At 63.8% G+C, this 57,671-nt stretch carries 44 protein-coding genes, 3 tRNA genes, 3 rRNA genes and 5 pseudogenes (1 of these 55 only partly in view); 27 read left to right on the top strand and 28 right to left on the bottom strand.

Annotated features, from left to right (window positions below; genetic code table 11):
* Window positions 1–66: 66 nt before the first annotated feature.
* Window positions 67–759 carry a class I SAM-dependent methyltransferase gene (locus HT578_RS13700; RefSeq protein WP_039389688.1) on the bottom strand — a complete coding sequence of 231 codons (693 nt, stop codon included), beginning with the start codon at window positions 757–759 and terminating at the stop codon, window positions 67–69.
* Between the two features lie 227 nt (window positions 760–986).
* Here HT578_RS13700 and HT578_RS13695 point away from each other — a divergent pair, with 227 nt between their 5' ends.
* Together HT578_RS13695 and HT578_RS13690 are read left to right on the top strand one after the other, a co-directional pair.
* Complete coding sequence (locus HT578_RS13695; RefSeq protein WP_213500073.1) at window positions 987–2,132, top strand: glycosyltransferase; 1,146 nt, start codon at window positions 987–989, stop codon at window positions 2,130–2,132.
* 19 nt (window positions 2,133–2,151) lie between these two features.
* A complete protein-coding gene (locus tag HT578_RS13690; protein ID WP_213500072.1) occupies window positions 2,152–3,615 on the top strand; it encodes a hypothetical protein in 1,464 nt (487 codons plus the stop codon).
* 37 nt (window positions 3,616–3,652) lie between these two features.
* Here the strand turns inward: HT578_RS13690 and HT578_RS13685 are convergent, their stop codons facing one another.
* Both HT578_RS13685 and HT578_RS13680 read right to left on the bottom strand, forming a co-directional pair.
* Window positions 3,653–4,807, bottom strand: a complete 1,155-nt coding sequence (locus HT578_RS13685; RefSeq protein ID WP_213500071.1) for a glycosyltransferase family 4 protein — start codon at window positions 4,805–4,807, stop codon at window positions 3,653–3,655.
* Window positions 4,807–5,700: a glycosyltransferase family 2 protein gene (locus tag HT578_RS13680; protein WP_213500070.1), complete on the bottom strand. Its 894-nt coding sequence runs from the start codon at window positions 5,698–5,700 to the stop codon at window positions 4,807–4,809. Before HT578_RS13680 ends, HT578_RS13685 begins: the two co-directional genes overlap by 1 nt.
* 180 nt (window positions 5,701–5,880) lie before the next feature.
* Here HT578_RS13680 and HT578_RS13675 point away from each other — a divergent pair, with 180 nt between their 5' ends.
* Window positions 5,881–6,882, top strand: coding sequence for a glycosyltransferase family 2 protein (locus HT578_RS13675; RefSeq protein ID WP_213500069.1), 1,002 nt, complete (start codon window positions 5,881–5,883; stop codon window positions 6,880–6,882).
* On the opposite strand, the gene HT578_RS13670 is transcribed toward HT578_RS13675, so the two are convergent.
* From HT578_RS13670 to HT578_RS13655, 4 genes are all read right to left on the bottom strand, one after another.
* Window positions 6,874–8,430: a lipopolysaccharide biosynthesis protein gene (locus tag HT578_RS13670; protein WP_213500067.1), complete on the bottom strand. Its 1,557-nt coding sequence runs from the start codon at window positions 8,428–8,430 to the stop codon at window positions 6,874–6,876. The genes HT578_RS13675 and HT578_RS13670 overlap by 9 nt on opposite strands.
* Window positions 8,423–9,529, bottom strand: a complete 1,107-nt coding sequence (locus tag HT578_RS13665) for a glycosyltransferase (protein ID WP_213500065.1) — start codon at window positions 9,527–9,529, stop codon at window positions 8,423–8,425. The genes HT578_RS13670 and HT578_RS13665 overlap by 8 nt, the downstream gene beginning before the upstream one ends.
* 100 nt (window positions 9,530–9,629) lie before the next feature.
* Window positions 9,630–11,855 (bottom strand): GumC family protein, encoded by a 2,226-nt coding sequence (locus HT578_RS13660; protein WP_213500063.1) that lies wholly within the window; start codon window positions 11,853–11,855, stop codon window positions 9,630–9,632.
* Between the two features lie 96 nt (window positions 11,856–11,951).
* Window positions 11,952–13,163 carry an outer membrane beta-barrel protein gene (locus HT578_RS13655; RefSeq protein WP_213500062.1) on the bottom strand — a complete coding sequence of 404 codons (1,212 nt, stop codon included), beginning with the start codon at window positions 13,161–13,163 and terminating at the stop codon, window positions 11,952–11,954.
* A 379-nt stretch (window positions 13,164–13,542) separates the two neighbouring features.
* Between HT578_RS13655 and HT578_RS13650 the strand changes: the two genes are divergently transcribed.
* The 3 genes from HT578_RS13650 to HT578_RS13640 all read left to right on the top strand — a co-directional run bounded on the left by HT578_RS13650 (window position 13,543) and on the right by HT578_RS13640 (window position 16,062).
* On the top strand, window positions 13,543–14,136 hold the full coding sequence (locus HT578_RS13650) for a polysaccharide biosynthesis/export family protein (RefSeq protein WP_039389699.1): 594 nt from the start codon (window positions 13,543–13,545) through the stop codon (window positions 14,134–14,136).
* 88 nt (window positions 14,137–14,224) lie between these two features.
* The gene (locus tag HT578_RS13645; RefSeq protein ID WP_213500061.1) at window positions 14,225–14,941 is read left to right on the top strand and encodes a hypothetical protein; all 717 of its coding nucleotides are present in this window, start codon (window positions 14,225–14,227) and stop codon (window positions 14,939–14,941) included.
* 170 nt (window positions 14,942–15,111) lie between these two features.
* Complete coding sequence (locus HT578_RS13640) at window positions 15,112–16,062, top strand: helix-turn-helix domain-containing protein (RefSeq protein ID WP_213500060.1); 951 nt, start codon at window positions 15,112–15,114, stop codon at window positions 16,060–16,062.
* 169 nt (window positions 16,063–16,231) lie between these two features.
* Here the strand turns inward: HT578_RS13640 and HT578_RS13635 are convergent, their stop codons facing one another.
* The 10 genes from HT578_RS13635 to HT578_RS13590 all read right to left on the bottom strand — a co-directional run bounded on the left by HT578_RS13635 (window position 16,232) and on the right by HT578_RS13590 (window position 24,854).
* Window positions 16,232–17,152 (bottom strand): alcohol dehydrogenase catalytic domain-containing protein, encoded by a 921-nt coding sequence (locus tag HT578_RS13635; RefSeq protein WP_239026290.1) that lies wholly within the window; start codon window positions 17,150–17,152, stop codon window positions 16,232–16,234.
* Window positions 17,153–17,279: 127 nt separating this feature from the next.
* Entirely contained in the window at window positions 17,280–18,134 is an 855-nt protein-coding gene (locus HT578_RS13630; RefSeq protein ID WP_213500059.1) for an SDR family NAD(P)-dependent oxidoreductase, read from the bottom strand.
* Complete coding sequence (locus HT578_RS13625) at window positions 18,131–18,664, bottom strand: 2,4'-dihydroxyacetophenone dioxygenase family protein (RefSeq protein WP_213500058.1); 534 nt, start codon at window positions 18,662–18,664, stop codon at window positions 18,131–18,133. Before HT578_RS13625 ends, HT578_RS13630 begins: the two co-directional genes overlap by 4 nt.
* Window positions 18,665–18,674: 10 nt before the next feature.
* Window positions 18,675–19,214, bottom strand: coding sequence for a 2,4'-dihydroxyacetophenone dioxygenase family protein (locus HT578_RS13620; protein ID WP_213500056.1), 540 nt, complete (start codon window positions 19,212–19,214; stop codon window positions 18,675–18,677).
* Between the two features lie 231 nt (window positions 19,215–19,445).
* A tRNA-Met gene (locus HT578_RS13615) sits at window positions 19,446–19,522 on the bottom strand.
* Between the two features lie 121 nt (window positions 19,523–19,643).
* A 5S ribosomal RNA gene (gene rrf, locus HT578_RS13610) occupies window positions 19,644–19,758 on the bottom strand.
* A gap of 120 nt (window positions 19,759–19,878) precedes the next feature.
* Window positions 19,879–22,668 (bottom strand): 23S ribosomal RNA (locus tag HT578_RS13605).
* Between the two features lie 251 nt (window positions 22,669–22,919).
* Window positions 22,920–22,995: transfer RNA gene (locus tag HT578_RS13600), tRNA-Ala, on the bottom strand.
* A gap of 121 nt (window positions 22,996–23,116) precedes the next feature.
* Window positions 23,117–23,193 (bottom strand) — tRNA-Ile (locus tag HT578_RS13595).
* Window positions 23,194–23,369: 176 nt separating this feature from the next.
* Window positions 23,370–24,854 (bottom strand): 16S ribosomal RNA (locus tag HT578_RS13590).
* Together the 16S, 23S and 5S rRNA genes with 3 tRNA genes alongside form the textbook arrangement of a ribosomal RNA operon.
* Window positions 24,855–25,574: 720 nt before the next feature.
* Between HT578_RS13590 and HT578_RS13585 the strand changes: the two genes are divergently transcribed.
* Genes HT578_RS13585 through HT578_RS13575 form a run of 3 tightly spaced genes read left to right on the top strand, consistent with a single transcriptional unit; the run spans window position 25,575 to window position 28,212 of the window.
* Entirely contained in the window at window positions 25,575–26,267 is a 693-nt protein-coding gene (locus HT578_RS13585) for a DUF969 domain-containing protein (RefSeq protein ID WP_213500053.1), read from the top strand.
* Window positions 26,264–27,217, top strand: a complete 954-nt coding sequence (locus tag HT578_RS13580; protein ID WP_039389708.1) for a DUF979 domain-containing protein — start codon at window positions 26,264–26,266, stop codon at window positions 27,215–27,217. The genes HT578_RS13585 and HT578_RS13580 overlap by 4 nt, the downstream gene beginning before the upstream one ends.
* The gene (locus HT578_RS13575) at window positions 27,214–28,212 is read left to right on the top strand and encodes a DUF2891 domain-containing protein (RefSeq protein ID WP_213500051.1); all 999 of its coding nucleotides are present in this window, start codon (window positions 27,214–27,216) and stop codon (window positions 28,210–28,212) included. Before HT578_RS13580 ends, HT578_RS13575 begins: the two co-directional genes overlap by 4 nt.
* Here HT578_RS13575 and HT578_RS13570 read toward each other — a convergent pair whose 3' ends face one another.
* The 3 genes from HT578_RS13570 to HT578_RS13560 are packed head-to-tail and all read right to left on the bottom strand — an operon-like array spanning window position 28,213 to window position 34,076.
* Window positions 28,213–29,685, bottom strand: coding sequence for an efflux transporter outer membrane subunit (locus HT578_RS13570; RefSeq protein ID WP_213500049.1), 1,473 nt, complete (start codon window positions 29,683–29,685; stop codon window positions 28,213–28,215).
* Complete coding sequence (locus HT578_RS13565) at window positions 29,678–32,902, bottom strand: multidrug efflux RND transporter permease subunit (protein WP_213500047.1); 3,225 nt, start codon at window positions 32,900–32,902, stop codon at window positions 29,678–29,680. Before HT578_RS13565 ends, HT578_RS13570 begins: the two co-directional genes overlap by 8 nt.
* Before the next feature lie 4 nt (window positions 32,903–32,906).
* Complete coding sequence (locus HT578_RS13560) at window positions 32,907–34,076, bottom strand: efflux RND transporter periplasmic adaptor subunit (protein WP_213500045.1); 1,170 nt, start codon at window positions 34,074–34,076, stop codon at window positions 32,907–32,909.
* A 135-nt stretch (window positions 34,077–34,211) separates the two neighbouring features.
* Between HT578_RS13560 and HT578_RS13555 the strand changes: the two genes are divergently transcribed.
* From HT578_RS13555 to HT578_RS13525, 7 genes are all read left to right on the top strand, one after another.
* Window positions 34,212–34,814, top strand: a complete 603-nt coding sequence (locus HT578_RS13555) for a TetR/AcrR family transcriptional regulator (protein WP_213500043.1) — start codon at window positions 34,212–34,214, stop codon at window positions 34,812–34,814.
* Window positions 34,815–34,910: 96 nt separating this feature from the next.
* The gene (locus HT578_RS13550) at window positions 34,911–37,787 is read left to right on the top strand and encodes a monovalent cation/H+ antiporter subunit A (protein ID WP_213500041.1); all 2,877 of its coding nucleotides are present in this window, start codon (window positions 34,911–34,913) and stop codon (window positions 37,785–37,787) included.
* A complete protein-coding gene (locus HT578_RS13545; protein ID WP_213500039.1) occupies window positions 37,784–38,206 on the top strand; it encodes a Na+/H+ antiporter subunit C in 423 nt (140 codons plus the stop codon). Before HT578_RS13550 ends, HT578_RS13545 begins: the two co-directional genes overlap by 4 nt.
* The gene (locus tag HT578_RS13540) at window positions 38,203–39,756 is read left to right on the top strand and encodes a monovalent cation/H+ antiporter subunit D (protein ID WP_239026289.1); all 1,554 of its coding nucleotides are present in this window, start codon (window positions 38,203–38,205) and stop codon (window positions 39,754–39,756) included. Before HT578_RS13545 ends, HT578_RS13540 begins: the two co-directional genes overlap by 4 nt.
* Window positions 39,753–40,244 carry a Na+/H+ antiporter subunit E gene (locus HT578_RS13535; RefSeq protein ID WP_239026288.1) on the top strand — a complete coding sequence of 164 codons (492 nt, stop codon included), beginning with the start codon at window positions 39,753–39,755 and terminating at the stop codon, window positions 40,242–40,244. The genes HT578_RS13540 and HT578_RS13535 overlap by 4 nt, the downstream gene beginning before the upstream one ends.
* Complete coding sequence (locus HT578_RS13530; RefSeq protein ID WP_213500037.1) at window positions 40,241–40,510, top strand: K+/H+ antiporter subunit F; 270 nt, start codon at window positions 40,241–40,243, stop codon at window positions 40,508–40,510. The genes HT578_RS13535 and HT578_RS13530 overlap by 4 nt, the downstream gene beginning before the upstream one ends.
* Before the next feature lie 14 nt (window positions 40,511–40,524).
* Window positions 40,525–40,935 (top strand): Na+/H+ antiporter subunit G, encoded by a 411-nt coding sequence (locus HT578_RS13525; protein WP_213500035.1) that lies wholly within the window; start codon window positions 40,525–40,527, stop codon window positions 40,933–40,935.
* Window positions 40,936–41,124: 189 nt separating this feature from the next.
* Here the strand turns inward: HT578_RS13525 and HT578_RS13520 are convergent, their stop codons facing one another.
* From HT578_RS13520 to HT578_RS13505, 4 genes and pseudogenes are all read right to left on the bottom strand, one after another.
* Window positions 41,125–41,709, bottom strand: a complete 585-nt coding sequence (locus tag HT578_RS13520; protein ID WP_213500032.1) for a hypothetical protein — start codon at window positions 41,707–41,709, stop codon at window positions 41,125–41,127.
* Between the two features lie 164 nt (window positions 41,710–41,873).
* Window positions 41,874–43,068, bottom strand: a pseudogene (locus HT578_RS13515) (IS256 family transposase).
* 79 nt (window positions 43,069–43,147) lie between these two features.
* Complete coding sequence (locus HT578_RS13510; RefSeq protein WP_213500029.1) at window positions 43,148–43,357, bottom strand: hypothetical protein; 210 nt, start codon at window positions 43,355–43,357, stop codon at window positions 43,148–43,150.
* A 482-nt stretch (window positions 43,358–43,839) separates the two neighbouring features.
* A complete protein-coding gene (locus HT578_RS13505) occupies window positions 43,840–44,880 on the bottom strand; it encodes a tyrosine-type recombinase/integrase (RefSeq protein ID WP_052322079.1) in 1,041 nt (346 codons plus the stop codon).
* A gap of 303 nt (window positions 44,881–45,183) precedes the next feature.
* On the opposite strand from HT578_RS13505, the gene HT578_RS13500 reads away from it, so the two are divergent.
* From HT578_RS13500 to HT578_RS13465, 8 genes and pseudogenes are all read left to right on the top strand, one after another.
* Window positions 45,184–45,606 (top strand): helix-turn-helix domain-containing protein, encoded by a 423-nt coding sequence (locus HT578_RS13500; RefSeq protein WP_159108028.1) that lies wholly within the window; start codon window positions 45,184–45,186, stop codon window positions 45,604–45,606.
* A gap of 12 nt (window positions 45,607–45,618) precedes the next feature.
* Complete coding sequence (locus HT578_RS13495) at window positions 45,619–45,777, top strand: hypothetical protein (RefSeq protein WP_213500028.1); 159 nt, start codon at window positions 45,619–45,621, stop codon at window positions 45,775–45,777.
* Window positions 45,778–45,894: 117 nt separating this feature from the next.
* Window positions 45,895–47,385, top strand: a pseudogene (istA, locus tag HT578_RS13490) (IS21 family transposase).
* Window positions 47,382–48,148 (top strand): annotated as a pseudogene (istB, locus tag HT578_RS13485) (IS21-like element ISSsp5 family helper ATPase IstB). Before istA ends, istB begins: the two co-directional pseudogenes overlap by 4 nt.
* A 136-nt stretch (window positions 48,149–48,284) precedes the next feature.
* Window positions 48,285–49,301: pseudogene (locus HT578_RS13480) on the top strand (restriction endonuclease subunit S domain-containing protein); the annotation flags it as partial.
* 3 nt (window positions 49,302–49,304) lie between these two features.
* Window positions 49,305–50,189 (top strand): type I restriction-modification system subunit M, encoded by an 885-nt coding sequence (locus HT578_RS13475; protein WP_239026287.1) that lies wholly within the window; start codon window positions 49,305–49,307, stop codon window positions 50,187–50,189.
* Between the two features lie 186 nt (window positions 50,190–50,375).
* A pseudogene (locus tag HT578_RS13470) lies at window positions 50,376–50,936 on the top strand (IS21 family transposase); the annotation flags it as partial.
* A gap of 66 nt (window positions 50,937–51,002) precedes the next feature.
* Window positions 51,003–51,767, top strand: coding sequence for an IS6 family transposase (locus HT578_RS13465; RefSeq protein WP_063142267.1), 765 nt, complete (start codon window positions 51,003–51,005; stop codon window positions 51,765–51,767).
* On the opposite strand, the gene HT578_RS13460 is transcribed toward HT578_RS13465, so the two are convergent.
* The gene (locus tag HT578_RS13460) at window positions 51,739–52,896 is read right to left on the bottom strand and encodes an aldehyde dehydrogenase family protein (RefSeq protein ID WP_239026286.1); all 1,158 of its coding nucleotides are present in this window, start codon (window positions 52,894–52,896) and stop codon (window positions 51,739–51,741) included. The two genes, HT578_RS13465 and HT578_RS13460, sit on opposite strands and share 29 nt — an antisense overlap.
* A gap of 725 nt (window positions 52,897–53,621) precedes the next feature.
* Between HT578_RS13460 and HT578_RS13455 the strand changes: the two genes are divergently transcribed.
* The 3 genes from HT578_RS13455 to HT578_RS13445 all read left to right on the top strand — a co-directional run bounded on the left by HT578_RS13455 (window position 53,622) and on the right by HT578_RS13445 (window position 56,837).
* On the top strand, window positions 53,622–54,386 hold the full coding sequence (locus HT578_RS13455; protein WP_213500024.1) for an IS6 family transposase: 765 nt from the start codon (window positions 53,622–53,624) through the stop codon (window positions 54,384–54,386).
* A 710-nt stretch (window positions 54,387–55,096) separates the two neighbouring features.
* Window positions 55,097–55,927, top strand: coding sequence for a type IV toxin-antitoxin system AbiEi family antitoxin domain-containing protein (locus HT578_RS13450; protein WP_039389749.1), 831 nt, complete (start codon window positions 55,097–55,099; stop codon window positions 55,925–55,927).
* Window positions 55,914–56,837 carry a nucleotidyl transferase AbiEii/AbiGii toxin family protein gene (locus tag HT578_RS13445; RefSeq protein WP_213500022.1) on the top strand — a complete coding sequence of 308 codons (924 nt, stop codon included), beginning with the start codon at window positions 55,914–55,916 and terminating at the stop codon, window positions 56,835–56,837. The genes HT578_RS13450 and HT578_RS13445 overlap by 14 nt, the downstream gene beginning before the upstream one ends.
* 322 nt (window positions 56,838–57,159) lie before the next feature.
* On the opposite strand, the gene HT578_RS13440 is transcribed toward HT578_RS13445, so the two are convergent.
* The 3 genes in view from HT578_RS13440 to parA are tightly spaced (at most 38 nt apart) and all read right to left on the bottom strand, a layout consistent with a single transcriptional unit that may run on beyond the window.
* Window positions 57,160–57,369 carry a hypothetical protein gene (locus HT578_RS13440; RefSeq protein WP_039389751.1) on the bottom strand — a complete coding sequence of 70 codons (210 nt, stop codon included), beginning with the start codon at window positions 57,367–57,369 and terminating at the stop codon, window positions 57,160–57,162.
* A gap of 38 nt (window positions 57,370–57,407) precedes the next feature.
* On the bottom strand, window positions 57,408–57,668 hold the full coding sequence (locus HT578_RS13435) for a ribbon-helix-helix domain-containing protein (RefSeq protein ID WP_039389752.1): 261 nt from the start codon (window positions 57,666–57,668) through the stop codon (window positions 57,408–57,410).
* Window positions 57,665–57,671: the 3' portion of a ParA family partition ATPase gene (parA, locus tag HT578_RS13430; RefSeq protein ID WP_039389754.1), read on the bottom strand. Its footprint extends 650 nt past the window's final position; only the last 7 of its 657 coding nucleotides appear in the window; its start codon lies beyond the right edge, outside the window; it ends in the stop codon at window positions 57,665–57,667. Before parA ends, HT578_RS13435 begins: the two co-directional genes overlap by 4 nt.

Here is a 57,671-nt window from a genome sequence, read left to right as displayed (position 1 = left end):
GCCTTCCCCTGCTCCTAACGAGGGGAAGGCCCCCGGCACCTGCGCGGTGCCGGGGGCCTTTTCGATTCACTCGGCGAGGACGAGCAGCGAGTAGCCCCCCACCACGCGCACCGCGAGATCGGGCGAAAGCGCGTAAAGCAGACGGCGCGGCAGCTTCATCAGGCGGCTGAGAAGCGCCTGGTCGGGCAATTCCAGCCGGCTTGCGGTGTAGCGCCAGTCAAGGATCCTGTAGCCACAATCCTCGAGCGCGCGCAGCGCCAGGTCCTTGAAGAAGTAGTGAATGTGGCCCAGATCGCGCCGCTGGTTGAGGATCGGCGAGACCCGCACGAGCGACTGCACCGACAGATCGAGCGGAATGTGCAGCACCTTGTAGCGCCCGATCGGCTTCAGGCTCTTCATGAAGGCCATGTAGTCGTCGACATGTTCGATCACGTCGATGAGCATGAGCACATCGAAATCGGGATCCTCGGCCTTCGTGATGTCCCCAAAGTAGAACTGCGTGCGCTCGGTCCCCCGCGTGTTCGCAACCGAGAAGGCCTGGGGCGAAATTTCATACCCACTCAGTCGGGCCTCGGGCAGCATCTCCTCTAGATTGAGAAGGATCCCCCCCACGCCGCAGCCGACCTCGCACAATGTCTCGTGCGCGATGCCGTTGTCGAGGAGGATGTTCTTGATGTGATTGGCCTTCCAGGGCGAGTCCGCCTCATGCCAGGCCGGGTTGTTCTCGAAGTAGGTTCCATCCTGGTACATCGTGTTCATGGGGCCCCCTTGGCTGTTGTCCCGCACCTGCCCGCCGCGCGCCTCTTCCCGGATCGGCAAGAAAACCGTGCGCAGGCTTTATTTCAGCCCATACAGCAATACACATCAGCACAATTGTCAATAAACATGAAATGAATAAAAGTGACTATACTACCCCATACCTAAATTATACGCCTTCCCAGCCGACACATCGCGATCTATATATTTATTACTTCATGAAAGAAGACATGGCGGGGTACTCGGTGCGAACAGCGATCATTCATTATTGGCTTGTCGGCATGCGCGGCGGCGAACGTGTCCTCGAGCACATCTGCGACATGTTCCCCGAGGCCGATATCTTCACCCATGTCGTCGACCCGGCAAAACTCTCCGACAAGCTGCGCGCGCGCCGGATCGAGACCACCTTCATCGCGCGCCTGCCGGGCGCCCGCACCCACTACCAGAAGTACCTGCCGCTCATGCCGCGAGCCCTGGAAGCGCTGGACCTCACCGATTACGACCTGGTCATCTCCAGCGAGGCGGGGCCGGCCAAGGGTGTCATCACCCGGCCCGATGCCACCCACGTCACCTACTGCCACTCGCCGATGCGCTACATCTGGGACCAGTACCACCAGTACCGCAGCACCGGCGGGCTGGGCGCGCGGATCTCGATGCCGCTGTTCGCCCCGGCCCTGCGCACCTGGGATGTCGCCAGCGCCGCGCGCAGCGATCTCATCATGGCCAACAGCGCCTATATCCGCGCGCGCATCGGCAAGTTCTGGGGACGCGAGGCCCGCGTCGTGCATCCCCCGGTCGACACCGCGCTGTTCACCCCGAGCGCTACCCACGACGAGGAGTATCTCTGGGTCGGCCAGCTTGTCTCCTACAAGCGCCCCGACCTCGCGGTCGATGCCTTCTCAGCGAGCGGGCGCAAGCTTCACGTCGTGGGCGATGGGCCCATGTTCGAGGAGCTGCGCACGCGCGCCGCGCCCAACGTGCGCTTTACCCGCCGTCTCGACTTCACCGCGCTGCGCACGGCCTACGCCCGCGCCCGCGCACTCGTGTTCACGGGCGAGGAGGACTTCGGCATGATCCCGGTCGAGGTCATGGCCTCGGGCCGGCCAGTCATCGCCTATGGCCGGGGCGGCGCGCTCGAAACCGTGGTCGAGGGCGAAACCGGGCTCTTCTTCCGCGAGAACTCGGCCCCCGCACTCAACGCCGCGCTCACCCGCTTCGAGAGCTGGGAAGCCGACTTCGCCCCCGAGGCCGCGGTGCGCCAGGCCCGCCGCTTCAGCCCCGAGGTGTTCCGCACGCGCTTTCTCGAAACTGTCGAGCGCGCCCAGGCGCTGGGGCACCGGCCCCATCCCGTCGCTCCCCAGGCGCTTTCGGCCTGAGCCCGCCAGGAAGCCCGCCATGATCCTCACCCACATCGGCCTCGTCATCGCGATCATCGGGATCTTCCTCATGTTTCGCGGGGGGATGATGGACATGCTGCTGCTGGTCATGGCCTGCACACTGCTCGGCGGATCGGCGGCGGCGCAGCTTCCCGCGCTTGGCGGCTCCTCGGTGCCGCCTGCACCCTTCGCGCTGGTCTTCGCGCTGGCCCGCATGACGCTCCCCAACAGCCAGCGCTGGCGCGAGGCACGCGGAGCGATCCGGGCCAATGCCTGGCTGGCCATCTACGCGCTCTACGGCGTGCTCGCCGCCACGATGGCGCCAAGCTTCTTTCGCGACAGCATCCAGGTCACGGCCATGCGCGCGACGGGTCCCACCCGCACGCTCTTCGACACCGTCCCGCTGGCGCCCTCGCCGCAGAACGTGACGGTCACGGTCTACCTCCTCGGCACGGTCTGCGCCGGGATCGTCGCCTACCTGGCCATGCAGGAGGAAGGGGCCGGACGGCGCTTCGTGAAGATGGGCGTCATCATGGCCTGGATCCACGCGACGCTCGGCGTGCTGGCCGCAGTGCTCAAGGGGACGCCCTTCGATCTCCTCGTCGATGTCCTGCGCAACGCCAACTACACCCAGACCGATCAGACCGCCTACGGCATGGTGCGCCTGACGGGAATCTTCACAGAACCCTCGGCCTATGTCGGCTTTGCCTTCGGCTGGTTCGTGTTCCTCCTCGAATGCTGGCTGCGCGACATCCTGCCGCGCCGCACTGGGCCCGCCGCGCTGGCGCTGGCGCTGGTGCTGTTCTTCTCGACCTCCTCGACCGCGTACCTGGGCCTTGGCGGCTACGGGATCATCGTGGGCCTGCGCCTGCTGCTGGCCCCCCAGCACCTCGATGTGCGCAAGGGCCTGACACTGGCGGGCGCCGCGCTGGCGCTCTTGATCGCAGTCTGTGCGCTCGCCTTCCTGTGGCCCGCCTTCATCGATCTGATGAGCACGATCCTGCGCCGCGCAACGATCGACAAGCAGGACAGCGAATCGGGCATCCAGCGTGCCTTCTGGGCGCGCATCGGGATCGACGCCTTCTTCGCCTCCTATGGCATCGGCATCGGCCCGGGCAGCTTCCGCTCCTCCAGCTTCGTTACCGCGATGCTCGGTTCCACGGGGCTGATCGGCAGCCTGGCCTTTCTCGCCCACCTGGCGCGGGCCTTCCGCCCCTTGCGTATCTCGACCTACTGCGGGCCGCGCCTGGGCCGCCAGTTCGGCGAGAACACGATGATCGGGGCAGCGGGCGGATGGGCGGCGCTGTGCGTGCTCATTCCCGCCGCAGTCGTCTCGCCGACGTGCGATCCGGGCGGGGATTTCGCGGTCTTCGCCGCGATCTCGCTGGCGCTGCGCAGCCTTCCACTACCACGAGCAGCCGCGGTCGCACAGCGCCCCTCGGTGGCCACCTGCCGCCGTCCCGTACCGGCCCATTCCGGATGAAGATGCGGCCGCCCGCCAGACCACCGGCGGCGCGAAATCAGGATGCAGGAACAAGCGCGCGCACGATGATGCGCGCCTGATTCTCCCAGCTGAAGATCTGCGAACGCGCCTGCCCGCGCTGAGACAGACGGCGCGCCAGCACCGGATCGCCGAGCACGTCGCGCACCCGGGCCACCAGGCTCGCAGCATCGAGCGGGTCGCAATAGAGCGCAGCCTCCCCGCACCGTTCGCGCAGCACCGGCAGGTCCGAGACCACGACCGGGCAGCCCAGCCGCATCGCCTCGCTCGGCGGGAGGCCCGAGGCTTCGTAGAGCGAGGGGTACATGAGGCAGGCCGCCTCGCTGTAGAGGCGGGTCAGCTGCGCGTTGTCGACGAAGCCGGTAAAGCGCACCTTGGCGCGGACCTCGGGCGAAAGGCCCTCAAGCCATTCCTCGCAGCGCGCATTGGGCCGACCGACCAGCCGGACCTCCACGCCATCGCCCGCCAGAACCTCGGCGGCGGCGAAGACGCGGCCCACGTTCTTGCGTTCGGAAAAGCCCCCCACGTGCAGCACATAAGGTGGCGCTGCGGTGTCCGGGGCCGGACGGGGAGGCGCGGGTTCGTCATTCATCCAACTCCCGTTGGGCGCGACCACCAGTTGCTCCGGGCGCCCGCCGTTGGCCGCACGAATGGCCTCGGCCTCGGTCTGCGAGACGGTGATGAGCGGGCGCGCACGGCGCACGAGAAAATGGCCCACCACCTCGTGAAAGAGCCGGTAGGGCAAACTGTAATCGCCCTTGAAGGTGCGGAAGGACTGATCGTGTAGCATGACCGCCACCGGCGCGCCCGCAATCAGGCTGCGCAAGGGCGCAAGGTTGCCCAGGCACAGCAGGTGTGCCCCCCCGGCATAGCGCGGCAGGGTCACCTGCTCCCAGTAATGACCCGTGCCGCCCGCCAGATGCTGCGTGGCGATGCGGGCGAGGTTCAGCGAGCCGAACTCGGCCCCAGCCGGTGCGACGAGCCGTGCGCGCAGGCCGGGAAACTCCCCGCGCACCAGCAGCCGCTCGAGCGCCAGCACGAATTCGCGCGCGACACGCTGAACGCCGGTGGCCGGCTGGCACAGGAAGCGCCCGTTGATGACGAGCTCGCCCGCGGCCTGTTCATCCCGGCCTCCGCACGGCGCGTGCCCGCCGACCGCGACCGGGCCGTGCATCACAGTTCAAGCGCGCGCATGGGATCGACGCGCCCGCGCGCGACATCCCACAAGGCCACCCAGTTGCCGACCACGCGCCCGCGCCGGTCGATCCAGGGTTCGGGCCGCGCGGAGCGGACGTGGTTGGCGATCACGTTGCGGCTCGCCATGACCAGCGCCTTGCGCCACTTCATGCTCCCCTTGCGCAGAAGGTAGAGCGGATTGACGATCTGCGAATAGCCCAACCGCCGCCCGCTGCCGCGCCCGCCCTTGATCCCCTGATGCACACCGGCAAAGGCGTCGGTGCGGCCCATCGGGCGCCCCCTGGCGACGCGCACCGCAAAGTCGACATCCTCCTGCCAGGCGTAGAGCGGAAGGTTCTCGTCGAACTCCTGCCCCTCGATCGCCGCGGCACGGTAGGCCATGTTGCAGCCATAGAGCCCCTCCCAGGGCTCCAGCGATGGCCTTTCCGGGAAGACCCGGTCCTGTTCGTAGCGCTCGACGAGCGCGCGGGCTTCCTCGTACTCGATCCCGCACGTACAGATGCCGTCACCCAGCATCGTGCCGGTAAGGCCGACCACCTCGGGCATGATTTCGAAGGCGCGCACGATATCGGCAAGGCAGCTTGCGGTCGGCACGTAGTCATCATCGAAGAAGACGACATATTCCGGGTCGCTGGAGATATGCGCGAGGCCGCGGTTGCGCTGTTGGGTCAATCCCACCGGACACTCCAGGATCGAGAAGCCCTGTGTGACACTACCAAGTTCGTATCCCTCGGGCAGATCGGCCTGCGAGGTCACCGCCCAGATCATCTCGCACGGTTTCAGGGTCTGCCTGGCAATGTGCTCCACCCAGCGCCCCAGTTCGCGCGGCCGGTTCACACTCGCAATAACGACGACAATTCCTCTCGCCATAGCCTTCCCCTTACTGTCGGGCCATAGAACCAAAACAGATCTAATTTGCAATACTAAAGTTGCAAAACTAATTTAACTTTACTTGAAGACTTAAAGCAATACATCAGCTAAATACAATTATTGCAGATGCCAGCAAATACCAGCACCACCTAATATTCCGAATACGCATCCGGAGACCGTATGGAAGCGTCCCTGCGTTTCAGCGTCATTATCGCCAACTACAACTACGGCCGGTTCGTGGCGCGGGCGATCGACAGTGCGCTCGGGCTCGACTGGCCCGAGGTGGAGGTGATCGTCATCGACGACGGCTCCAGCGACGACTCGCGCAGCGTCATTTCCGCCTATGGCGCGCGGGTCCGCGCGGTCTTCCAGGACAACGCCGGACAGGTTCGCGCCAACAATGCCGGCTTTGCGCTCGCCAGCGGCGATGTCGTCGTGTTCCTCGATGCCGACGACGTGCTCGAACCCGGGCTCGCGCGCGAGGTCGCCGCCGTCTGGCATGAGGGGGTCAGCAAGGTCCAGGTGCTGATGCAGAAGGTCGACGAGAACGAACAGCCGCTCCCTGCGCTGCTGCCCCACATCCGCCAGCCGCCGCGCGCCTGCGACATCCGCGCCTGGGCCCACTACACCAACGAATACCCCTCACCGCCGGGCTCCGGGAATGCCTATGCGCGCAGCTTCTTGGCGCGCATCTTCCCGCTCGATGCCAGCCGGGACAGCTCGACCGACACCACCTGCATCGCGATGGCCCCGTTCCTGGGCGAAGTCGTCACGATCGTGCAGCCGCTGGTGCGTTACCGCATCCACGGCGCCAACGATTCCAACATGCTGGCCAATGTCAGCCACTTCGCCCGCGAGGTCGAACGCGCGCGCAAGCGCCTCAAGGCAACCCAGGATGCCTGCGAAATGGAAGGCATGGCGCCGCCGGGAAGCGCGGCCCTGCGCCGCGCGAACCACCTTCTCCAGCTGCGCGCCGCCTCGCTCCGGCTCCAGCCCGACAGCCACCCGATGCCCGAAGATTCGCGCCTGTGCATCCTCCTCGATGCCGCCCGGCTGCCGTTCCAGCGCAGCTTCGAGCCGCTCGTGCGGCGCCTTGCCATCGCCGGATACTCGGCCCTCCTTGCAACCCTGCCGATGGCTGCGGTGCGCCCGATGATCAGACTGCGCTTTTCCTCACGCTGAGCGCTGCTCGGCGCGGGGTCCGCGCAGCCGTTCGAGCACGCGCACGAGCACGCGGTCATGGGCCATGCTCTCGATCCCCGCAGGCCGCCCGGCCTGGTGCCAGGCCAGCGCGAGGATCAGGCCATAGACCGCCATGCCAAGCCCCGCGACCAGCCCGATTCCCAGCGCCAGCTCCAGCCCCGCAAGGTCCGCAAGACGAGGACGCAGCGCATAGAGCACCGCCACGAGACCGCCGCTCGCAAGGAGAGTGCGCCAGGTCGCCCAAAGCTGGTGCCACACCGACACCCCGATCAGCCGGCGCGTCATCACCATCACGATCAGCGCGGTGGTGAGCGCGGAGATCGCCCGGGCGCCCACCGCCCCCTCGATGCCGTACCAGACCGCGCCCACCACCATCAGCGGCACCTTGAAGACGAGTTCGGCCGCGCGCTGGCCAAGCAGGCCCTGCGGCCGGTTCAGCGCCATCGCCAGCGAGGAATAGGGCGCGGTCAGAAGCGGCGGGATGAGCGTAAGCGACAGCCACTGCAGCACCGGGATGGCCCCCAGCCACTTGTCGCCCAGCGCGAGCGCGACGGCGGGCTGGGCCAACAGGCACAGCCCCAGAAGCACCGGAGCGCCGATGGCCAGCACGGCATTCGAGGCCTGGACATAGGCCGTCGCCAGACGCGCGCGCTGGTCTGCGATAAGCGCGAAGACCGACAGGAGCGGGCGCACGATGGGACGGATAAGGGCCTGCTCGGGCACGTAGGACAGGTCGTTGGCGACCGAGTAGATACCCAGCTGTGCCGGGCTGACGAACCGGCCCAGGATCAGGCGGTCGCACTGCCAGTTGATCGCGGCCAGAAGCTGCGCGCCTGTCGTCCAACCCAGGAAATCGGCGAAGAGCGGCCACTCGGCCAGCGAGAGCCGGGGCCGGTAGGGCGCCAGCGCATAGGAGGCGAGAATCCAGATGGTGGGCGTCGCCACGATGCCCACCATCAGCGCGCGGTAGTCGCGCAGCCACCAGGCCGCCGCCACCGAACAGACCAGCGAGCCTGTCTTGCACACCAGTTCGGCCGCAATCTCGCGCCGGTACTTGAGATCGCGCGCGTAGAGCACCAGCCCGGGACTGCCCATGCCCCGCAGGCCCGGCGCCACGCCCAAAGCCAGGATCATCCAGACAAGCGTGTCGTTGCGGTAGAAATGGGCAAAGGGCACCGCGCTCGCCCAGACCACCAGCGTCAGCGCGCCGCCCCGCAGCGCGCTCAGTGTGAAGGCGGTATCGAGGTGGCGCTGTGAAATCGCCCGGCGCGCGATCAGCACCTGCGTGATCGGCAGTTCGAACACGGCCTCGACAATCGTGACCAGCGTCATCGCGATCGCAATGACACCGAAGTCCTCCGGCGTCAGGAGCTGGGCGAGGACCAGGAGGCTCAGGAACTCGACGAACTTGGTAAACAGGCGCCCCCCGATCAACCAGGCTGCGCTGCCCGCGGTCCGCCCGCCCAGGGCCTCTCCCCCCGCCTGCACCGACTCCGACTCCGACTCTGCGGCCTTCGCATCAGCCACGCGCCACGTCCCCCCGCCAGGCCAGTCCCTCGAGCATGGCCGCGTGCTGGGCGACCACGTTGTCGAGGCGGAAGAAGGCGGCGGCCTCGCGCCGCACCGGTTCCTCGGCGCGCGCGCGCGCGCGGGACGCAAAGTCGGCCATGGCTGCGGCCAGAGCGCCGGCATCCTCGGCGGGCACGACCTCGCCTTTCTCGGGCATGTCGATGAGATCGGTGGGGCCGAAATCGCAGTCGGTGGCAATCACGGGGAGCCCGGCCGACATGGCCTCGACTATGGCAACGCCAAAGCCTTCCCAGCGCGAGGCGCTCACGAAGCATTCCGCCTCGGCCAGTTCGGCCGCCGGATAGGCGATCTTGCCAGCCAGGCGCACCTTGCCTGCCAGCCCCAGCCGTTCGATCTGCGCAGAAAGCGCGTCTCGTTCCTCGCCATCGCCTACGATGGTGAGGTGCGCATCGATCCCTTGCCCAATCAGCTGCGCAAAGGCCTCGATAAGGACATCGTGCCCTTTCTGGCGCGCGAGGCGCCCGATGGTGAGGAACCGGACAGGGCCGCTGGTCCCTGCCGTGCGCACGACCTCGCCGAACTGGCGGACCGGGTTGGGCAGATAGTCCGCCACGTCTGCATGCCCGGTGCGCGAGGCCAGGTAGCGCGCCAGCGCGGGGGAGACCGCAATGACCTTGTCCATGCGCGGCACCAGCAGGTTGAACAGCGAGAAGGCGAGCCGCGCGCGCCGCGAGGTTGTCCCTTCCACCTTGGGATTTCCATGCAGGTGCATGACGAAGCGCGATTTGCCCCGGGCCAGGCGGTGCAGCAACCAGACCAGCACGGTGGGCTCGAACTGGGCAATGACGACCACATCGTAGCGGTCCCGGCCCAGCTGGCGCGCGACCTTCCTGGGAAAGGCGCGCAGGCTCCCCGCTTCCTCGAAGAGAACCTCGTAAGGCAGGCTCTCGGGCAGTTCGACATAGCGGTGGCAATAGAGCACGCTGACCTCGATCCGGCCGCGATAGCGCGTGGCAAGACCGCAGGCGAGATCGTGGACGACCCGCTCCATTCCGGCGAAATGCGTCGATGGCGGCACGACATAAAGAACTTTCACCGCAGCGCTTGCCCCCTTTGCAGACCTTGCTGACCTTGCACACCCGATCGATCCGGCCCCCGGAGCGCTCCTGCCCCGGTGCCCCATCATGCCCGTTTTCTCAGGCGTAATATCTCCGGTATTGCTCGTAGTAGAAGCTCGCATCGCCGTAGCCGAACTTGGCCTGCTTGCGCAGGTCCACCTGGCTGAGGACAGCCCCCGCCACCCGCACCCGCCCTTCGGGCAGGAGCCGCAGCGCCGCACGGATCGCATGGTCGGCGGTGGCCCGCCAGCGCGCGACCAAGACCACCCCGTCGACCTGCGTTGCCAGCGTGCGGGTATAGGTAATCGGCAAGATCGGCGGGGCATCGAGCAGAACGAGGTCGAAGGCATCGCCGAGCCGGGCCAGCAAGGGGCCCATCTCCCCGTTGCCCAGCAGGTCCTCCAGCCCGTGCGCCTCGCCCACGATCGGCAGGACACAGACCCCGCGCCGCGCATCCAGAACCAGCGCTTCCTCGAGTGTCGCCTCCCCGCGCAGCACCTCGAGCAGGCCCACCTGCGGAAGCGCGCCGGAAAGCGCGCGGGTCGCTCCGCGCTGGCGCACGTCGACATCGACCACCACCGCGCGCTCCCCGGTCAGCGCGGCCACCCTAGCCAGTCCCGCCGAAATCGTGGTCTTGCCCTCGCGCGGGAGCGCAGACGTGATCAGCACCAGGTTGCGCGTGTCCCCCAGCGCATGGTTGATCGAGGCCCGCAGGCCCCGAAACGCCTCGGCGTAGCCCGACATCGGCGCGTTGGCGATGGCTTCAACCGGATCGTCCTCGCCGGGCAGGATGCTGCCCACCTGCGGCACGCTTTCAAGGCAGCGCAGGGACAGCTTGTGCTCGACATCCGAGGCCGTCGAAAGGCCGGTGTAGAGCATCTCTCGGACCAGGCCGATCACCACGCCCACGCCCAGCCCGACCACCAACGCCAGCGCGAGGTTCAGGAGGGGCCGGGGTGAAACCTGCGTCTCGGGCAGATCGGCGTAGGAGATGACACGCGCGTCGGGCCGCTCGGTCCCCTGGCTCGCCACGGTCTCCTTGTACTGGGCCAGATAGCTGTCGTAGAGCTCCTGCGAGGCTTCGGCCCGGCGCGTGAGATCGGTCAGCGCGACCATCGCCCGGTTGTTCGAGGCCAGCGCCCCCTTGGCCGAGCCGAGCGAGCCCTGCAGCGAGGAAAGCCGCCCCGAGGAGACCTGCACCTTGGCTTCGAGGTTGGAGATGATGCGCTTGATTTCCGAGGCGATCTGCGCGTCGACCATGTCGAGTTCGGAGCGCGCGCTCTGGAGAGCGGGATAGCCCGGTCCGAACTGCGCCTCGAGCGCGGCGACGCGGCCTGCGACTTCGGCACGCTTGGAGCGCAGCGAGCTCACCACCCCGGAATTGAGCGCTTCGCCCACGTCGTCCCCGGCCGAGCCCCGGCGCAGCTGCGCGCGGGCGGTGGCGAGCTGCGCCCGGTCGGCGGCGGCCGACGCGCGCGCCGAGGCCACTTCCTGATTGTAACTGGAAATCTCCTGCTCGGAGAGGGAGGCTCCCGTCGTGCTCAAGAGGTTGTTGGCGATGCGGTACTGCTGCACCCGCGCCATGTCGTCGAGCGCCTGCTGGCGCAGCTCCTCGAGCCGCTGGGACAGGAAACCGGCGGCCTGCGCGCCGCTGGCCCGCTTCTGGTTGAGGTAGAACTGCGAATACTGTGTCGCATATTCGTTGGCGATCGCCTGCGCATCGCGGGGATCGGTCTCGGTGACGGCGATCGAAAAGGCGTGGGTGGTGCCGATACGCTCGACCGCGAGAGCCCCCTGGAGACGTTCGGCGATGGCGTCCAGGCGTTCCTCGCGTGTGGGGCTGGGTGCCTCCGCCTCGCCCATCCCCACCAGCGCTTTCAGCCGGCTGCGTAGTCCCGCACCAGATCCGGGCGCGAAATTCGGGTTGGTATCGAGCTCGAGCGCCCGCGCCACGTCAAGGGCGAGTTCGCGCGAACGGATCACCTCGACCTCGGTGTCGACCTGGTCGGAATCGGGGGGCAGTGCGCCCGCCCCCTCGCCGCGCGGGGTGGTGCGCTCTTCCAGCGAATTGAGCACGACGCGCGCGCTGGCCGTGTACCGGGGCGTCTGCAGCGTCGTCACCAGCGCCGCGAGCGCGACGAAGACCGCCGCCACGACCACGATAACGGTCAGCTGGCGCCGCAAGGCGAAGTAGATCGCCCGCAAGTCGAGCCGGTCCTCGGGCGGGGCGGCCATGGCCGGAAAGGCCTGGGCCAGGTCGGCCTGGAGCTGGCTGCCGCGATGGACGACAAGGGAATTGTTCATGACAGCCTCACACTCCTGCGCATTCAATTGGGGGAAGGGCACCGCGCCTGCGGGCGTCTCCCTCCCGCTCCGGATAGGACCGATCCACCGGCACCATCAGAACTTCACCCGCACGCTCAGCAAAGCGGTCGATCCCGTGAAGGGTCGGGCCTCGAACCCGCGGCTCGACTGATCGCGGTGGCTGAACCCCAGCCCCACTTCGAACCTGTCTCCCAGAAGCCAGCGAGCATTCGCCCCGATGCGGAACTGACGATCCTGTCGATCCGAGCCGAAGTAATCATAGTACAGATACGATGTATTCACGGAAACTACTAAATTGCGAAGCAACTCGTAATCCACATCCAGAGATATACTGTCCTGGATGACCCCCGGCTGGTTGAAGAAGGGGCTTGCCTCCAGCGTCCGCGCGCCGTTCAACTTGACCGTGACAAGCGTGGTGACGTTCCAGACAAGGCGCCCGGAATAGGTGATGCCCGAAACCGTGCCCGAGGCAGGCTCGTCGTAGTCCTGCGAAAGGTAGCCGACCGTCACCTCGCCGCTGAGCAACTCGCTGAAACCGAAGGCGAGACCGCCCGACAGCGCGTAGCCTTGCGAATCCTGGCTGATGGCCCCGAAATCCTGCCGGTAGTCCTGCCAGTTGTAGCGCCCTTGTGCGAAGACGCGGAGGGCCGGGCCAAGCCGCAAGGACGCCCGCCCGCCCAGTGTCGTCGCGGTGCGGTCGCGGTAGTTCTGGAGGACATCGAGCCCCTCGAGCCGGATGGTGCGGTAGTCGAAACGCTCCGCCCCACCGGCGAGCGACACGGTGAGATTGGCGAGGGCCACGGAGAGCCCGGCACGGCCCGCGAGGCGCGAATAGGTATTCGGTGCGCCGATCACCGCATCGCCCAGCGTGCCCGCCATTTCGGCCAGCAGCCCATAGCTCCCGGAGAGATCGAGGCGCACCGGCCCGAACGCCTTGTGGCCCGCCGCCTCGAGGCTGTACTGCTCGTTGTTCTGAACCTTGAGATCGGCGTAGCGGGTCAAGGTGGCCTGCCCCTTCACCGAAAGACCGGCATCGGGTGTGCGTTCGACAAGTTCGAAGCCCGGCTCGAAGGTTGCCTTGGCATCGCCGCGCGGATCGGGAGCAATATTGAAGACGTTATCGTCGTATTCGATCCGCAGGTCGGCCCTGGGATAGAAGCGAAAGCCGCCGAGCGGCAGGCCCGGCGCGTCGTAAGCCGCCTTGGAGCGCGCGCCGACCGAACTGGCTAGGGCTTCGTCGGCAAGGCTCGTTCCCGCCTCCTGTGCCCGCGCACAATTCGTCCCCACGGCCAGAGCGAGGCAGACCGCAAGGGCACCGCAGCGGGCATACGCTCGGCTCCCGACACCCCCGATGGACACGAATACCCCCAAACTGGCCCCCTCAGCCGGAGCCCATGGGGCGCACCGGCACATACGAATAGAATAAGAAGAACTAACTGCGATATGTCTCGCACCAATCCAACAAGTCAACTTATGATTTTATTCATATCATGACAGTTGCATAATGAAACAATAGTTATGATGCAAAAATAATGATCTGTACTAATCCCCTCTTGTATGTCACGAATTGGATGCGCCGCGGTGGCGCTTTTATTTCAGGGGGTATGCGCGTCCGGCTGGACCGGCACGTGGAAATGGCCCCGCCCGACGACAGGGAGACCGTCCATTGCCGCGCTCGATTGGAAAACTTCGCCTGGTCATGGCGCTCGTCCTGGCCACAGCCGCGCCGGCCCTGCAGGCCCGCGACGCCGCCAGCCCCGCGGCGCGGCCCGAGCCAGACGCTGCGGCGAACGGCGAGGTCTATCGCCTCGGGCCCGGTGACAAGCTGCGGATCACCGTCTTCAACGTGGAAGCGATCACCGGCGAATACACGATCAGTTCGGGCGGCCAGGTCGCCGTCCCCCTGCTCGGAGCCGTCCGTGCCGAAGGCGCGACCACGCAGCAGCTGGCCGATGCGATCCGCACCGGGCTCGACGGGACCTATGTAAAGGACCCGCGCATTACCGTGGAAGTCCTGAGCTACCGCCCCTTCTACATCCTGGGCGAGGTGAACCAGCCCGGCGAATTCGCCTACAAGCCCAACCTGACACTGGAGCAGGCCGTCGCGACCGCGGGCGGCTATACCTACCGCGCCGCGCGCAAGAAGGCCTATCTGCGCCGCGCGGGCGAGGACGAGCAGGTCGTCAGGTTCGGCCGCGAGAGCAGGGTCATCTACGTCCACCCGGGCGACACCATCCGCATCGGCGAACGCTACCTGTAGTCCGCCTGCGCGCCGCCACGGGCCCTGTGCCCATGCGTCCTGTTTTCCTCTGGCGAAATAAGGATAGTCTCCCATTCTGGCACCTTCCATGCGCCGCGCGCTCACCGACCTTGCCCCCGCCGATCTGGCCGCCACCATCGAAGCCCATGGCTATGCGATGGTGGCCGATTTCGTCCCGGAAGCCGACCTTGCGGCGGCCCGGCGTTTCACAGAGGCCGGCATGGCGACCAGCACTACGGGGTACTTCGGCGTGGGGGATGGTGAGCCGCTGGGCGGCACGTTCCTGGAGGCCTTGCGCGATTCGCCCGAATTCCAGAGCCTGTGCCGCCGCCTCTGCACACTGGCCACGGGGCGTGAGGCGCCCGAGACCGGCTTCTACCAGATCCTGCGCGCCCTCGAAGGCCAGGACCAGGCCCGCCACGCCCTTCGCTTTCACTACGATTCCTATGTGCTGACCGCCCTCCTCCCGATTCTCATCCCCAGCGGAGGCGAAGGGCGGCTCATTCTTGGCCGACAGCGGCGCCCCTTGCGGCGCAGCTATGCCGTCAACCTGCTCGACAAGCTGCAGGGCGACAATGCGCGCGCGCAGCAGCGCCTTGCCCGGCGCTACGCAGGCGGCGCGTGCGAATTCGAACGGCTCGTCCTGAAGCCGGGCAACCTCTATTTCTTCTGGGGCTACCGCACGCTGCACACCAACGAACCGGCCCCCGACGGAGCGATCCGCGCGACTGCGGTCTACCACTACCTCGACCCGCACGCCCACGCCCCGCTCAAGCGCCTGCTGCGCCGCGCGCGCGGCTCCTGAGCGGCCGGACGGCTCCGTGCCACGTTCGGGCGCAGCCCCGCCGCTTGACAAGATGCCCCCCGCCCTCCGATCCTTCCACGTACGCACAGGGCCAACCAGGCACGGCGAAAGCGGGACATCCGGTGCATCACGAGACCGGAGCCCGAACGGAGAGGACGGATAGGTGTGCGATGGAGGCAATCCAGACATTCGCGACGTCGACGCTGCCGCAAAGCCAGCGGCTGCGCTATTGGAACGAGCTTGCCGAGCGCATTTACGCAGGCACCTACATCAACGGTGACCACAGCTTTCATGGACGCATGCAGACCTGGCGGCTGGGCGAGCTCCAGATGATACGCCCCGCCGGTGGCCCCTCGCAGGTCGGTCGGCGTCACCGCACACCCGGTTCCTCCAACATCATCCTCCACCTTCAGACCCGCGGACGTTGCCGCCATCGCCAGGGTCGCGGGCAGGACGACATCGTCCTGGAACCGGGCGACTTCGTCCTGTCCTCTGCCGCTACCGGCTACGAGATGGACCTGGAGGCGCACGAGTTGCTGGTGGTGGAATTTCCCGGCGCGCCCATCCTGCAGCGCTGCGAGGCTCTCGACAGTGTGCTCTCACGCCGCATCCGCGCCACCAGCCTGGCGGGTGGTCGCGTCCTTATCGATTTCCTGCAGTCGCTCTGGCGGCAGGCCGGCAACGCGCAGTTCCCCATCCCCGGCGATGCGAGCTGGCAAGGCGCGATGGCCAATGTCTTCTACGATATGCTGGGCCTGACCCTGCACGAAAGCCGCCTGCCCCGCCCTGCAGCCGACGCGTCGCCCCCGTTGGCGCGCCAGCTGCTGCGCCATGTCGAGACCCACCTTGGCGATCCGGACCTGCGCACAGGCAGCATTGCCCAAGCGCTGGGCGTGTCCCCCCGCACGGTGCAGAACGGCTTTGCCACGCTCGGTACGACCCCGTCTGCCCATATCCTGAACGCCCGCCTCGAACGCGCCGCCGATCGCCTCACCAGCGATCACGCCACCTCGATCACCGAGATCGCCTTCGAACTGGGCTTCAACGACAGCGCCTACTTCGCGCGGTGCTTTCGCCGCCGCTACGACGCCTCGCCACGCGAATGGCGAAAGCGCGGCTGAAACCGCGCCCGGTTGGACGATTGCGCGCAGCTCCCGATGCGTCTGCGCACTTGTCCAAGCCCGGTTTGCAAAACGGGTCTAGAATGAACGCGTCACCCACCCTTGAGGGCCGGTCCGCCGCAAGGCTCCCGGCCCTTTCCTTTTGCCGTCATGGTGAGCGCATCCCAGATCAGGGCGCGATCAGGACCTTGCACTGGCCGTGGCCCGCGCTCTTGAGCGCTTCGAAGACCGTGGGCACCGTGTCGAGCGCGATGGTCTCGCTCACCAGTAGGCGCGGCGCAATGGCACCGCTCGCCAGCGCGTCCAGCGCCGCCTCGTATTCGCTGCGGGTAAAGAAGGCGCTGGTCACGAGCCGGACTTCCTTGGACAGCATCGCAAAGGAATTGAAGGTATCGGGCTGCGTGCACAGGCCCAGGAGCAGGATCGTCCCACGCGCGCGCACCTGCTCGACCGCCTGCGCGATCAGCCCGGGCCTTCCGACGCACTCGAAGACGATGTCGGCCTTGCCGCCAAGCGCGGCATCGCTTCCCCCCACCGGATCCTCAGGATTGACGACGAAGCCGCTCGCGCCCAGCCCCATGGCGCGCGGTTCCTGATCCGGCACCACGTCCTGCAGGACCACGGCCCCCGCGCCAAAGCGGCGCGCCCAGAAAGCCACGGCAAGGCCGATCGGGCCCGCGCCCAGGATCAGCACCCGGTCTCCGGGTCTGATACCACTGAGCACTACGCCATGCAGCGCAACCGCAAGCGGCTCGATGATCGCCCCGTCGGCGAGCGAGACATCGGCAGGGAGCGGCACGCACTGGTTGGGCCGGGTCACGGCATATTCGCCATAGCCCCCGCCCTGGAGACTGAACTCGCGGCACCAGGCGACCTCGCCCCGGCAGCACGCCTCGCACTGGCCGCAGCTGCGCAAAGGCACCACCGAGACGAGGTCCCCGATGCCAAGGCCTGTCACCTCCCGGCCCAGGCCAACCACTTCGCCTGCGAACTCGTGCCCCAGGACGTCCCCGTGCTGGCAGCCGTAGGCCGCGTCCTCGGTCATGTGCAGGTCCGACCCGCAGATCCCGCAGCGCGCGACCTTCACCACGACCTCACCTGCATCAGGCGTGGGATCGGGTATCGTCTCTATGGCCAGCGGTTCGTGCAGGCCCTGGAATACGGCAGCCCTGATGGCGTATCTCCTTGGCGTTGTTCGTTGCGATCCGAAGGGACGGTCACAGTCCGGTAAGCGGTTTGACCGGCCCCAGTTGCATGCCCCCGTCGATCATGACGTGGGCCCCTGTCATGTAGCTCCCCGCATCCGAGGCGAGCAGCAGCGCCAGCGGCTTGATCTGGTGGACCTCCCCCACGGCGCCTGTCGGCACCAGCTTGTCCCAGGCCTTGCGAGCCTCCGGGTTCGTCTTCAGCCAGCCCCCGCCGATGTTGGTGACGAAGGGGCCGGGCGCAATGGCGTTTACCCGAATTCCGAAAGCGGCCAGTTCCAGCGCGGCATGGCGCATGAAGTGCATCACCCCGGCCTTGGCAGGCATATAGGGCACGCCCACGATGGCCTCGTTGACGACGGCCGCGTTGGAGGAGGTACACACAATGGAGCCTCCCCGCCGCCCGGTACGTTCCTCGTTGCGCTTCATCACCCGCGCGGCTTCACGCAAGGTGTGGAACTGGCCGGTGAGGTTGACCTGGATCGAACGCTCCCAGGCCGCCGGATCGTAGACATCGAGCTGGCCCCGCGGGTTGCGCGTGTCCTCGGGCGTCCAGAAACCGTTGCCCGCATCGTACCCCGCATTGGAAAAGACGATGTCGCATCCGCCAAAGGCGGCGACATGGTCATCGAAGGCGGCCGCGATTTCGGCCAGGTCCGCGACGTCAGCACGGGCGGCGCGGGCCGCATAGCCTTCATCACGAAGCCGCTCGGCCTCACGCTCGGCCCCTTCGCCGTCATAGTCGGTAAGCGTGACCTGCGCCCCCGCCTCGCACAGCACCTCGGCATAGGCGAGGCCCAGGCCCGAGGCGGCCCCTGTCACAAGACCCGAGCGGCCCGCGATGTCGAACTGGTCAAGCGTCTTCACAGGTAGAGCTGCGGATTGGGCGTGAGGCCATGTTCGGCGCAGTAGGTCTCGTAGTGATTCATGAACCACCAGACATCGAGCGTTTCGACGTGGTTGCCGTGCGCATCGAAGAACTCGTTCGCGCCCTGCATCCAGAACAGCGCCTTCATTCCGTTCGGGTCGTCGGTGACAAGCGTGTGCGCCGTACCCGGAGTTTCGGTGATGAAGTCGCCCGGGCGGCACACCCAGTCGTATTCGAGATAGCGAAACGAGCCTTCCAGTCCGATCGCCCAGACCGGCCCCCGGTGCTTGTGCGTGCCGATCACGCCCGGCTGCTTGATCCACAGCACGTTGCAATAGACGTTCTGGCGCACATCGAAGGCGAGGTGGCGGATCGCGGCATTCTCGCCGAAGGGAACCCACGGGCTCTCCGCTTCGGACGCGCCCACATAGGTCCCCTCCACGCCCTTGGCGTCGATCAGGGCTCCGTAGAGCTCGGGAACCTTGACGATCTCATACGCGCTCGAGGGCGGCGCAGTCATCGTACCCATGGCGCGCTCCTCAAACGTAAAGCTTGGGATTGAGGGGGATGCCCTTTTCGCGGCAATAGGTCTCGTAGTGGTTGATGAACCACCAGACATCGGCCGTGTCGACGTAGTTGGCGTTCTCGTCGTAGAATTCGATGGGTCCCTGCATCCAGCCAAACAGCTTCACGCCCTGCGGATGATCGGTGACGAGCGTGTGGCTTTCGCCCGGCACTTCCAGAATCAGCCCCCCCGGGCTCGCGACCCAGTCGTACTCCAGATACTTCACCGAGCCTTCGAGGCAGACCATCATGATCGTGCCGCGGTGCAGGTGCGTACCCACCACGCCCGGCTCCTTGATCCACAGGATGTTCGAGAAGATGCCCTGGCGCACGTCGAAGGCCAGGTGCTTGATCGCCGCATTGTCGCCGAAGGGCACCCAGGGGCTGTCGACGTCGCTCTGCGCATCGATGTAGCGCCCGCCCGGGCTCAGCCGTTCGACGAGCTCACGGTGCGCGAAGGGCACATCGACAATCTCCGCCTTGGTCGAGGGCGGGGCGGTCATCACGTTGGTCATGGTGGTGGTCCTCTCCATCGGCCCTGCCCGCGTCCGCGTCTACGGATCATCGTGGCAACGCCTTGCTTGGTCCGGGCTTTCAAGGTGCCCTTGTGACGTCGAGCATAAGCTGCGGGAGCGACAGGAACTTGGATCTGCGCGCAGCGCGATCGGGACAGGCGCGCACGCGTGTCCCAGATACGCCAAGCCCCCCGGCGCAGGAGCGGCGGGGGGCTTGGCGAGTGTTATAGTTGGTTGCGGGGGTAGGATTTGAACCTACGACCTTCAGGTTATGAGCCTGACGAGCTACCGGGCTGCTCCACCCCGCGTCACCGATGTTGTGCGTTCCTTTGAGAGACGCAAAAAGGGCCCTTTTTGGGGGCCCTTTTAGAGGCCTTTGGGGCCTTTTGTCATTGTGATGGGTTTTTATGATCTTGCGCTGGCTACAATGCCTGGCGACGTCCTACTCTTCCAACGCTTGAGCGTAAGTACCATCGGCGCTGGCAGGTTTCACGTCCGAGTTCGAGATGGGATCGGGTGGGTCACTGCCGCTATGGCCACCAAGCAATGGAGCGAGCGCAAGATTTTTAATCGATGAAGTCCGTGCAGATTAGTTACTGGCTTTGATTGATCGTCCGATCACCGCCGACGGTCCTTGGCAGGACTGTCATTGATGGTGGGATTCTACAAGCATGAACAGAGTTATTAGGACCAGTTAGCTTCACGCGTTACCGCGCTTCCACACATCTGGCCTATCAACGTGATGGTCTATCACGACTCGATGATACCTAATCTCGAGGGAGGCTTCCCGCTTAGATGCTTTCAGCGGTTATCCCTTCCATACATAGCTACCCTGCTGCGCGGCTGGCGCCACGACAGGTACACCAGAGGTATGTTCATCCCGGTCCTCTCGTACTAGGGACAACTCCTCTCAAGTATCGACGCCCACGGCAGATAGGGACCAAACTGTCTCGCGACGTTCTGAACCCAGCTCACGTACCACTTTAATTGGCGAACAGCCAAACCCTTGGGACCTGCTCCAGCCCGGGATGTGATGAGCCGACATCGAGGTGCCAAACGATTCCGTCGATATGAGCTCTTGGGAATCATCAGCCTGTTATCCCCGGCGTACCTTTTATCCGTTGAGCGATGGCCCTTCCACGAGGGACCACCGGATCACTATGACCGACTTTCGTCTCTGCTCGATTCGTCAATCTCGCAGTCAGGCAGGCTTATGCCATTGCACTCTTGCAGCCGGTTTCCAACCGGCCTGAGCCTACCATCGCGCGCCTCCGTTACTCTTTGGAGGCGACCGCCCCAGTCAAACTACCCGCCACAGAGGGTCCCTGTACCGGCTAACGGTACTAGGTTAGACATTAAAAAATCACAGGGTGGTATTTCACCTATGGCTCCACACCAGCTGGCGCCGATGTTTCAAAGCCTCCCACCTATGCTACACAATAATTTTCCAATGCCACTCTGAAGCTGCAGTAAAGGTGCACGGGGTCTTTCCGTCTAACCGCGGGTACTCCGCATCTTCACGGAGAATTCAATTTCGCTGAGCATATCCTGGAGACAGTGGGGAAGTCGTTACGCCATTCGTGCAGGTCGGAACTTACCCGACAAGGAATTTCGCTACCTTAGGACCGTTATAGTTACGGCCGCCGTTTACCGGGGCTTCAATTCGGAGCTTGCACTCCTCCTCTTAACCTTCCGGCACCGGGCAGGCGTCAGACCCTATACGTCGTCTTGAAGCCGACTTAGCAGAGCCCTGTGTTTTTGCTAAACAGTCGCTACCCCCTGGCCTGTGCCCCCCGACAGTGCTTGCGCATAGCCGGGGCCTCCTTCTTCCGAAGGTACGGAGGCAATTTGCCGAGTTCCTTCAGGATACTTCTCTCAAGCGCCTTGGTATACTCTACCTGACCACCTGTGTCGGTTTCGGGTACGGTCTATACGGTGGGGCTATTTCCTGGGACTGCTTCGAAGCACGTTCAATCCGATAAGAACGTACAACACACGCAATCCGTCACACACCACCAGGCCCACGAATATTAACGTGGTTCCCATCGACTACCCCTTCGGGCTCGTCTTAGGGCCGGCTTACCCTGCTCAGATTAGCTTTAAGCAGGAACCCTTGGTCTTTCGGCGAGAGGGCATCTCACCCTCTTTGTCGCTACTCATGTCAGCATTCGCACTTCCGATACGTCCAGAGTCGGTTACCCTTCTCCTTCACTCGCTTACGGAACGCTCCGCTACCGCTCAGAACAAAGTTCTGAACCCTAAGCTTCGGTGCATCACTTTAGCCCCGTTACATTTTCGCCGCAGGAACCCTTATTTAGACCAGTGAGCTGTTACGCTTTCTTTAAAGGATGGCTGCTTCTAAGCCAACCTCCTGGTTGTTTTGGGATTCCCACATGCTTTCCCACTTAGTGATGACTTGGGGACCTTAGCTGTAGGTTAGGGCTGTTTCCCTTTTGACGACGGACCTTAGCACCCGCCGTCTGTCTGCCGAACAAGACTCGTTGGTATTCGGAGTTTGGTTAGAATTGGTAGATCTCGCGACCCCCGCATCCATCCAGTGCTCTACCCCCAACGGCATACATTCGACGCTCTACCTCAATAGATTTCGCGGAGAACCAGCTATTTCCCGGCTTGATTGGCCTTTCACCCCTAAACACAACTCATCCGAGAATTTTTCAACATTCAACGGTTCGGTCCTCCAGTGCGTGTTACCGCACCTTCAACCTGGTCATGCCTAGATCGCCGGGTTTCGGGTCTAATACACCATACTCAGTCGCCCTATTCAGACTCGCTTTCGCTGCGCCTACACCTAACGGCTTAAGCTTGCATGGTACATTAAGTCACTGACCCATTATGCAAGAGGTACGCTGTCACCCCCTATGGGGCTCCAACTGCTTGTAAGCATCCGGTTTCAGGTACTGTTTCACTCCCCTCATCGGGGTGCTTTTCACCTTTCCCTCACGGTACTGGTTCGCTATCGGTCATGTACGAGTATTTAGGCTTGGAGGGTGGTCCCCCCATGTTCAGACAGGATTTCACGTGTCCCGCCCTACTCAAGTCCTGGAACCTCACTTTTGCATACGGGGCTGTCACCCGCTATGGCCACTCTTTCCAAAGTGTTCTGCTAGTTTAGTTCCAGGCACTGGCCTGGTCCGCGTTCGCTCGCCACTACTAACGGAATCTCGGTTGATGTCTTTTCCTCTGGTTACTTAGATGTTTCAGTTCACCAGGTTCGCTTCACCAAGCCTATATATTCAGCTCGGTGATACCTTATCCACCTCACTCAAAAGCTGCCGAAGCAACCATCGAGAGAAATGGTGAAGGTGGGTTTCCCCATTCGGAAATCGCCGGATCAAAGTTTGCTCACAACTCCCCGACGCTTATCGCAGCGTGCCACGTCCTTCATCGCCTGTACATGCCAAGGCATCCACCAGATGCTCTTACCTCACGCTTGAGAATCCACACCATCAACGACAGCCCTGCATAGAGACTGCGTCGTAATAGGTGCGGACGATTTATCTCAGCCAGATAATAAAATCTGTTGTAACGCATGGTTGATTACCCAACGTCTGGATAATCCATGCGCCACGGCATCGATTAAAAAACCCATTCACAATGTCAAAGATCTGCGGGCAAATCCCGCTAACCGGTCCGAAGACCGGAACTGTTTCGCTTCATCGCTGGAGTACTGTTCGTGTGTACGGCTGGTGGAGCCTATCGGGATCGAACCGATGACCTGATGCTTGCAAAGCAACCGCTCTCCCAGCTGAGCTAAGGCCCCGTATTTGCCAGCCTCAAGCGCCGGCGTCGACATGCGTCGACTTGGCTATCCTCGCATAAGCTCGGACGGCCGTTCGGCCTTGCGAACCTGACGGTTCGGTTAGCTTGCCCTGCACGGCACGTGGTGGGCCTGAGTGGATTCGAACCACTGACCTCACCCTTATCAGGGGTGCGCTCTAACCAACTGAGCTACAGGCCCACGTGCCTGCCATCGCTGACCCTGTGGGCCGCGGGCGGCGTGAGCCAGCTCAGGCGTACAACGCTCATCTGAGCGTTATCTCCAGTGATGAAGGGACATGAGGACGACGGCATGTTCTTTGGAAGAAGCGAAGCTCTTCCCGGCTCAAGGCCAGGCGCTTTCGTTTCAATCCTTAGAAAGGAGGTGATCCAGCCGCAGGTTCCCCTACGGCTACCTTGTTACGACTTCACCCCAGTCGCTGATCCCACCGTGGTTAGCTGCCTCCTTGCGGTTAGCACACTACCTTCGGGTGAAACCAACTCCCATGGTGTGACGGGCGGTGTGTACAAGGCCTGGGAACGTATTCACCGCGGCATGCTGATCCGCGATTACTAGCGATTCCGCCTTCATGCTCTCGAGTTGCAGAGAACAATCCGAACTGAGACGGCTTTTGGAGATTAGCTTGTGCTCGCGCACTTGCTGCCCACTGTCACCGCCATTGTAGCACGTGTGTAGCCCAGCGTGTAAGGGCCATGAGGACTTGACGTCATCCCCACCTTCCTCCGGCTTATCACCGGCAGTTTCCTTAGAGTGCCCAACCAAATGCTGGCAACTAAGGATGAGGGTTGCGCTCGTTGCGGGACTTAACCCAACATCTCACGACACGAGCTGACGACAGCCATGCAGCACCTGTCACTCATCCAGCCGAACTGAAGAAATCCATCTCTGGAAATCGCGATGAGGATGTCAAACGCTGGTAAGGTTCTGCGCGTTGCTTCGAATTAAACCACATGCTCCACCGCTTGTGCAGGCCCCCGTCAATTCCTTTGAGTTTTAATCTTGCGACCGTACTCCCGAGGCGGATAACTTAATGCGTTAGCTGCGCCACCCAAATTCCAAGAACCCGGACAGCTAGTTATCATCGTTTACGGTGTGGACTACCAGGGTATCTAATCCTGTTTGCTCCCCACACTTTCGCACCTCAGCGTCAATACTTGTCCAGTCAGTCGCCTTCGCCACTGGTGTTCTTCCGAATATCTACGAATTTCACCTCTACACTCGGAATTCCACTGACCTCTCCAAGATTCTAGTCACCTAGTTTCAAAGGCAGTTCCGGAGTTGAGCTCCGGGCTTTCACCTCTGACTTGAGTAACCGCCTACGCGCGCTTTACGCCCAGTAATTCCGAACAACGCTAGCTCCCTCCGTATTACCGCGGCTGCTGGCACGGAGTTAGCCGGAGCTTATTCTCCAGGTACTGTCATTATCATCCCTGGTAAAAGAGCTTTACAACCCTAAGGCCTTCATCACTCACGCGGCATTGCTGGATCAGGCTTTCGCCCATTGTCCAATATTCCCCACTGCTGCCTCCGTGGAGTCTGGGCCGTGTCTCAGTCCCAGTGTGGCTGATCATCCTCTCAGACCAGCTAAGGATCGTCGGCTTGGTAGGCCTTTACCCCACCAACTACCTAATCCTGCGCGGGCTCATCTCTTGGCGATAAATCTTTGGACCGAAGTCATCATCCGGTATTAGCAGTAATTTCTCACTGTTATTCCGAACCAAGAGGCAGATTCCCACGTGTTACGCACCCGTGCGCCACTAACCCCGAAGGGTTCGTTCGACTTGCATGTGTTAGGCATGCCGCCAGCGTTCGTTCTGAGCCAGGATCAAACTCTCAAGTTTGTGAAACAACATTCACGGCACAAAGCCTAAGCCTTGCCAGCCGCAAACATCGAAACCTTCGGGAGCCGATACCTGCACTTGTCAAACGTATGGAAACGAAGGACATATAAGGCATCGGCTTGATTTAAACTGCACCATAGAGCCCGAAGCTCCCAAGGCGCAGGCGCCGTCGCCCACATGTCCCTTCATCTAAAAACCAACAATGTCAAAGATCCAACCACACCCGTCCGAAGACGGAAACAACCGGACAACCATCCATCCCCGCTTCCTAAGACCCGGGGAACAAGCTGTCCGTCTATCGTGGCGACCACCCCGAAGCGCCGTGTTTGGCGGCGTGCTTCGCTGCGGTGAGAGGCCCTCTAAGTGAGCCCTGCGATTCGGTCAAACCCTTTTTTCAAAAAACCTTCATGAAATCGGCATTTTTTCCAAATGACGGAAATCAGGTCATTTTTGTTCACGCAGGCACCCTGGCGGGCAACTATCGACCAGTGATGGATTGGCGCACCGGCAGGACAGGGATTTGCCATCGCGGATCCTCTTCCCGACACACGGCCAGCCCTTCCGCGATGGACCTCAGGCGACGCCCTGGCTGCACGTTCTGACCGCACGTTGGCGTCCAGCCGCTACTCAGAGGTTGGCATCTGATGGGGGCGCCCCTTAGGCTCGGGACATGACGCGGCCTGCGAACGGCGTGCCGTGCCCAAGGAGATGTGTGCAGACATGACCTACTGGCCGCTGATCGGCATCGCGCTTGTCGTCGTGGGCTTCGTGGCCCGGCTCAATCCCCTGATGGTGGTGGCCGTCTCGGCCATTGTCACCGGCCTGCTTGGCGGGCTGGAGTTCGTCCCCGTGCTTGAGGCGCTGGGCAAGGCCTTCAACGATAACCGCTATATCTCCGTCACCTGGATCATCCTTCCCGTGATCGGGCTCCTCGAACGCTACGGGCTTCAGGAGCGGGCGCGCACGCTCATCGGGCAGGTGCGCGGAGCGACCATGGGACGCCTGCTCGTCCTCTACCTCGGCTTTCGCCAGATCACCGCGGCGCTGGGCATGAAGGATATCGGTGGGCACCCGCAGACGGTGCGCCCGCTCATAGCCCCGATGGCGGAGGCCGCCGCCGAGCGCGCCCATGGGACGCTTTCCCTCACGGAGCGCGAGAAGGTCCGCGCATTGGCCGCGGCGACCGACAACATCGGACTCTTCTTCGGAGAGGACATCTTCTTCGCAATCGCCTCCATCCTCCTGATCCAGGGCGTGTTCGAGGCGCAAGGCTATCCGCTTGCCCCCTTGCAGCTTTCGGTCTGGGCAATCCCGAGCGCGGTCTGCGCCTTCCTGCTTCATGGCGCGCGGCTCCTCGCACACGACCGGCGCCTTGCCCGGCTCCCCGTTGCAGAGCCGGAGAGCGCGGCATGATCACGCTCGAATGGCTCTACGTCCTGACCGGGCTTGTCTTCAGCGCCTGGGCGCTCCTGAGCCTACGCGACCGGACCAACCCCAAGCGCTGGGGCAACGCCGCCTTCTGGGGATTGCTGGCCGGCAGCTTCTTCTTCGGCTCGCACATCTCGGATCTTGCAAACGGTATCCTGGTGCTGGTCCTCGTCGCGCTGGCCGGAACGGGACAGCTTGGCCGCAGCCATCCGGCCACGACCAATGGCACGGAGCGCACGGCACTTGCCGCGCGCCTCGGCAATAGGCTCTTCGTGCCAGCCCTGGTCATCCCGCTCACCGCCGTCGCGGGCACTCTCGTCTACACCTACACCCCGCTGGGCGAGAGCGGGCTCTTCGAAGCGCGGCGCGAGACGCTGATCCTGCTGGGGCTTGGCGTGCTCCTGGCCCTGGCGCTGGCCATGCTGTGGATGCGCGCGCCGCTCCTTGCACCGCTCGAGGAAGGGCGCCGGCTCATGGATTCCATCGGGTGGGCCGCGATCCTGCCGCAGATGCTGGCCGCGCTGGGCGCCGTCTTCGCGCTCGCGGGCGTGGGCTCCATCGTCGGGGACCTTGCAGGCACGGTCCTGCCGCGCGGCAGCCTGTTCCTCGCCGTCCTTGTCTATTGCACCGGCATGCTCCTCTTCACCGTCATCATGGGCAACGCCTTTGCCGCCTTCCCGGTGATGGCCGCCGCCATCGGCATCCCCGTGCTGGTGGAGGACTATGGCGGCAACGTCGCGCTGATCGGAGCGGTGGGCATGCTGGCGGGCTTTTGCGGCACGCTGCTCACGCCCATGGCCGCCAACTTCAACATCGTGCCCGCCGTGCTGCTCGACCTGCGCAGCCAGTACGGCGTCATCCGCGCGCAAGTGGGAACGGCGCTGCCGCTCTTTGCCTGCAATGTCCTTCTCATCTATTTCCTGGCGTTTCCATGACCCAACTCGATCCGGCCCTGGCCGCCCGCTTTGCCAACATCGCCCTTGGCCATGTCGCGCGCGAATACCCGCACAAGCTCGACCACGTGATGGAGAGCGACGCCGACGTCCTTCCCCCCCGCGTGCTGCACCCGGTCTTCTTCGGCAGTTTCGACTGGCACAGCTGCGTGCATGGCTGGTGGACGCTGCTGACCTTGCGGCGGATGTTCCCGGACATGTCCGAAAGCGCGGACATCGCCGCGCTGGCCGAAACCACGTTCCGCCCCGAAAAGCTGGACGTAGAGCTTGCCTATCTCGACCGGCCTTCCGCGCGCGGGTTTGAGCGCCCCTATGGCTGGGGCTGGCTCTTGGCGCTCCATCTGGAGGCCTCGCGCCATGAAGACCAGACCTGGGCCACACATCTGGAGCCGCTGGCCCGGCGGCTTGCCACAGCGCTGGGCGACTATCTCGGCAAGCTGACCTACCCGATCACCGTGGGCACCCATTTCAACACCGCCTTCGCGCTGATCCTCGCGCACGAATGGGCACAGGCGCACGATGCTGCGCTCGCCGAGACAATCGAAAGCTGGGCACTGCGCGTCTTTGGAGACCGCCGCGATTACGAGAGTTGGGAGCCGGGGGGCGATGAATTCCTCTCCCCGGCCCTCACCGCGGGCGTACTGATGCGGCGATGCCTGCCTGCGCGCGACTTCGCCCCGTGGTTCGCCGCCTTCCTGCCGGAGGGAGGCTGGCTCGAGCGCGATCTGCACCCGGCCACCGTCTCGGACCGCAGCGACGGCAAGATCGCGCACCTCGACGGGCTCAACCTCAGCCGCGCGTGGTGCCTGCGCGACATCACATCGGGGCTTGGCGCGTCCTCCCGCACGGTCCTGCTGGAGGAGCGGGCCAAGGCGCACCTGGACGTCGCCCTCCCCCATGTCGCGGGCGACTACATGGGCGAACACTGGCTGGCGAGCTTCGCGCTGCTGGCGCTGCGCATCGCCCCGGACAGCTGATCAGTCTTCGCCCGAGGCTGCCGCGACCTCCTCGAGGCCGCCGCCGAGCGCCGTATAGAGGTTGACCGCGTTCTGCAGTTCGGTCGCGCGCAGCGAAATCAGTGTCTGGCTCGCCGAGAACAGGCTGCGCTCGGCGTCGAGCACTTCGAGGTAGATCGCGATGCCGTTGTCGTAGCGCAGGCGCGCCGTGCGGGCGAGCCGGCGCTGCGCGGCAATGGTGCGCTGCTGGATCTCGATCTGCTCGGCGAAGCGCTCGCGCCCGACAAGCCCGTCGGCGACCTCGCGAAAGGCATTCTGCACGGCCGACTGGTAAGCCGCTTCCAGTTCGGCGGCCTGCGCCTTGCTGAGGCGCACCTCGGCCTCGCGCCGTCCCCAGTTGAAGATCGGCAGGCTGGCCGTGCCGCCATAGCTCCAGCTCTCGCTCGCGCCGTCGAAGAGCGAGCCGAGCGCGTTCGACATGAAACCCAGCGTGCCGGTCAGCGAGATCGTCGGGAAATAGGCCGCGCGCGCCGCGCCAATGTTCGCGTTGGCCCCCATCAGCGCGTGTTCGGCCTGCAGGATGTCGGGGCGCTGTTCGAGCAGGCTGGAGGGTAGTCCCGCCGTTATCGGCACGACCTGCTCGGACAGCGAGAGCCCGGCGGGCATCGGGCCGGTGATCGGCCCGCCGACCAGCACGTTCAGCAGGTTGCGCGCCTGCTCGGTGGTGCGCTGGATCTCGGCCAGTTCGGTCTCGGCCTGGGTGAGGAGGAGCACGGTCTGGTCGTAGTCGGCGGTCGAGGTGACCCCGGCCTCAAGGCGCATGTGGGCAATGCGCTCGCCCTCGCGGCGCCCTTCGAGGCTGCGGCGGGCCAGCGCGATACGCTCTTCTCCCGCGCGGATGTCGAAGTAGGTCGCGGCGACCTGCGCGATGAGCGAGAGACGGTAGGCGCGCGCGCCCTCAACCGAAGCCAGCCAGTTCTCGCGCTGCTGGCGCGTGAGGTTGCGCACCCGGCCCCACAGGTCGAGCTCGAACGAACTGACGCCCAGGTTCGCACCGAACTGGGTGAAGCGGATGGAGTCGGGCACAGGTGGGCCTCCCCCGCCGCTGCCGTCGCCCGGAATTGCCGAGCCGACCGCGCCGAGCCCCGCGATGGGGGTCTGGCTGCGTGTGCCGGTGCCTGTTGCGTCGAGTGCGGGAAGGCGGCCGGCGGCCTGGATGCGGAACTGCGCGCGGGCCTGGTCGACCCGGGCGTAGGACTGGGCCAGGTCGCGGTTGTTGGTGAGCGCCGCTGCAATCAGCGACTGGAGGCGCGGGTCGCGGAAGAACTGACGCCAGCCCAGCTCTATCGCGAGCGGGGCGTCGGCTTGCGAGGCGGCGTCCACCTCCCCGTCCCGGTAGACGGGCGAAATCGCCGCATCGGGGCGCTCGTATTCAGGGGCGAGGCTGCAGGCGCTGACCCATCCTGCCAGGAGCAGTGCGGCGCACTTACGCATGGGGGATCTCCCTCTCCGGGCCGGGGCCGTTTTCGTCTCCGTCATCCCGGTTCTGCGCGAGCCAGCGCGCGTCCTCGGCCTCAGGGTCGCGCCGTTTGCTGAGGTAGGTGCGGGTCAGATAGTAGAACACCGGCGTGAAGAAGATACCCAGTGCGGTCGCCGCGATCATCCCGCCCATGACGCCCGTGCCGACCGCCTGGCGGCTCGCCGCCCCGGCGCCCGAGGCAATCGCGAGCGGCACCATGCCCAGGATAAAGGCGAGGCTGGTCATCAGGATCGGACGCAGGCGCTGGCGCGAGGCCTCCAGCGTCGCCTCGCGCGGCGAGCTGCCCGCATCCTCGTCCTCGATGGCGAACTCGACGATCAGGATCGCGTTCTTCGCGGCCAGGCCGATGATGGTGATGAGACCAATGTTGAAATAGACGTCGGCCGAAAGCGAGCGCAGCAGCGTGAAGACCACCGCCCCCATGATCCCGAAGGGCACCACCAGCAGCACCGCGATGGGAATGCCCCAGCTGTTGTAGAGCGCGGCCAGCAGCAGGAACACGACGATGACGCTCAGGCCCAGGAGCAGGCCGATCTGCCCGCCCGCCTGGCGTTCCTCGTAGGCCGTGCCGGTCCACTCGTAGCTCATCGCGCCCGTCAGGTTGCGCGCGGCAATCTCCTCCATGATGTCGAGCGCCTCGCCCGAGGAGTGCCCCGGCGCGGCGTTGCCCGAAATGGTGAGCGAGGGGTAGCCGTTGTACCGCTCGACCTGGATCGGCCCGGACCGCCACGAACTCTTCGCAAAAGCGCTGAAGGGCACCATCTGGCCGTTCTCCCCGCGCACGCGCAGGTTCATCACATCATCGGGCGTCATGCGCGCGGGCGCATCGGCCTGGACGTAGACGCGCAGCGTGTTGCCATCGCGCGTGAAGTCGTTGGCGTAGGACGAGCCGAAGCTGATCGCCAGCATCTGGTTCACCGACTGGATCGAGAGGCCGAGCGCGCGTGCCTTGACCCGGTCGATGTCGACATAGAGTTCGGGCGCATTGCCCGGCCCATCAGGGCGCACCTGCATCAGCGCCGGGTTCTGCATCGCCTCGCCCAGGATCGCGTCGCGCGCCGCGACAAGCCCTTCCCGGTCGTTCCCCGAACGGTCCTCGACCTTGAGCGAGAAGCCCGTGGCGTTGCCCAGTTCCTGAATCGCGGGGGGGTTCAAGGCAAATACGGTCGCGTCGGTCAGCCCGCCTGCAAAGCGCTGGAACCTGCCGATGATCGCGTTGATGCTGTCCTCTTCGCCCTTGCGCTCCTCCCAGGGGTGGAGATCGACGAAGGCGAGCCCTGCGCTCTGGCTCTGGCCGAAGAAGTTGAAGCCCACCACCGAGATGATCGAGCGGACCTGGGGCTGGGCGGTGAGGTTCGCCTCGATCTGCTTCACCACCGCTTCGGTGCGCTGCATCGTCGCGCCCACGGGCGCATCGACGTTGACCATGAAGTAGCCCTGATCCTCTTCGGGCAGGAAGCCGCCGGGAAGGCGGGTAAAGAGGACACCCGTCAGCACCGCCATGACCGCGAACACCGCCATCCAGCGCATCGGCCCTGAAAGCATGGTGCCGATGGTGCGCGTGAAGCGGTCGGTGGCCGCCCCGAAGCGTTCGTTGAAGCTGCGGAAGAAGCGACGGGGCCAGCCGCGCGGGCCCGGCGGCACGGGGGCGTCCTCGTCCTGATCGTCATGCTCCTCGCGCAGGAGCGTCGCGCACAGCGCCGGGGTGAAGGTGAGCGCCAGCACCGCGGAGAACAGGATCGAGACCGCAAGCGTCACCGAGAACTGGCGGTAGATGCCGCCCGTCGAGCCCGGGAAGAAGGCCATCGGCACGAACACGGCAACAAGCACCAGCGTGATGCCGATGATCGCGCCGCGGATCTGGCCCATCGCCTTGATCGTGGCGAGACGGGGCGGAAGCTTCTCCTCGCTCATGATCCGCTCGACATTTTCGACCACGACGATGGCGTCGTCGACGAGGATGCCGATCGCCACCACCATGGCGAAAAGCGAGAGCGTGTTGATCGAGAAGTCGAAGAGGTAGAGGCCCAGACACGCGCCCAGAAGCGCGATGGGCACCACCACGGCCGGGATCAGCGTCGCGCGCCAGTTCTGCAGGAACAGGAACATGACCGCGAAGACCAGCACCATCGCCTCGACAAGGGTGTGGATCACGCTGTCGACCGAGGCGTTGATGAAGGGGGTGGAATCGAAGGCGACGTCCCAGGTAAGACTGTCGGGGAAATTGGCTTCCAGTTGGCCGAGGCGCTCGCGCACGGCCTTGGCGGTCTCCACCGCGTTGGCACCGGTCGCCAGCTGAATCGCCATGCCGGCGATCTCCTTGCCGTTGTAGCGCGCCTTGAAGCCGTAGGTCTCCGCACCCAGTTCGACCCGCGCCACATCGGAGAGGCGCACGGTCGAGCCGTCCTGGTTCGACTTGACGATGATCTGCTCGAACTGCTCGGGATCGGAAAAACGGTTCTGGGTGATGATCTTGGCCGAAAACTCGGTCTCACGCGTGACCGGCTGTTCGCCAAGGCCACCGCCCGCGGTCTGGCTGTTCTGCTCCTGCACCGCGGCGAGCACCTCGGAGGCCGAGAGGTTGTACCCGGCCAGGCGCGTCGGATCGATCCAGATGCGCATCGCGTACTGCGAGCCGAACAGCATGACATCGCCCACACCGTCCACCCGGCGCAGTTCGTTGAGGACATTGTTGTTGGTGTAGTTGCCGACCTCGAGCGCGCTCATCGACGCATCGGACGAGGACATCGCGACGACCATCAGGAAGCCCGAGGCGCGGTCGGTGATCTGGATGCCCAACTGGCGCACCTGCTCGGGCAGGCGCGGCTCGGCGCGGTTGAGCCGGTCCATCACCTCGACCCGCGCGACGTCGAGATCGGTGCCTGATTCGAAGGTCAGCGTGATCTCGCCCGTGCCGTTCGAACGGCTCGTCGAAGCCATGTAGAGGTAGTTGTCGACCCCGTTCAGCTCGCGCTCGATCACCGAGGTCACGTTCTTGTCGAGCGTCTCGGCATCGGCGCCGGTGTAGGTGTAGCTGAGGTTGAGCGAGGGCGGCGCGACGGATGGGTACTGCTCGATGGCCAGGTTGAAGAGCGCGATGATCCCGCCCAGCGCGATAAACGCGGCGATGACCCAGCCGAAGACCGGCCGGTAGACGAAGAAGCGATCCATCGCCTCAGGCGCCCCCGGCCCTGGCCGTGCCCTGGGCAGGTGCCTTGGCTTCCCCCTTGGCTTCCGTCGCCTTCTGGCCCGGACGCAGCTTGGCCCAGCCTTCGACAATCACGCGTTCGCCGGGCTTGAGCCCCTCGTTGACGATCCAGTCCTTGCCCAGCAAGGCACCCAGGCGCACCTTGCGCGCCTTGACCGAACCGTCCTCGGCCATCACCGAAACCTGCGGCTGCGAGCCCTGGAACTGGACCGCGCGCGCGGGCACCGTCATCCCGTCCTTGCGCACACCTAGCCGGATGCGCCCGCGCACGAACTGGCCGGGCGCGAGCAGGCGCTGCGGATTGGCAAAGCGCGCGCGCAGGGTCTGGCTGCCGGTCTCGGGCGAGACCACGGGGCTTGCGAAGTCGAGGTGTCCGACAGGGCCGTATTCCTCGCCGTTCTCGAGGATCAGCGAAACCTCGATGGTCTCCAGATCGGGCACGGCGAGCTCGCCGCTGCGCACCTGCGCGAAGGTGTCGAGCACCGAGGCGCTGGAGACGCTGAACTCGGCGTAGACCGGGCTGACCTGGTCGACGCGGGTCAGGAGCGTACCTTCCGCCCCGCTCACCAGCGCGCCTTCGGTCACCTCGGCGCTGCTGGCGCGGCCCGCGATGGGCGCGCGCACGGTGGTGTAGCTGAGCTGGAGCCTGGCGCGGTCGAGCGCCGCGCGCGCCTCGCTGACTTGCGCGTTGGCCTGGCGCAGGTCCGACTGCGCGGCATCGAATTCCTGCGCGCTTACCGCACGCTCGGCGATCAGCGGTTCGTAGCGCGTGACGATCGAGGCCGCGTTCTGCTGTGCGGCAATGGCGCGCTGGAGCGCCGCCTCGGCCGACTGGACCTGCGCGCGGTAGTCACGCGGATCGATCTCGAACAGCGGAGTCCCCGCCGCCACGCTCGCACCTTCCTCATAGAGACGGCGCAGCACGATACCGTCGCTGCGCGCGCGCACCTCGGCCGAGCGGACCGCCTCGATACGGCCGGGCAGTTCGATCACGTTGGGCACTTCCTGCCGGGTGACCGTGATCGTCCGGACGGGAACCGCGGGCGGCGCGCTCGGGGTCGGCTCCCCGCCACATGCCGCCACCAGGGCAAGTCCAGCCAGCGCGCCGACGCGCCATGGGCGAAGAGTTCGAAGCACGCGGTCACCGTTCCCAAAGAGGATTATTGAGGAGGTGGCTTATCGCACACGCAATAAGTGGACAAGCCCTGTCCGTTTATTCATGGAATTGCGTGCCGATACGCGCTAGAGGGCGCAAACGACAAGGAGACTTCCATGCGGGCAGATGCGCTCGAACATAGGCGGCGCCTGATCGAAGCGGCCGCGCACGTGTTTGCCAGCCAGGGCCCCGACACCCCACTCCAGGCGGTGATCGAGGAGGCCGGATGCGGACGTGGCACACTCTACCGCCACTTTGCCGACCGCGCGGAACTGATCATGGCGGTGGTCGAAGGCGAGATCGAGGACGCCTTGCAGACGATCGAGACACGCGCGGGCGACCCGGCCCTCCTCGTCGATGCCCTCACCTGCCAGAGCCGGGCCGCCTCGATCCATTTCCCGCTGCTGTGCACCGTCGATGAAGACCGCATCCAGGCCTTCGCCGAGCGGCTGCGTCCGCGCTACGAACGCATGCTCGACCTCCTCCTCGAAACCGCGCGCGGCTGCGGGCAGGTCGATGACGGCTTCACCCCGGACATGCTCTATATGGCCATCGAGATGCTGGGCGCGGCGCGCGGTTCCAAGGCCATGCCCGAGGACAAGGCCTTTGCGCTGGCCCTGCGCATCGTCCTCGACGGGGTGCGCCAGAACCCGCAAGGCGCGCACAAGAGTTTGTCCAGCTTCCTGAAACCGGGCGAATGTCGGGAAGTTGACGCTTAGGGCTTGCGTCCGGCGCCCTGAGCGGGGAAACGGGCTCTCCATCGCTGAACACCTACGCAATTGCTGCCGTTCCGGTCGGCAACAAGGGGGAAACTCTTGCACCTGGTCCTGATTGCCGTCCTGCCGTTCATCGGTTGTCTCCTGCTGGCCGCGGGTGGCCGCCTGAGCCGCAACGCACAGACCCTGGTGGCGCTGGCCCCGGTGTTGGCCGGGCTCTGGCTGCTGGGCGGCACGGCCCCGGACATCCTTTCCGGTTCGGTCCAGGCGTTCCGCGCCGAATGGCTGCCCGCGCTCGACCTTGCCTTCTCGCTGCGCCTCGATGGGCTGGCGTTCCTGTTCACCGGGCTGATCCTGGGGATTGGCCTCCTCATCGTCATCTATGCCCGGTTCTACCTGCCGGGCGACGAGGCGCTGGGGCGCTTCCTCTCGCTGCTGCTGCTGTTCCAGGGCGCGATGGTGGGCATTTCGCTTTCGGGCAACATCCTGCTGCTGCTGGTCTTCTGGGAGCTGACGAGCCTGTCCTCCTTCCTCCTCATCGGCTTTCGCAGCGACAAGGCCGAAGGGCGCCAGGGCGCGCGCATGGCACTCGCCGTCACCGGCGGGGGCGGGCTTGCCCTCATCGCCGGACTGCTGCTGCTGGGCCACATCGCGGGCACCTACGAGCTGGGCGCGCTCCTCGCCCGGGGTGAGACGATCCAGGCCTCGCCGCTCTACCCGGCCGCGCTCGTCCTCATCCTCCTGGGCTGCTTCACCAAGTCCGCGCAGTTCCCGTTCCACTTCTGGCTGCCCCACGCCATGGCCGCGCCCACGCCGGTGAGCGCCTACCTGCACTCGGCCACCATGGTAAAGGCGGGCGTCTTCCTGATGGCGCGCCTCTGGCCGGTCCTCGCCGGCACCGAGATCTGGTTCACCCTCGTCGCGACCACCGGCCTTGTGACCATGCTGCTGGCCGCCGTCATCGGCTTCTTCAAGCAGGACCTGAAGGGCATCCTGGCCTATTCGACCGTCAGCCATCTGGGCCTGATGACGATGCTGCTGGGCTTTGGCACGCCGGGAGCCGCGATGGCCGCGCTGTTCCACCTTCTCAACCACGCGCTGTTCAAGGCCGCGCTGTTCATGAACGCCGGGATCGTCGACCACGAGGCGGGCACCCGCGACATCCGCAAGCTGGGCGGCCTGGCCACGCTCATGCCGATCACCGCGACGCTGGGCATCGTGGCCGCCGCCTCGATGGCGGGCCTGCCCCCGCTCGGCGGCTTCCTCTCCAAGGAGATGATGCTGGAAGAGACCGCGCACACCGTCTGGTCGGGCCAGGACTGGTTGCTGCCGATGCTTGCCGTCCTCGCCGCCGCGTTCTCGGTCGCCTATTCGCTGCGCTACATCTTCCACCTCTACCTTGGCCCCAAGCGCGAGAGCTATCCGGCCAAGCCCCACGATCCGCCGCTGGGCCTGTGGGCCCCGTCCGCGCTGCTGGTCGCCCTCACCGTCCTCGTCGGCGTTGCCCCCAACACCTTCACCCGCGCGCTGATGGTCCCGGCCATCGACGCGGTGACGGGCGGGCGGGCGCCGACCTTCCACCCCGCACTCTGGCACGGGCTGACCCCGGCGCTGGGCATGAGCGTCGTCGCGGTCGCCGCGGGCGCCTTCCTGCTGTGGCGCCACGCCGGGCTCCAGCGGGGCTGGGACGTCGCCAACCTGCCCGATGGCAAGGCCCTGTTCGAAAGCCTTGTCGCGCGACTGGTCCAGGCCGCCCGCGTCGTGTCCGATACCATCCACAACGGCTCGCTCCAGCGCCAGCTGGCGGTCCTCTTCGCGCTGGCCATTGCGCTTGGCGCCTACGGCATGGTCCAGGGCGGGTACACGCCCGGCACGCACGAGACCCTGCCCGCCCACCCTGTCGCCATCGTCGCCTGGCTCCTCCTGCTCTCGGGCATCGCTGCGGTGCTGGTCGCCCAGCAGCAGCGCTTCCTGACGCTGGTATTCATCTCGGTGATCGGCCTCGTCGTCAGCCTTGCCTTCGTCTACCTCTCCGCGCCCGACCTCGCGCTGACGCAGATCTCGGTCGAGACGGTGACGATCCTGCTCATGCTGCTCGCGCTCAACCTCCTGCCCAAGAAGCCGTCGCGCATTTCCAGCATGCCGCTGCGCCTGCGCGATGCGCTGATCGGCCTTGCCGGGGGCGGCGCGGTCGGCTTCGCGGCCTGGGCGGTGATGACGCGCGAGCCCAACGATCCGATCTCGACCTACCACTGGGAGAACAGCGTATCGGGCGGCGGCGGCCACAACGTCGTCAACGTGACGCTGGTCGACTTCCGCGGTTTCGACACCTTCGGCGAGATCACCGTGCTGGGAATTGCCGCGCTCACCATCTTCGCGATGCTCCAGCCCGCCGCGCGCGGGGCCGCCGGCCAGCGCCTGCGCGCCTGGATCGCCGAGCTGCCCCGCTCGCCCGAACGCCACCCGATGATGTTCGCGGTGGCCGCGCGCGTGCTGCTGCCGCTCGCCACGATCGTTGCCATCTACATCTTCCTGCGCGGCCACAACGCGCCGGGCGGCGGCTTTATTGCAGGGCTGGTCGCCTCGATCGCGATGCTGGTGCAGTACATGGCCTCGGGCTTTGAGTGGACCGACGCGCGGCGCCGCATCGACGAGCACCTCCTGATCGGCTTGGGCGTCACCATCGCCGCGCTGACGGGGCTGGGTTCGCTGGTCTTCGGCGCGCCGCTCTTCACCAGCGCCTTCGGCCACTTCCACCTGCCGCTCCTGGGCGATTTCGAGCTTGCCTCGGCCATGGCCTTCGACGTGGGCGTGGGCATGACCGTCATCGGCGCGGTGATGCTGGCGCTGGCCGAACTGAGCCACATCGCCGTGCGCGCCAACAAGGAAGACACAGGGACCAAGGCCGCCGAGGCCGGCCCCATGGACATCGACCCCGCCAGACTGCGTGAAACGAACGGGGAGACACCCGCATGAGCATGGAATTCCTCATCGCCACCGCCATCGGCGCGCTGACCTGGGCGGGCATCTACCTCTCGCTGCGCGGACGCACCTTCCCGGTGGTCCTGGGCGTCACGATGCTCTCCTACGCGATCAACCTCTTCCTCTTCGCCATCGGCCGCCTGAAAGTGGGCGCCCCGCCGATCTTCAGCGAAGAGGCCGCCACTTACACCGACCCGCTGCCCCAGGCGCTGGTGCTGACCGCCATCGTCATCTCCTTCGGGATGAGCGCGCTGGTCGTCGTGCTCTCGCTGCGCACCTTCCTCGAGACCGGAACCGACCAGGTCGACGGCGAGCCCGACCCCGCCATCGACCCGCTCGACGGCGACCGTGACGAGTGGATCAAGCGCCGCAACGCCCACCGGATCGACATGCTGGGGGAAACCCGTCCGTGAGCCTTTCGATTTCCGACAACCTGGCCGCCTCGCTGATTGCCGCGCCGATCATGCTGCCCTCGCTGGCGGGCACGATGGCGCTCATCTTCCGCCGCCGCCGCCGCATGGTCGCGGCCGGAATCTCCATCGGCTCGACCGCGCTGCAAGTGCTGATCGCGGTGGCCCTGCTGCTGCGCGCCTCGCAGTCCGACCCCACGCCCTACGCCATGGGCGACTGGCCCGCGCCGTTCGGCATCGTCCTCGTGCTCGACCAGCTCGCGGCCTGGATGCTGCTTCTGACCTCGGTCGTCGGCTTTGCCGTCGCGACCCACGCCGCGCTCACCAAACTTGACCGCAAGGGCTGGAATTTCCACCCGATCTTCCAGTTCCAGCTGCTCGGCATCAACGGCGCCTTCCTGACCGGCGACCTGTTCAACCTGTTCGTCTTCTTCGAGGTCCTGCTGATCGCCTCCTACGGCCTGATCCTGCACGGACAGGGCGCACGCCGCCTGACCTCAGGCGTGCAGTACGTCGTCGTCAACCTTACCGGCTCGACCCTGTTCCTGGTCGGCCTTGGCATCCTCTACGGGGTGACCGGCACGCTCAACATGGCCGACATGGCCGCGCGCGGGGCGCAACTGGCGCAAGGGGACCGCGGGCTGTTCCTGGCCGGTGGGCTCGTCCTCATCGCCGTCTTCGCGCTCAAGGCCGCGCTGCTGCCGCTGCACCTGTGGCTGCCGCGCGCCTATTCCTCGACCGCGCCCGCCGTGGCCGCGCTGTTCGCGATCATGACCAAGGTCGGCGCCTACTCGATCATCCGCACCACGCCGCTGATCTTCGGGGACGTGGCCGAGCCGATCCTGCTGCCCGCAGCGCTCGGCACCATTGCCCTGGGGTTTGCCGGGATGCTCGCCGCACGGGGCCTTCGCGACATGGCCGCCTTCGGTCTCATCGGCTCGACCGGCACGCTGCTCGTCGCCATCGCCCTGTTCGACAGCGATGGCCTTGCCGCTGCGCTCTACTACCTGCCCCACACCACCCTCGCGGCCGCCTTCCTGTTCCTGACGGTGGACCTGGTCGTGCGCTGGCGCGGCGTGGAGGGCGACGCCATCGTGCCCACCCCGCGCTTTGCGGGAGCCTCGCTCCTGGCCTTCCTGTTCCTGGCAGGTGGCGTGGCGCTCGCGGGTCTTCCCCCGCTGTCGGGCTTCTTTGGCAAGCTTCTCATTCTCGATGCCGCGCTGGTCAGCCCGCACGCGGCCTGGATCTGGGGCGTGATCCTCGTCACCAGCCTCATCGCCGTGGTCGCGCTCGCGCGGGCGGGCAGCACCGTCTTCTGGAAGCACGATGAGACGCCCGAGCTGCCCGAAGATCGCGAGCCGCCGCGCCTCGTCCAGGCCTTGCCCTGCCTGTTCCTGCTCGCCCTGCTGGTCGGCCTCACCGTGTTCGCCGGCCCGGCCACGCGCTACACGCAAGGGACCGCCGCGCAGCTTCTCGACACGCCGCTCTACCTGCGCTCGGTCCTGGGCACCGCCTCGCCCCCGAGCCCGGCCGCGCAAGGAGACGCCCCGTGATCCATCGCCTCCTTCCGCACCCCGGCCTGACCGCCATGCTGCTGGTCATGTGGATGATCGTGTTCAACTCCCTGAACCTGGGAGTGGCCATCCTGGGCCTCGTCTTCGCGGTGCTGGTCCCCCTTTTCAGCGCCCCCTTCTGGCCGGAACGCGCGAAGCTGCGCATGGGCCTGCCGCTCGTGGGCTACCTGTTCCTGGTGCTCTACGACATCGTCGTCGCCAACTTCCAAGTCGCGCGGCTGATCCTGTTCAAGCGTAACAAGGACCTGCGCCCGGCCTGGCTCTCGATCCCGCTCGAGTTGCAATCGGCCGAAGCCATCACGGTGCTGGCGGGCACGATCAGCCTGACGCCGGGCACCGTCTCGGTCGACATCTCGACCGACGCGCGCCACCTTCTCGTCCATGCGCTGCACACCGACGATCCGGACGGCGAGATCGCCCAGATCAAGCAGCGCTACGAACGCCGCCTCATGGAGATCTTCGCGTGATCGACATCGCCCTCAAGATCGCACTTGCCTGCGTGGCGCTGGCCATGCTGCTCAACCTGTGGAGCCTGCTCAAGGGACCGACCGCGCCCGACCGCATCCTCGCGCTCGACACCATGGTCATCAACGCGATCGCCTTCATCATGCTGTTCGGCATCTTCGCGGACACCGTGGTCTTCTTCGAGGCGGCGTTGCTGATGGCGATGGTCGGCTTCGTCAGCACGGTGGCCTACACCAAGTTCCTCCTGCGCGGGGACATCGTGGAATGACAGGCGGCGATACCATGACCACCCTGCTCGACGCGCTCATTGCTTTTCTGATCGTGCTGGGCGGCGCCTTCGCGCTCATCGGCAGCTGGGGCCTGGCGCGCCTGCCCTCGCTGATGACCCGCCTGCACGGGCCTACCAAGGCGACGACGCTGGGTGTTGGCGGCATTCTCCTGGCCTCGATGGCCTGGTTTCCGCTGCACAGCCAGGAATGGTCGAGCCACGAACTGCTCATCACCCTGTTCCTGTTCCTGAGCGCCCCGATCTCGGCGAACATGATCGCAAAGGCCTACATCCACCGCCGCTTCCGCCGCTGCAGCGCGCCCGAGGACGTGGAGACCGAACTTCCCGCCCCGCCGGGGGAAGGCACCGATTGGGCCACCTTCGGCAGCTCCAAGTTCGACGATACGAAGACCGGACGTCCCTGAACCGTTGAACCGGGACAAACGCGAATAACGGACAACAGGGAAAGAAATAGATCCGAGGGCCCTCGCCCTCGGGCTCCCCGAACTGGAAACCTCACGTCCCGCATGCCTCCTTGGCCAAGAGAGGCGAGGTCGCCCATTCCGGGGTCAAGGGGCGATGGCCCCTTGGAAAGGCCCTTCTATCTATGGCCCTCACCCGGCCATGCGGACCGGCTGCAGGATATCCTGGGCAAAACGCTGCGCCTCGGCGTAGAGAGCGGCGTCCGGAGCATAATAGTCCGCAATGAAGCGCTCCACATCCGGATCGAGACGAACTGCGTCGTAACGGCTGGCCGCATTGGCAAAAGCCGCGCTGTTCATCCACAAGGGATAGATCGCCTTCTTGAGCGTCTGGGGCAGGAGGTTGCGGCCGATGAAGCGCACGGCGGGCTGCAACGAACTTGCCCAGGCCTTGGGTTCACGCCGGGCATGGTCATGGGCCACATCAAGCTCCAACCCGGTCTCGCGTTTGACCCAGGCGACGAGCGCATCCGTCCGCTCAAGCGGGAACAGCGCCGAAACGATCCTTTCGCCTGCAATTTCAGCGTAATCGATCTGCCGGGAGAAATGGATGTAGGGCATGTCGCAAAAGGGCCCGCGTCCCTCAAGCCAGTCGCAGATCCGGCGCGCTTCCTGCGCCACGAGAGGATCGTCCACCCGCAACGCCGCCGCCCCGCCATATTCGCGGATCCGTTGCAGCAAGGCCGAGAGGAAGCGGTCCCGAGGAGGACGCACCATGATGAAGCTCTTCGCCGCTTGCAGACGTTCAAAGCTATGAGGAAAAGCCAGTTTCAAGAATGGCAGCGGCACATGTTCGGGCTGGACCGCCGTGTCGATCCCCGAGGGTCGTGTCCCGTGGGGTGGTGTAGGAACCGTCGATCCTCGGCAGGACCGGGTTCGGGTCAGGCAGCCAGGGCTGGCAGGCTGACGATTGGATTATGGCTCACCGAGCCGAGGGTTTCCAGCGTCATGTAGCGTCGGGATACCGCCCACTCATCGTTCTGCTCCAGCATCAGCGCGCCGACGAGACGTACGACGGAGGCATCGTTCGGGAAGATGCCGATGACGTCGGAGCGGCGTTTGATCTCTTTATTCACCCTTTCCAGCGGGTTGGTGGAGGCGATCTGCGCCCAGTGGTCCTTCGGGAACGTCATGTAGGCGAGCACGTCCTCGCGCGAAGCGTCCATCATGTCGGCGAGCTTCGGGAACTTCTCGCGCAGGGCATCGGCAACCTGTTCCCACTGCTGGAGAGCCGCCTCGGCCGTTTCCTGCGCGAAGATGGTCTTGATCATGGCGATGACGGCGGGCCGCTGCTTGGGCGCAGCATGGGCCAGCGCATTGCGCATCCAGTGCACCCGGCATCGCTGTTGGCTGGCGCTGAACACCTTGCTCGCGGCGGCGCGCAGCCCTGTGATCATCGGCGATGACAAGCTTCACTCCGCGCAGGCCTCGGTCGGCCAGAGAGCGCAGGAAGGCTTTCCAGAAGGGCTCCGCCTCCGAAGGGCCGGTGGCGACGCCCAGCACTTCGCGGCGGCCATCGGTGTTGACACCAACGGCGATTATCGCCGCCATCGAGACGATCCGTCCGCCCTCACGCACCTTGAGGTAGGTGGCGTCGATCCACAGGTAGGGCCACTCGCCCTCGATCGGCCGCGTGAGGAAGGCGTTCACCCGCTCGTCGATCTCGGCGACCAGGCGGCTGACCTGGCTCTTCGACACACCGCTGGCCCCCATAGCCTTTACCAGATCATCGACCGAGCGCGTCGAGACACCGTGGACGTAAGCCTCCTGGATCACCGCCGCCAGAGCCTTCTCTGCGGTGCGGCGCGGTTCCAGGAAGCTGGGAAAGTAGCTGCCTTTACGCAGCTTCGGAATCGCCAGTTCGATCCGCCCGGCGCGCGTATCCCACCCACGCTCGCGGTAGCCATTGCGGTGGTTGAGCCGCTCCGGGCTGCGCGTGCCGGCGCGAGCACCGGTCTTCGCCTCGATCTCCAAATCCATCATGCGCTCGGCGGCGAAAGCCAGCATCTCACGCACCAAATCACTATCAGCCCCTTGCTCAATCAGCTCAACAAGGGCCATTCTGTCGTCGGTCATCGTCTTCTTCTCCAGGTTCGAGTTCGCATCCGAACCCTACCAGAAGATCGACGGTGGCCACCCTCTCAGGGAAACCTTCCTACACCACCCCGTGGGACACGACCATCCCCGAGAGCCCGGTCACCGGCTCTTCCATCAGACCCTCGGCCGTTGGCTCGTCGACCCCCAGATCCCTGGCCATCGCGGCATAGGAAAGCCGGCCACAGCCGCCGATTGCACGACGAATGCTCTGGCCTGCATTCTTGGGCACATGGATGAAGGCCAGGTCGGCCTCTTCAACATACAGCATGGTTCTTCATCCCCCTCGCAGGAACCCGAGTCACGTGTCGCGACGATCCCGCTGCCATGGCCTTGAGCAGTCTGGGGCCATGCTATGAAGGCATGGGGGTGAGGTAAAACCGAAGTAGCTCCAAGACGGATGCATCCCACGTAGCCTGACGGATCGGTCCAACACGCAAGGGAACAACCGGCCCAGCGCACGCACCAAGCCGCGACGCCGACACCGAGCCGCCATGATCAAGAGCGCTGTCTGAGAACCCGTGTCGACCAAGCGAAAGGGGCCAAGCCCGCCCAGCAATGCCGTTCCCTCACACGAGAACCAAGACATTACCGCTGATAGAAGGCTGGCGCACCCGACAGGATTCGAACCTGTGGCCTCTGCCTTCGGAGGACTACTGATTCAAAAATATCCATTTAAATCAATCTCCTTTCGTGTCGGCTTGCGTGACAAAGTCTAGTTTTGTTCTATCCTGTATCCGGGAGTTATCCGGGTCAAAATGCGTCCCGGGCCCCACTTTGAAAATCTGGGTGGTGGTGACCGTAATTCTCCTCAAGAGTTTTCGCTGTCATGCCTAGGAAACCACAGATCTGTCCTCGATCGACACCTCGCTGCATTAGCCAAGTCGCGCAAGTGTGGCGCATGGTATGTGGAATGACTTTGTTATCGCCTTCGGCTTGCAAACCGGCCAACATAACTGCCTTGGCAAAGCTGGTTTTGATATCGTCGAGGGGTTTGCCCTGATAGGTCAAGACGTGCAGGTCTTCGGGGAACTCCCGGCGACGCCTCTTGAGGTATTTCAGCAACCGACGGGGAATCGGGGTGCGTGGCCGGCGTTTTTTAGTCCTCTTTCGGCCGACCGGATTCCAATCAATCTTGCCGTTCTCAAGGTCGATGTCTTCCCATTTAAGGGATAATATGGCCCTTTTGCGCTGCCCAGCGAGAAGCCCAATCGCAATGAACAAAGGCAGATGCTTAGAGGCCCGCTCCACTTTCCTCGCAGCACGAAGAAGCTTGATCGCCTCTTCAGCTCGGAGCCACCGGATGCGCCCTTCTTGTTTGGCTGGTTTAAACACGGAAGTGGCCATGCTGACCATACCGTCGCGAGAGTACTTCTGACAGGCTGCGGCAAGGACGCCTAGCTCACGGCGCATCGTTTCGACTGCTCGCTCGCGCCACTCCGTATATTCCTGGCAGGTATCTTCCGTGATTTCACCCAGAGTTCGGTTCTTCCAGAATTCGAGGAGCGGTCTAGTCGCGTGCTTAATCCGCTCCGGATCTGCCACTTTCGGCAGCCTTTTCACCATATAGTAATTTAAGACATCCGTGACCAAAACCTCGCTTGGGTCAGGGCGGAAGCGTGGGCGCTCACGACCGATCAGCCACTCTGCCCGGACGAGCTCAGCTTCTTTGCGAGAGCGAGTGAAAGTTGATTTCTCGCGGCTACGTCCTCCTTCGGTGTAGTAGATGTAGTAGAACCCCTTGGCGTTCTTGCGATCGATCTCGAGCCGTGGCTCTCCCCTCGGTCTAGACATGCCTTCACCATGCTCCTCTCAAGATAGCGCTCCCAAGCGCCTGACGGAATTTTTGGATTGCGCGCGGCCGCCGTCACATAGACGTGGTCAATGCGCTCCTCGTGGATGAGGTGGCGAATGAAGGCGACAGAGACGCCTACGCGTTCCGCTAGTTGTTTCGGCGTTTCGAGCTCAAACGACATACAACGCTCCGTTTCGATTGATTCTTGGTCAAACCTTGCCAATAATGCCTAAGTCGGATCTTATTGATCACAATTCAATCAATCAATCGCATTTTAGCTTGGTTCGAGAACAGAGGCTAAGTTGGCAGTTTTGGACGAGATGGCAGGACGACTCGAGGCAGTGCGCAAGGAAGAGGGGCTGTCCCAAGAAGCCTTCGCGACTCGCCTTGGGATCAGTCGAGGAGCCTACCAACACTATTCAAAGGGCGGCCGCGAAATTCCATCGTCAGTACTCGACTCACTTCTAAGAGAATTTGAGGTTGACCCTTACTGGATGCTGCGTGGGGACGATGAAAAAGGCGGGACAAAGATTGAACGGCAACTGGTCGCAAATGCGACTACAGTCGCACTGACCCTGCGAGATTCCTACGAGCAGCTCGGAATCACCCGCGATCTCGAGAAAATGATCGCAGCAACCCAATTCTCTTGCTTCCACCTCTTCGAAAAGAGAAAACCGTTGTCTGAGGGCGACCTCAAGGTCGTCCAAAATCTAGCAGAAACCTGATTTTGGAGATCAATGATGGCGCATGACGACCAAGATTATTACCGCAAGGTCCTGCATGGCTATATGGTTCACGAACATAGCCAGGCTGGCTACCATGCCGCTATCGTCGCAATCAAAGTGCTCATGAGTTCACTGGCCCTGACCATGGCGGCCTACGCCACGTTTGCCTGAGAACGGCGGAGCAATATTCGACCACGCTAGCGGCGGGATAGTCCTGCTGCGGGCGGCGTAAAAGTCGTCCACCTTGAAGCCTTTCTGCCAAGTCAGGGAGGTGTGGGGATCTACAGCGTGGAACTTTATCTTCAGGTCCGTTTGGCTTGCGCGGATGGCATGAGCCAGCGGGCGGCGGCGAAGCGTTTCAATGTGTCGCGCGACACGGTGCGCAAGATGCTGTCGTTTTCATCGCCACCGGGTTACCGGCGTCAATCTGTCCCGCAGCGTCCGAAGCTGGACGGGTTTGTGGCGATCATTGATGGATGGCTTGAAGGGGACCGCTGCGTCCCGCGCAAACAGCGCCATACGGCGAAGCGGGTATTCGACCGCTTGCGCGCCGAGCATGGTTTCACCGGCGGCTATACGATCATCAAGGATTACATCCGCGAGCGTGAGCAACGCAGCCGGGAGATGTTCGTGCCGCTGGCCCACCCGGCGGGGGATGCGCAGGCCGATTTCGGGGAAGCGCTGGTGGAGATCGGCGGGGTGCAGCAGAAGGCCTACTTCTTCGCACTCGATCTGCCGCACAGTGATGCCTGCTATGTGCGGGCCTATCCGGCGGCGGTGGCGGAGGCCTGGGTGGACGGACACGTTCATGCCTTCGCGTTCTTCGGCGCGGTGCCGCGCTCGATCGTCTATGACAACGATCGCTGCCTTGTGGCGAAGATCCTGCCAGACGGCACGCGTAAGCGTGCCACGCTGTTCAGCGCTTTCCTGTCGCATTACGTGATCCGCGACCGCTATGCCCGCCCGGGCAAGGGGAACGAGAAAGGCAATGTGGAAGGGCTGGTTGGTTACTGCCGCCGCAATTTCATGGTGCCGATCCCGAAGTTCCCGACCTGGGAGGCCTTCAACCTATGGCTGGAGGAGCAATGCCGCAAGCGCCAGCAGGACAAGGTGCGCGGACAGAGCGAGACGATCGGTGAGCGCTTGCAACGCGATCTGGCAGCCATGCAGCCTCTGCCCGCTACACCCTTCGAGGCCTGCGATCAGACGAGCGGGCGGGTCTCCTCGCAATCCCTGGTGCGCTACAGGACCAACGATTATTCGGTTCCGGTGGCACGGGCCATCAGGAGGTCTGGATCAGGGCCTATGTCGATGAGGTGGTGGTCGGCTGCCGCAGCGAAGTCATCGCCCGTCATCCTCGTTGTTATGCCCGCGAGGAGGTTATCTTCGACCCGCTCCACTATCTCCCGCTGATCGAGCAGAAGATCAACGCATTCGACCGTGCCGCGCCTTTGCAGGGCTGGGATTTGCCCGAAGCGTTCACGACACTGCAGCGGTTGATGGAAGGCCGCATGCACAAGCATGGCAGGCGTGAATATGTACAGGTGCTGCGCCTGTTGGAAACGTTCACCCTCGCCGATCTCCAGGCGGCGGTGGAACAGGCCATTGATCTTGGCGCCATCGGCTTCGATGCCGTCAAGCACCTCGCCCTGTGCCGGGTCGAACGCGTACCGCCGGCTGGACACGGACGTCTATCCCTTCCTGCCACGCACAACGGTCGAGAAGACCTTTGCCAGAGCCTATCTGAGCCTGCTCTCCGACCAGCAGGAGGCCGCATGAGCGATCAGACCCCGGAGCTTCTTCTCGCTCACAATCTCAAGGCACTCAAGCTGCCTACGTGCCTGCGAGAGCACCACAAGCTCGCCCGGCAATGTGCCGCTGAAGGCGTCGATCATATCCGCTTCCTCGCCCGCCTTGTCGAGATGGAGATGATCGACAGGGAGCGTCGTATGGTCGAGCGGCGCATCAGGCCGCGCGCTTCCCCGCCGTCAAAAGCCTCGACAGCTTCGACTTCACCGTCATCCCGAGGCTCAACAAGATGCAGGTGCTCGAGATGGCGCGCTGCGAGTGGATCGAGCGGCGTGAGAACGCCATCGCTCTGGGGCCATCGGGCACCGGAAAGACGCACGTAGCGTTGGGGCTCGGACTGGCAGCATGCCAGAAAGGGCTGTCGGTGGGCTTCACCACTGCGGCGGCGCTGGTCAGCGAAATGATGGAGGCGCGCGACGAGCGGCGTCTCCTGCGCTTCCAGAAGCAGATGGTCGGATACAAACTGCTCATCATCGACGAACTGGGCTTCGTACCGCTCTCCAAGACCGGCGCCGAACTGCTGTTCGAGCTGATCTCCCAGCGTTACGAACGCGGCTCCACCTTGATCACCAGCAACCTGCCCTTCGACGAATGGACCGAAACCTTCGGATCCGAGCGTCTCACAGGCGCGCTCCTCGATCGCCTGACCCATCACGTCAGCATCCTCGAGATGAACGGCGAAAGCTATCGCCTCGCTCACAGCCGGGCCCGCAAGGCCAAAATCAGACCCTGAAAAGCAAGCCAATGCCGGGGGGAGTGGCCCTCGGGCTACGCCCTCACGCCACTCCCCCCGGCGTGTAACACGATGGCCTGGTTTTACGCCGCCCCATGGCCGACTTTTGCTCCGCCGTTGACAAGGTGGGCTTTTCCGCGAAAATCGACATGAGTTGGAAGTACGTCAGCACTTGATACACGACTACGACGTCACGGCGATGTCGCTGCCTCTTGGCATGTTCCAGCCCTTCACGGGCATCGCAACAAGCATTCTATGCCTGGAGCGAAAGACCGGCCAGGAAGGCCTACGGGTGATCGATGGCCGGACGATGGAAAATGCATCAACCGGCCGCCTTCAAGATGCTGCTATCGCCCGCCATCTCGAGAACTTTCGGGGGCTTGTACCGAACGATTCCGCGCGCATCGCGATCGTACCTCCGGAAGACCTTCAAGAAGCACACTTCAGCTTCTTGCCTGAGCGTTATCTGTTGTCCGAAGGTTTGGCTCAGCTTGAGGACCTTCTTTCGGAAGGTGAAAGCGTCAAGCTGGAAGACGTGGCGGACATTCTCCGACCCAAGGCTCCTAAGCCGATCAAGGATCCGCAATTCGATCCCCCGGTCGAAGCTTTTGAAATCAGTCCGTCAGATATCGTCGATGGCGTGGTGAGCAAGCCTAAGCGACAGTTGGGCTTTGAGACTGATCAGAAGGATGCCGTTGCCAAGGTCACGGTGCAGACCGGGGACATCCTGGTCAGCATCAAGGGCAATGTCGGCATCGTCGGCATCGTATCGTCATTGGCCTTGGTTGAGGCAGCGATGAACCACCGCTGGATCGTATCGCAAAGCTTGGCGATCGTGCGATTGCGGACCCCAAATCCGTTTTCACAGCCTGAAGTGCTCAATGCTGTTCTGACCGCACCGTGGATCCGGGAGAAGCTGGAAAGCATGAGCGGCGGCTCTGCGGTCAGGACTTTGCCTATCAGTGCGCTGCGCTCTCTTGAATTGCCCGTACCATCGGCAGATGACGTCGAAAGTGCGCTAACCCAATTAGATTACATAGAAAAAATCGAGAAGCAGATCGCGCTGCATACGAACAATCGGAATATGGCTCGCTCTGGGCTTTGGCACGCGCTTTGGCGCCTGCCGCACAATGAAACCGTTGGAGAAGAATAACCCATGCTGACCGGTGCAATCCGCAGCCAGATCGACAAGCTGCGCGACTCCCTGTGGTCGGGCGGCGTGTCCAACCCGCTTACCGGTGTTGAGCAGATCACCTATCTGCTGTTCGCCAAGCGTATCGACGAAATCCAGACGCGCGAGGAGGCCAAGGCCAACCAGCTCAAGCGCCCGCTTGCCCGCCGCGTCTTCCCGGAAGGGAAGGACGACCTTGGCACGCCTGGCTTTCCCGATGGCTGCCCCTATGAACTGATGCGCTGGTCGCGGTTCAAGAATGAGCCGCCAGAGCGGATGTACGAGATCGTGTCGGATCACGTCATGCCCTTCCTGCGCACCTTGGGCGGAGCCGAAAGCGTGATGGCCCACCACATGAAGGGCGCGCGGCTTGCCTTCACCAAGCCCGCCTTGCTCGACAAGCTGGTCCAGGGCCTGGACGAGATCCCGATGGACGATCGCGATACCAAGGGCGACGTCTATGAATACCTGCTCTCGATGATTTCCAGCGCGGGCGAGAACGGCCAGTTCCGTACCCCCCGCCATATCATCGACCTGATCGTGCGCCTGATGAATCCGGGACCCGAAGATACGATCTGCGATCCGGCGGCGGGCACCGCCGGCTTTCTGATGATGGCGGCCGAACATGTCCGGCGCGAACATCCCGGCCTGTTCTACGATGCCGAAAGCCGCAAACATTTCGAAACGGAAGCCTTCACCGGCTACGATTTCGATGAGACCATGTTGCGCATCGGCGCCATGAACATGACGCTGCACGGCATCGAGGAGCCGCGCATCTTCTACCGCGACAGCCTTGCCGAAGGCGGGGGCGATGATGTGGGCCACTATTCGATGATCCTGTGCGCGGCGACAATTACGATGGCCGGTTGAGCGGCAACTATGATGGCCGGTAGGATCGGTTGTCTGGCTTGATCGCAAGGAGGGGCGTAGCCCCGACTGGAGAGCGGGCCAGACAACCGATGGCGATCTTCTTTCCCACCTTTCGGTGGGGCTGATCGGGGCTGGGGCGAGTGGTGGTATCGGAACACTCATCGAACATACGACGATGGGTTTGCGATGCCGGGTTCCCACATTTCCGATCAGCAGGTGTTTCTTTTCATGACCCATCGCCGTCAGCACACCCAGGCCGTTGCGGCCGCCAAGGCCGGTATCAGTGAGCGCAGTGCGCGTCGGATCGAGAACGATCCGAAGCTTCCCTCGCAGAAGAAGAAGGGGCGCCACTGGCGCACCCGCCCCGATCCGCTCGAGCCATTCTGGCCGCGCGTCGAGGAACTGCTCCAGATCGAGGGCATCATCGCCGTCACGATCTTCGAGACGCTCCAGGACGAGTTCGGCGAGGATGTCGTACCCGATGCCATACGACGAACGCTGGAACGCCGGATCGCCCGCTGGCGGGCTCTGCACGGCGGGGAGAAGGAGATTTTCTTCCCTCAGCACCATGAGCCCGGCCAGCAGGGCCTTTCGGATTTCACGCTCTGCGACAGTCTCAAGGTCACCGTCGCCGGCGAACCCTTGGCCTATCGGCTCTATCACTTCCGTCTGGCGGCAAGTGGCTGGGAACACGCAGCCGTCGTGCTGGGTGGAGAGAGCTTCGCCGCGCTCTCGGAGCACTTGCAAGGGCTCTGTTGCAAACTCTGATGCGGTTGCCAAGGTTGGGCCCTTGGATTGGTAAGGTCGGTTGTGATGGACGATTTCAAAGGGCGGCATTTTACCGGCGAGGTCATCCTATGGGCGGTCCGCTGGTACTGCCGGTACGGCATCAGCTACCGCGATCTCGAGGAAATGCTGGCGGAACGTGGCATCGATGTCGATCACACGACCATCTATCGCTGGGTGCAGCGCTATGCGCCGGAGATGGAGAAGCGGTTGCGCTGGTTCTGGCGGCGAGGCTTTGATCCGAGCTGGCGTCTGGATGAGACCTACGTCAAGGTTCGGGGCAAATGGACCTACCTGTACCGGGCGGTCGACAAACGGGGCGACACGATCGACTTCTTCCTCTCGTCGACCCGCAGCGCCAAAGCCGCGAAGCGCTTTCTGGGAAAGGCCCTTCGCGGGCTGAAGGGCTGGGAGAAGCCAACGAAACTCAACACCGACAAGGCCCCCAGCTACGGCGTCGCAATCGCCGAGTTGAAACGAGAAGGGAAGCTCGCCCTGGAAACCGAACACCGGCAGGTAAAATACCTGAACAACGTGCTCGAGGCCGACCATGGCAAGCTCAAATTGTTGATCAAGCCCGTGCGTGGTTTCAAATCGATGCCGACAGCCTACGCCACGATCAAGGGCTTCGAGGTCATGCGCGCCCTGCGCAAAGGGCAAGCCCGGGCATGGTGCCTGCAGCCAGGGATCAGGGGAGAGGTGCGTCTGATCGAAAGAGCATTTGGCATTGGCCCCTCGGTCATGACCGAGGCCATGGACGTGCTCAATCAGCATTTTGCCAATGCTGCCTGATTCCCAGACGGGGTGACGCTGCCCGGCCGTCACCAATGTTTGCAACAGAGCCGTCGAGCACGCGGATCTGCTGCGCACGCGACACCAGCGGCCCCAGCATCGTTTCCGGATCACGGCCATGACCCAGCTTGAAGCCTTGCGCCACCTTTGCGAGGCCCTCGACCACCTGATCATAGACCGATCGTTCGACGAAGAGGCGCGAAGCGGCGAGGCACACCTGACCCGAGTTGAAAAAGATGGCGAGCGCAGCCCCGAGCGTAGCCTTTTCGAGGTCCGCATCGGCAAAAATCAGCGAAGGCGATTTACCGCCGAGCTCCAAAGTCACGCGTTTCAGATCATCGGCCGCCGTGCGCACGATCTGCTTGCCGACCCTTGTTGAACCGGTGAAGGCGATCTTGTCTACGCCGGGATGTTCGACCAATGCCTGCCCGGCATCCTGCCCATAGCCCGTGACCACGTTGAGCACGCCTTCTGGCAACCCGGCTTGGAGCGCGAGTTCAGCCAGTCGAAGCGCGGTCAGCGGCGTCAGTTCCGATGGCTTCAGGACGATCGTACAGCCTGCCGCCAGCGCCGGGGCGATTTTCCACGCGGCCATCGCCAGCGGATAGTTCCATGGCACGATCTGGCCGACCACGCCCACTGGCTCGCGCACGGAATAGCTGTGGTATTGCTGCCCGTCGCCGGAAATTGGATTGACCTGCCCGCCGATCTTGGACGTCCAGCCCGCCATATAGCGAAAAATGTCGACCGCCGCCGGCACATCGACAGCGAGCGCGTGATGCACCGCCTTGCCGTTGTCGTAGCTTTCCAGAAGCGCCAGTTCCCCGGCGTGCTCCTCGATCTTGCGGGCGATATTTTCGATGATCTTACCGCGATCGAGCGGACGCATGCGAGCCCAGCTTGCGGACTCAAATGCCTTTCGCGCGGCGCTTACAGCACGGTCAATATCCTCGGCAGAACCTGCCGGGACGCGGGTGAAGATTTCGGCGGTGGCCGGATCTTCCACATCGATGCATTGCCCATCGGCGCTTTCAGTCCATTCGCCACCGATCAGCATGCGATTGCGTGGTAAGTGGACTTCGTGCCCTTTTTGACCATGCAGCGTCTGCGCAAAAGCCGTTTCGTTCATAGCTCTCTCCATCTCGCAGGCACTATTCGCCAGCTCGTTAGTCTTTTTTCGTTGCAACCGTCTGACCGGCGCGCCTCATTAAACACCATCGGTCAACAGTGCTTAGCAAGCGAGCCTCGTCACGAAAGTCGACGGTGTGCGCTCATCTCGAATGCGGGGAATGGGTGATGCCAAACCTCTCATCGATTACGCATCTTCGAGTGTGCGTATAGCTAATACGTAATGATCAATTTTCGGATCGGCAATATGTTTGAAAGGTCGGACCAATATTGGTTTTTTAAGGCAAAAATCACCGCTATAGGCCGTTTTCTTAAGGCAAATGTCGAGGCGCGCTTCACTTTTTGAATAGTCAGCAGTGATTCGAATATCGTCGGCCACCTAGGCTTAGCCCACGTTATTCATGAGGTTGCGGGCCCCGGTTGGATCGGCGGCGATTTGATGCAGGCAGCGTAGCTTGGGCGAGCGGCATCGGCGGCGTTTTTCACCGCGGCAAGATCGATGGGCTTTTCGAGGTTGGTGGACGGGGGCTTCGGGCTTTGGGCGGCACTGCCGCGCTGGCTATGTCGGTGCTGGCCGGAGGCTGGTAGCGAGGGCTTTGAACACGTTGGCATCGGGGTAGGCTGACGCGAACGCTACACGGATGCGCGAGGCACTTTCGATGGCTCTGTTGCAAACTCTGATGCGGTTGCCAAGGTTAGGCCCTTGGATTGGTAAGGTCGGTTGTGATGGACGATTTCAAAGGGCGGCATTTTACCGGCGAGGTCATCCTATGGGCGGTCCGCTGGTACTGCCGGTACGGCATCAGCTACCGCGATCTCGAGGAAATGCTGGCGGAACGTGGCATCGATGTCGATCACACGACCCTCTATCGCTGGGTGCAGCGCTATGCGCCGGAGATGGAGAAGCGGTTGCGCTGGTTCTGGCGGCGAGGCTTTGATCCGAGCTGGCGTCTGGATGAGACCTACGTCAAGGTTCGGGGCAAATGGACCTACCTGTACCGGGCGGTCGACAAACGGGGCGACACGATCGACTTCTTCCTCTCGTCGACCCGCAGCGCCAAAGCCGCGAAGCGCTTTCTGGGAAAGGCCCTTCGCGGGCTGAAGGGCTGGGAGAAGCCAACGAAACTCAACACCGACAAGGCCCCCAGCTACGGCGTCGCAATCGCCGAGTTGAAACGAGAAGGGAAGCTCGCCCTGGAAACCGAACACCGGCAGGTAAAATACCTGAACAACGTGCTCGAGGCCGACCATGGCAAGCTCAAATTGTTGATCAAGCCCGTGCGTGGTTTCAAATCGATGCCGACAGCCTACGCCACGATCAAGGGCTTCGAGGTCATGCGCGCCCTGCGCAAAGGGCAAGCCCGGGCATGGTGCCTGCAGCCAGGGATCAGGGGAGAGGTGCGTCTGATCGAAAGAGCATTTGGCATTGGCCCCTCGGTCATGACCGAGGCCATGGACGTGCTCAATCAGCATTTTGCCAATGCTGCCTGATCCCCAGACGGGGTGACGCTGCCCGGCCGTCACCAATGTTTGCAACAGAGCCATCGCATACATTCGACGCAACTGCGCCAGATCGTTTGGAAGTTGCTGTTCTCCGTTTTCGACAAGCTGCTCAAGCTCGGCGATCTCGGCGCGGTACCGCGCCGAGATCCGCGCGATTGATGCATCGTGGCTGTTCAGCACATTCGTCATTCGGGGCAAGGTCGTTGAGCAGGACGCCTTCGTCGGTCTCCTCGGGCTTGCGAGCGACGTATTTCGCAGCCGTCGCCAGCCAGCCTACCAATTTCGTTCGGCCGTCGAACAAGTATCAAGAATTCCGTGACTTGGCTGCCCAGGCTTTGGCTACCACGACTTCTCCAGTGACCAAAGATGCATTGCCGACCGTAGTCATTCTTGTTCCACGCCTCTGTGATCTGCCAAGTGTTGCCCTCATGATCGCGCCTCACGTGAAGCATCTGGAAATTCTGCATTCAGAAACGAGGTCTGACATCCGTCGCGGTGGTTCGTCCCGGATCAGGCTGGCGCCGAGGCCTACAAAGGATTGCTGAGTGTTATCGCTACATGGCAGCTGGTGGTACCTGCAAAGGCGCGTTGCTTTCGAACTCCGGGTTTGAAACGGCGCCACTATGCTAAGCCATGCTACGGTTTTTCAGAAAATTCCAAACTTCCCTTTGGTTTGAATTGGCGCTAAGAAACTTAGTATGGCTACCGGAAACCGAGGAAAGCTGAACCAACTCCAGCAACTGCCGGATGGAGCACTTGTCGATGCGGCCTGGCTGGAGCGTCGCGGCTACTCCTCCTCGCTTCGCAGCCAGTACGTCAAGGCGGGATGGCTCAATCAGCCGGCTCCGCGCGTATATCGCCGCGGAAACAGCCCGCTCGGCTGGCGCGAGGCTATCATATCCCTTCAGACCTTCCTCGAGAGCGACGTCACCGTGGGCGGGCGAAGCGCGCTGGAGGAACTGGGGTATGGCCACTATCTGGGGCGGCGCAGGGAGGTTCACCTCTATGGCGCGCAAAGGCTGCCCGGCTGGCTTGCCGCCTTGCCCCTCGAGGTCGAGTTTGTCTGGCACAACAGCCAACGGCTGTTTCCTGATGATCCGGTCGTCACGCAATTCGATGATGCACAGAGCGGTGCGAGCGATGAGCCGCTTCCCTTCCTGCCAGGCGGTTTTCTGATCAGTGGCGGAACTGCCAAATGGGGCCTGCGCCTCGCCAGTGCCGAACGGGCCTTGTTCCAGCTTCTCGACGAGCTGCCGGGCCGCGAAACCTTCCACCAGGTCGACATGCTGATGGAGGGCCTGGCGAACCTCAGTCCCCGCAGCCTGCAGGTCCAGCTGGCATCCTGCACCAGCATCAAGGTGAAGCGACTGTTCTTCTACTTCGCCGACCGCCATCGCCATGCCTGGCTTGAGCGGCTGGACCGCTCGGCCGTGGACCTTGGTACTGGCAAGCGCGTGCTCGTGAAGGGCGGCAAGCTCGATCCTACTTACCTCATCACTGTTCCGGACGAGATCGATGGCCTTTCTTGAAGACTACCACAATCAGGTAGCGCTGCTGCTGCGCACGATCCCTTTCGTGGCTGCCGAACCCGACTTCGCCCTCAAAGGGGGCACCGCGATCAATCTGTTCGTGAGGGACATGCCGCGCCTGTCGGTCGATATCGATCTGACCTACCTCCCCGTGGCGGACCGAACGGCCTCGCTGGCCGCCATTGACGCCGGCATGGAAAGGATCGCGCAACGGATCGAAGCTGGCATTCCCGGGGTCCATGTGGCGCGAAGTCGGCTCCAGAAGGAAGGCATCGTCACAAGGCTGGTCGTTCGCGATGGCACCGCGCAGATCAAGATTGAGGTGACACCAGTGCTGCGCGGGGCCGTCTACGAGCCTGTCGAGACGGACGTCTCGGCGCTCGTCGAAGACACGTTCGGTTATGCGCGGATCGCCGTGGTCTCGTTCGCCGATCTCTATGCAGGCAAGATCGTCGCCGCACTCGACCGCCAGCATCCACGGGACCTCTTCGATGTGCGGGATTTGCTGGCCAACGAAGGTATCAGTGACGAGCTTCGCCGGGCGTTCGTCGTCTACATCCTGAGCCACAACCGGCCGATGGCGGACATCCTTGCGCCAACGCGAAAAGACCTCGAGGAGGAGTTCGCACGCGGGTTCGAGGGCATGACTCAAGAGCCTGTGCCGCTGGGTGAGCTGATCGAGGCGCGCGAAAGGCTGGTGCGGCTCATAGTCACGGACATGCCCGCCGAGCATCGCCGGTTCCTGCTCGGCTTCAAGCGCGGTGAGCCCGATTGGGATCTGCTTGGTCTGCCCGGAGCCGTCGATCTGCCCGCCGTAAGGTGGAGGCAGCAGAACCTTGCCAAGCTTCCCGCCGATCGTAGGGCAGGTCTCATCGAGCGCCTTGAGGCCGTATTCGCAGCTGACGGATGAACTATCGCCCTTGCCAGACAGGAATCTCGCAGACTTCTCCCGCAGCTAAACTGGTCGTCAGACACGCGCAGGATCAAAATTAGAGTCTTGCGCTACTTTGGCACAAGAGCGGCCATTCTGACGCGGGGCAAGGAACTGCCAGGTCTGGTTGACATCTGCCGGGATAGCTGCCGGTCCGGACCTAGGCGCCGAATTCCGGCGCTGAGGGTCCGAAATGGGTCGGGTCGAGGCGGGAGACAATGAGCCCCAGAACCGCGCCACTTCTAAACATGTCCATGAGAGCGTGCATTGGCCCCGCACTCACGCACCTGGCGAATTCGCGTCATTTTGAGATCAAAACATCGGAGATGCTTCTCACCGCCACAATTTCACGAGCGGCGCACTCGTCCTCGAAATCCTGCAGACACAACCGCAAGGATTCCTCTAGATAGGAAGCCACCGAACGCCCGGTTCGCTTCGACAAGCCCTCCAACTGCTGACGCAGATCGGCGGGTAGCGTCGACCAGACAGTATCGCTCTGCTGCATTTCCATCGCCAGTTCCTTCTTGCGAGACAGATTTCCGCGTGGGCCTATTTGCCGATCGGGCTCTCACCATGCTTCCTCAGGACGTCGTTAAAGGCCTCGGCCATGAGGTCCTGAAGGCTCATGCCCTGCTTGCGGGCACACATGTGCATGGCCAGAGACATCTCCGGCGAGAAGTACCCTGAGATGGCTTTCCTTCCAACACGACTGGGCGGCGTGACCGGGCTATCCGTTGCCGAGCCTGGACTGGCTTCCTTTGCGGGAGTGGAGGACGGGGCCTTGTCGGCCAGATTGGCAAACCGGCTCATTGG

This window comes from Novosphingobium decolorationis (assembly GCF_018417475.1).
GTDB lineage: Bacteria > Pseudomonadota > Alphaproteobacteria > Sphingomonadales > Sphingomonadaceae > Novosphingobium > Novosphingobium decolorationis.
This window is presented reverse-complemented; position numbering and strand designations above follow the sequence as displayed.

Coding starts and splice junctions, on each gene's coding strand:
- HT578_RS13700 (WP_039389688.1), bottom strand. CDS start 759: ATGAACACGATGTACCAGGATGGAACCTACTTCGAGAACAACCCGGCC.
- HT578_RS13695 (WP_213500073.1), top strand. CDS start 987: ATGGCGGGGTACTCGGTGCGAACAGCGATCATTCATTATTGGCTTGTC.
- HT578_RS13690 (WP_213500072.1), top strand. CDS start 2,152: ATGATCCTCACCCACATCGGCCTCGTCATCGCGATCATCGGGATCTTC.
- HT578_RS13685 (WP_213500071.1), bottom strand. CDS start 4,807: ATGCACGGCCCGGTCGCGGTCGGCGGGCACGCGCCGTGCGGAGGCCGG.
- HT578_RS13680 (WP_213500070.1), bottom strand. CDS start 5,700: ATGGCGAGAGGAATTGTCGTCGTTATTGCGAGTGTGAACCGGCCGCGC.
- HT578_RS13675 (WP_213500069.1), top strand. CDS start 5,881: ATGGAAGCGTCCCTGCGTTTCAGCGTCATTATCGCCAACTACAACTAC.
- HT578_RS13660 (WP_213500063.1), bottom strand. CDS start 11,855: ATGAACAATTCCCTTGTCGTCCATCGCGGCAGCCAGCTCCAGGCCGAC.
- HT578_RS13645 (WP_213500061.1), top strand. CDS start 14,225: ATGCGCCGCGCGCTCACCGACCTTGCCCCCGCCGATCTGGCCGCCACC.
- HT578_RS13640 (WP_213500060.1), top strand. CDS start 15,112: ATGGAGGCAATCCAGACATTCGCGACGTCGACGCTGCCGCAAAGCCAG.
- HT578_RS13625 (WP_213500058.1), bottom strand. CDS start 18,664: ATGGGTACGATGACTGCGCCGCCCTCGAGCGCGTATGAGATCGTCAAG.
- HT578_RS13620 (WP_213500056.1), bottom strand. CDS start 19,214: ATGACCAACGTGATGACCGCCCCGCCCTCGACCAAGGCGGAGATTGTC.
- HT578_RS13585 (WP_213500053.1), top strand. CDS start 25,575: ATGACCTACTGGCCGCTGATCGGCATCGCGCTTGTCGTCGTGGGCTTC.
- HT578_RS13580 (WP_039389708.1), top strand. CDS start 26,264: ATGATCACGCTCGAATGGCTCTACGTCCTGACCGGGCTTGTCTTCAGC.
- HT578_RS13575 (WP_213500051.1), top strand. CDS start 27,214: ATGACCCAACTCGATCCGGCCCTGGCCGCCCGCTTTGCCAACATCGCC.
- HT578_RS13570 (WP_213500049.1), bottom strand. CDS start 29,685: ATGCGTAAGTGCGCCGCACTGCTCCTGGCAGGATGGGTCAGCGCCTGC.
- HT578_RS13565 (WP_213500047.1), bottom strand. CDS start 32,902: ATGGATCGCTTCTTCGTCTACCGGCCGGTCTTCGGCTGGGTCATCGCC.
- HT578_RS13555 (WP_213500043.1), top strand. CDS start 34,212: ATGCGGGCAGATGCGCTCGAACATAGGCGGCGCCTGATCGAAGCGGCC.
- HT578_RS13545 (WP_213500039.1), top strand. CDS start 37,784: ATGAGCATGGAATTCCTCATCGCCACCGCCATCGGCGCGCTGACCTGG.
- HT578_RS13525 (WP_213500035.1), top strand. CDS start 40,525: ATGACCACCCTGCTCGACGCGCTCATTGCTTTTCTGATCGTGCTGGGC.
- HT578_RS13520 (WP_213500032.1), bottom strand. CDS start 41,709: ATGGTGCGTCCTCCTCGGGACCGCTTCCTCTCGGCCTTGCTGCAACGG.
- HT578_RS13510 (WP_213500029.1), bottom strand. CDS start 43,357: ATGCTGTATGTTGAAGAGGCCGACCTGGCCTTCATCCATGTGCCCAAG.
- HT578_RS13505 (WP_052322079.1), bottom strand. CDS start 44,880: ATGTCTAGACCGAGGGGAGAGCCACGGCTCGAGATCGATCGCAAGAAC.
- HT578_RS13495 (WP_213500028.1), top strand. CDS start 45,619: ATGATGGCGCATGACGACCAAGATTATTACCGCAAGGTCCTGCATGGC.
- HT578_RS13475 (WP_239026287.1), top strand. CDS start 49,305: ATGCTGACCGGTGCAATCCGCAGCCAGATCGACAAGCTGCGCGACTCC.
- HT578_RS13465 (WP_063142267.1), top strand. CDS start 51,003: ATGGACGATTTCAAAGGGCGGCATTTTACCGGCGAGGTCATCCTATGG.
- HT578_RS13460 (WP_239026286.1), bottom strand. CDS start 52,896: ATGAACGAAACGGCTTTTGCGCAGACGCTGCATGGTCAAAAAGGGCAC.
- HT578_RS13455 (WP_213500024.1), top strand. CDS start 53,622: ATGGACGATTTCAAAGGGCGGCATTTTACCGGCGAGGTCATCCTATGG.
- HT578_RS13450 (WP_039389749.1), top strand. CDS start 55,097: ATGGCTACCGGAAACCGAGGAAAGCTGAACCAACTCCAGCAACTGCCG.
- HT578_RS13445 (WP_213500022.1), top strand. CDS start 55,914: ATGGCCTTTCTTGAAGACTACCACAATCAGGTAGCGCTGCTGCTGCGC.
- HT578_RS13440 (WP_039389751.1), bottom strand. CDS start 57,369: ATGGAAATGCAGCAGAGCGATACTGTCTGGTCGACGCTACCCGCCGAT.
- HT578_RS13435 (WP_039389752.1), bottom strand. CDS start 57,668: ATGAGCCGGTTTGCCAATCTGGCCGACAAGGCCCCGTCCTCCACTCCC.